Raw genomic sequence first — 54,203 nt, forward strand, 5'->3', positions numbered from 1 at the left:
CCTGCCGTTCTGACTGAGGGGACTGTCAGCCCCTGCGCCGCAGCGTCATCAGCCCGCCGAGACTCATCAAAAGCAGCGGGAGCCCCGCAGGTAGCGGCACGGAGGGCATCTGGAGTGTGATATTGTCGATGTCGAAATGCGCACAGGGCGCCCCCCAACATTCGCCCGGATCGCTCAGGTCAGCGGTGCGGCCGCCGATGATGAGGCTGTCGAGGTCCGTGAAGGTCGCTCCAAAGCTGTAAGTCCAGGTTACCGTGCCCATTGAAAACCTGTCATATGCGACACGAGCCCCGGCCCGCCATCCTTCCACAAAGACGTTGTCGTAGGTGCCGGACACGAAATCATAGGTGTCGGTCATCACATAATAGTCCGAAGAAAGCGGCAAAATGTCGAAGGATACCGCACTGAACCGCCCGGACATGGTAAAAACGATGCGATCGGTCAAATCGCTGCCGCTGTCGTCGACGTGCGCCGCCTGCAACGTGGAATAGGCTGCCAGTGTGCCGTGACCCCCAGGGGCTGATGCCTGAATCCCATTCTCGGAATAGGATTGATTTGACGGATCCACGAAATAATCCGGAAGAGCATCAAATCCCATCGTCTCGGCCTGAGCCATGGTGACGAAACAACCGGCCACCGTGGCCGTAAGAATAACCTTCATAAAACTCTCCTGAATGGAGCCATCAACGCACCGACTTTATCCGCTTGATGACCTTCAACAATGATTTTACCCTAGTGGGCGAACACGCTTGCTTCAATCCGCCCCAAACAGATCCCGCGTAAACACCTTCGCCCCAACATCCGCCAGCTCATCTGTCCCGCGGTTCGCCACGATCACATCCGCCTCGCGCTTGAACGCCTCCAGATCCCGCACCACGCGTGACCGGAAGAACTCGTCCTCCTCCAGCGCGGGTTCATAGACGATCACCTCGATCCCCTTGGCCTTGATGCGCTTCATGATCCCCTGGATCGACGACTGGCGGAAGTTGTCGGACCCCGCCTTCATCACCAGGCGGTAGACCCCCACCACCTTAGGCGCCCGCGCAACGATCTGGGCGGCGATGAAATCCTTCCGCGTCGTGTTCGCGTCCACGATCGCGCGGATCATGTTCTGGGGCACTTCGGAATAGTTCGCCAGCAGCTGCTTGGTGTCCTTGGGCAGGCAGTAGCCGCCATAGCCGAAGGACGGGTTGTTGTAGTGGGTGCCGATGCGGGGGTCCAAGCCGACGCCCTCGATGATCTGGCGCGTGTCCATCCCGGCGGCCATGGCGTAGCTGTCGAGCTCGTTGAAATAGGCCACGCGCATGGCGAGGTAGGTGTTGGCGAAAAGCTTGATAGCCTCGGCCTCGGCGGCGCCGGTGAAGAGCACCGCGGCGTCCTTTTTGATGGCCCCGCCGAGCAGCAGGTCAGCGAAGGTGCGGGCGCGGGGGCTGTCCTCGCCGACGATGATGCGGGACGGATGGAGGTTGTCGTAGAGCGCCTTGCCCTCGCGCAGGAATTCCGGAGAGAAGATCACCTGATCCGTGTCTAAATCAGCGGAAATGCGGTCGGTGAAGCCGACGGGGATGGTGGATTTGACGACGATGGTGGCGGTCTTGTTGGTCGCGATGACCTGGCGGATCACCGCCTCGACCGACGAGGTGTCGAAGTAGTTCGTCTCGGCGTCGTAGTTGGTGGGCGTGGCGACGATGACATAGTCAGCGCCGGTATAGGCGGTGGTGGCGTCGGTCGTGGCAGTCAGGCTCAGCGGCTTCGTTGCGAGGTAGTCTTCAAGCTCCGCATCCACGATTGGGCTTTTGCGGGCGTTGACCCCCGCGACCCGCGCGTCCGAGATATCGACCGCCACGACCTCGTTGTGCTGCGCCAGCAGCACGGCGTTCGACAGGCCCACATAGCCGATCCCGGCGACGGCGATTTTCATCTCTCAAATACTCCTTGCAAATACGGCCAGATGCACCCGAAGGGCTCCGGTTCTGCTTTGCGGCATCATGGGCAAGCGACGGCCCGGGGCAAGGGAAAAGCCCGGCAAACCGGCCCCATGACAGAAACGCTGTGGTGCAGCCCCCCTCACCCCGCCGCCCGCCGGGTCACGAAGCCCAGGAAGGCGCGGGCGGGGTCGGCCAGCCTGGGCCGGCCGGTGCGTAGCCAGTAGCCGCGCCATTCGGCCTCAAGCGCGTAGACATCCGCGCCGGGCAGGATCGTGCGGGCGGCGGCGAGGGTGCCCGCATCCAGTAGGGGCAGATCCGCAGCCTGGCCCAGGGTCTCGGGCTCGATCACCGCATCGCGGCGGGTGAAGCGGATCAGGTCGCCCTCTTCCTCGCTCATGGCGTAATCGGGCAGGGTGTCAGCGGCGATCATGTCGCGCAGCATCTTGCGAAAGACCCGACGTGGCGAAGCGGACCCGGATTTCTTCAGCAGGGTGTCGACCGAGATGCGCCAGCTCTCCTGTCGGCCGCAGTGCTTGCGCGCCAGTTCGTAGACCCGCCGTTCCAGCGGCTTGCGCAGGCGGAAATAGTCGCGCGACAGGGTCAGCACCGATTTCGACAGGATCGCCCGGTACAGCCACTCCGACAACGTCACCGCGACCGAGATCATGCGCCCCCCCCGGGCGCGGCGCAGGATCTCCCAGCTCTCGATCAGGCCAAAGCCGCGGGTGACCTCGACCGGGTCCTCCTTGGGGCCGGTGGTCAGATTGGTGGTGATCCGTGTACCCGCCAGCCGTTCGAAAGCGTCGCGCAGCCGACGGTAAGCGTCGCCGCTGGTCTCTCGGTTGGTCGCCACCAGCAGGTCATGCGCCTTCAGCCGAACCGTCCGGCTGACCGTGCGGCCCGCGTTCACCGCCGCCATCAGCTGACTGATGCAGAAGATCAGGATGTCCTTGTCGTGGATCGTCGCCAGGCCCTTCACGCTTGGCGTCACCTCGATCTCGACGTCATTGTGCGCATAACGCAGGATCCGCGTGTCTGGCCGGGTCGAGAGCGAGAAGACCGGATGCTCCATCGTGGCCAGGTCACCCTTGGGGATGGCATCGAAGATGTCGCAGATGAACAGATCGCCCTGAGGGTGCCGATCGGGCAGCAGCCCGGCTGCCCCGTGAGAGAGTGTCATCATGTGCCTGTCTCGCCGATCTGTCGGCGGTTTTATGTGCTCGTCCGGCCACGGCTCCTGATCTGTGTCGGGATGAACGTGGTTTCGGTGACACTCAGGGTAAAGTTATCCACAGCGCACGTCCAGCGATGCCCGCGGATCTTTCGGGGGACCGGAGTCGCTTTGTCGGGGTTTCAGAGTCACCTGATCGTGGTTCCGGAATCACTCGACATCTCGGGAAGCTGTTTTATTTTTGATTTCCAATGCGTTATGAAGAGGCTCCTGAACCCATAACACTGACTCTAACCAGAAATAACTAGGCTGGTCAGAACGGACCTGGCAAAATTACCCCCTCTGGTCCAAGGGGGATCTTGGGACATGGCAAAGAAAGCAAAGGAAAATCGGGTATTTGCCCGTAAATGACTTGATGTATCTTTAATTTTATATCATCCTTATTTTAACGATACATTCAGGATAGCCCTATGGATCTTGATGCCCTTGCGGCCCTTGCGGGCACCCTCGGTCCCGAATCGACCGGCTCTGCAGCGCGCCGGCCAGGATCGGCCGGGCCCGCGCCGGCCCGCCTCTTTTCCACCTGGGAAATCACCGACCGGATCCTGCCGATGGCGCCCAATCACCTGCGCCGCTCACTGCGGGCCAATCCCGACTGGCCGCAGGGCCGGAGCCAAGAAGATGGCCGACTGCGCTGGTTCACCCTGGACGAGGTGCATGCCCTGCGCCGCGCCTTTGCCGCCTCGGGCGGGGCGCGCCACCTGCCCGACCGCCCGCCCGGGGCGCCGCTGATCCTGACGCTGGTGCATCCCCGGCCCGGCACGGGCAAGACGACCACGGCCGCGCATCTGGCGCAGGGGGCGGCGATGGCCGGCTACCGGGTGCTGGTGCTGGACCTGGCACCCTCGGGTCGGCTGTCGCAGCTTCTGGGGGCGCCGGATCCGGCCCCTGCCCTGCCGCTTCTGGCGGCCCAGGCGGCGCGCCACCTGCGTGACGAAAACCGCCTGCGCCTGTCGCGCGGCGAGCCGGTGCTGACGCCCGACGCCGATCTTGACGGGGCCGAGGTGCGCGCGCCCTCGCCCACGGCCTGGGCCGGCGTCGACCTGCTGGGCGGCGGGCTGACCCTGGCGCCAGCGGACCAGAAGATCGCCGGCTGGCAGCACCTGATCCGCAGCTGGCGCCCGTGGGAGGCGCTGCGCGCAGGCCTTGATGCGGCGGGGCACCTTGCCCCCTCGGACGGGCCCGCCCTGCTCTCACCGGACGCAGGCTATGATCTGATCCTCATCGACACCCCGCCCGCGCTTGGGCCCCTGACACTGTCGGCGGTGATCGCGGCCGACATCCTGCTGATGCCCTTCGCCGCCACATCCGCCGAAATCGCAGCGACCAGCCGGGGCCTGACCCTGCTGCGCAGCGAAATCGCCGCGATCGAGACCCGCGAAGGCCTGGCGGCCCGGGCCCTGGGCGAGACCCCGCGCCGGTTCACCTGGTCGGCCCTGCGTACCCTGCTGACCCGCTTCGACCCCGCCACCCAGACCCGGGCGGCCACGGGGATCCAGACGCAGATGGGAGAAACCCTTCTGATGCCCCGGCAAGAGGCGGTGCCGCTTCTCGCGGATCCCGACGGACCCGGCACGATCTACGGGCTGGATTACCGGACGGTCGGGCGCGATCGCCATGCCGCCCTGCGCCGTGACCCGGATGCGATCCAAGCGGCGGTTCATGCGCTCATGGCCGAGGTCTGGCGGGAGAAGCTGGCAGAGGCCGCGCTGGACGGCCCTGCGGGCTGAGGGCCCCGAAAGGATGTCGGACACGAAAAAGCGCCCCGGATCGGGACGCTTCGACAGGCAGGATCGGGGAGGGGTCAGGCGGTGACGCGCTGCTCTTCGCAGTCGACATCGCTGCGCAGGCGCATCGTACCAAGCGCGAGGGTCGCCGTGACGCCGGTGATGGACAGAACGACCAGGGCCTGCATGAAGGTTGCGCCCATCATCCAGGCGGCGCCGGCACAGAGGTATCCCACGAAGGTGCCTACCAGCAGAAGACCGATCATTGTGCGTCCTTTCCATAACGTCCTGTGCCCACTCCACCCTTGGGGCAGGGCGTCCGCATGACTGGAAAGGGGCCATTTTGGGGCAAATGAGTTAGGATCCCCGGCATGCCAGGCGGACGGGGCTTGGCCACCACGGTCTCTCGGCCCAGAAAGAAGGCCCCCTCCCCTGATCTGCCAACTATTCTTCCACATGCTGCCTTTTTGCGTATACTGGCGAAAACAGCGCACATGAGGTTGCGGAATGAAGAGCAGCAAGCAGGCCCCGAAAGCCGGGGCCAAGGGTGGCACCAAGGTGGGACACGACCCCCTGCCCCCCTATTTCAACATCGATCCGGACGCGGCAGAATCGGCACTGGATGCCCCCGGCACCACCGCGAAGTTCGACGCCATCGCCCGCGCCTGCCAGGCCGGGCGTGACGACCTGGCCTCGCGGGGCCTCGACGAGGCCGGCACCCGTCAGCTGCGGCTCTTTTCGACGTGGGAGATCACGCGCTATCTGATCCCCGTAGCCCAGGCGCATTTCCGGCGCGTGCTCAAGGCCCATCCCGACCTGCCCCAGGGCACCAGCGAAACCGAGGGCGGCGCCAAATGGTTCACCTTCGAAGAGGTGCTGCGTCTGCGTGCGCATTTCGGTGCCGAAGGCTCTAAATCGAAGGAATACCTGCCCTATCGTCCCGACGGCCTGCCGGCCAAGATCGTGGCGGTGGCGAACTTCAAGGGCGGCGTGGGCAAGACCTCGACCTGTGCGCACCTGGCCATGTCGGCCGCGCTTGACGGCTACCGGGTGCTGATGATCGACCTCGACAGCCAGGGCTCGATGACCTCGATCTTCGGCGGCAAGGTGGCGGACGAATGGGACACGGTCTTTCCGCTGCTGGCGCGGCACTACGGCACCCATCTGCGGACCGAGAACCGCCGCCGCGAGACGCGCGGCGAAGCCCCCCTGCCCCTTGACGATACCCTGACCGAGGCCATGGGCGTCCGCACTAAGGACATCATCCGCCCGACGCACTGGCCCAACATCGACCTGATCGGCGCGCAGCTGAACCTCTACTGGTCGGAATTCCAAATCCCGGTCTGGCGGATGCAGGCGCGGGGATGGAAGCTCTGGGATGCGCTGGCCGAGGTGCTGGAAGAAGACGGCGTGCTGGACGACTACGACCTCGTCTTCCTCGATACCCCGCCCGCGCTTGGCTATCTGACGATCAACGGGCTGTCGGCAGCGGACATCCTGCTGGTGCCCTTCGGCGCCTCCTTCCTCGAATTCGATTCGACGGGGCGCTTCTTCGACATGCTGCATTCCACCTTTGCCTCGATCGAAGAGGGCGAAAACATCGCTGCCCGCGCCCTGGGCCAGCCCGAACTGTCGTTTGAATGGGATGCGGTGCGCGCCATGATCACCCGCTATGACGGTGCCCAGCAGGCCGAGATGGCCGGGCTGATCCAGGCCTACATGGGGCGCACCCTGTCGCCGCACCGGCAGGATTTCACCGCGCTGATCGGCCAGGCCGGCGAGTCGGTGAATGGCATCTACGAGGCCGACTACCGCGATTTCAACCGCGAGACCTATGCCCGGGGCCGCGCGACTTTCGACCAGACCTATGCCGGCTTCAAGGAGCTGCTGCTTGGTATTTGGCGGCGCGAGGAAAAGGCCGCGGCGCAGGAGGCGGCGGAATGACCGGGGGGCCCGTCCCCGACAGCAGGCCAGGCGCGCCCCTGCGGGCGCATGCCGCGCCCCTCGGGGCCAGGCGGCCGACGCGGCCTGGTGCCACACACCGGCCACGGGACGCGTCTACTGTTTCGCGCGCGAAACATCCCTGCCCCGCCTCTGGTTCGATGGCACCGCGCGGCGCCCTCACGTCCCGTTATCCCAAGGGGCGTAATCTTGGCCGCTCCACCCTGCCCCAGATCCCGACGAAAAAAGGAGCCGCGTGATGGCCAAACGTAAACGCCTTACCCCCGCCCGCGCCTTCACTTCGCCCGAAACAGAGCCTGTTACGCCCGGTCCCGACCCGCGCGCCACGCCGTCCCCTTCGGGTTTTGCCCGCACCACCCCGCCAATCGCCCATGTCGCCGGCGCGGCCTCATCCGAGGCCGCCCTCGCCCGCCTCTCGGACGAGTTGCGCGATGCCCGTGACAGCGGCCGCATGGTCCAGGCGCTGCCGCTGGAGGTGATCGACCGCGACTACCTCGTGCGGGACCGGATCACCGCCGATGAGGCCGAGATGCAGGTGCTGATCGACAGCCTGCGCGCGCGCGGTCAGCAGACCCCGATCGAGGTGGTGGCGTTGGACGACGGTCGCTACGGTTTGATCTCGGGCTGGCGTCGGCTCGAGGCGCTGAGTCGCCTGCACGCCGAAACCGGCGAGGACCGCTTTGCCACCGTCCAGGCCCTGCTGCGCCGGCCCGAGGCCGCCTCGGATGCCTATTGCGCCATGGTCGAGGAAAACGAGATCCGCGTCGGGCTGAGCTATTACGAACGCGCCCGCATCGTCGCCCGCGCAGCCGAGGAAGGCGTCTTCAACAGTCCCGAAAGTGCGCTTTCGAGCCTGTTTTCATCCGCCAGTCGACCCAAGCGGTCCAAGATCGGCAGCTTTGTCCGGCTCTATGCCGCGCTTGATGATCAGCTGCGGTTCGCCTCAGCCATCCCGGAACGGCTGGGCCTGGCGCTGATCAAGGCGATCGAACAGAACGACACGGTGCTCAAGGACATCCGCCTGCGGCTCGCCTACTACAAGCCCGCCGATGCAGCGGCAGAGGTGACCCTGCTGAACGACGCGCTGACCCGCGCCGCCCAGCCCCCCCGGCCAACCCGCGAGGGCGCGGCAGAACTCTCCCTGCCCCGCCGTCCCCTGCCCGCAGGCATCACGCTTGAGGCCCGCGAAGGCCGCGTGGTGATCAAGGGCAAGGGCGTGTCCGAGACGCTCGCCCGCGACCTCGCCGACTGGCTGGCCGCCCGGGCAGAATAACCGCCGCCTTTGCCGCGACACCAAGACAAGGCCGCTGCCCCGGACCAGGGGCAGCGGCCTTTGCAATGATCCTTCCGGACTCTGTGGCCCGCGGTCTTTCAAGAGGTGACACGCCCTATCCGTTCCCCCGGGGCGGATTGGACAGATCGTCCAATTTGGGTCGCAGATCCTGCATTGACCTGCGGTGTGATGCGGGTGGGAGGGCCTTGTCTATAGGGCGGTGCCGGTCGCCAAATGTCGATGTCTGTCGATATTCGCGCTCACAAGGCCCGGTTTAGCGCCCCGACTGCTTCAGCGCGGGCACGTTGGACAGATCGTCCAATTTGAGGCCCGGTTTGGAACGCGTCTGGGGCAGGGCATTTCGGCTAGTTGCCTTAAAACAAAGGGGACGGAGGGGTGGTATGATGAAACGTGATGAAAATCGTCCCCGATTGTCCCGGTTCGCGCGTCGTATCCTATGGCCGCTGGTGGGACGGAGTGCCCAAACGTTTCGCGCGCGAAACGGGGCGAAGGTATGCGCAGACCCGCGCATCCGTGATGAGCATGTTTCCCTAGGGTCATCTCTCTGTTAATTTAACTGCATACTGAGTGTCATTTGGAGAAAAGGTTCATGGGATATCTTTCCCTCGCGGCCAGTGCCGCTGTCTTCGCCCTGTCCACTACGATCGCCTCTGCCGCCCCGGTCGGACAGCCCTTTGCCGTTATCGAAGGGTCCGGGTTCATCTTAGACAACTTCCAATTCAGCATCCCCTCGGGGGTCAAGTCGGTCACTCTCAACGGCACGGTGACTTCGACCGTCGGCTGGGACGCGGCCGACGGGCTGGCCTTCAGCTTCGACACCAATCCGGTGTCGGGGACCGGGACCCTCACCCTGGGTACGCATGTCTTCAGCACCTCGGCCACGGGCGACTGGTTGATCGATGGCACCACGGGGGGCGGGTATCCCTTCGACCCCTTCACCGGAACGGGGCCAGGGGACCTTGTCTTCGATGTCCTGATCCTGCCGGATCTGACGAACTACACCGACAATGGCAGCACCGTGACCGTCGAATACGAAGAGCCGTTTGCCGCCTTCGGCCCGCGCACGGACACATATCCGGAATTCCCGTTGCAGCTTTCGGTCTACCTGAGCGCCCCGCTGCCTCTGAAGACCTATGAAGAGGTTTACAATGGCACTGTGGTAGACGCGTTCGACTACGTGGAAGGGGCGCTGAGCATCGACTACATGACCCTTGGATATCCCGGCGGCGCGCCATTGCCCGAGGTGCCACTGCCCGCGGGTTTTCCACTTTTGCTGGCCGGGTTGACCGGTCTCAGGCTGATCCGCCGCGGTACGTGATGCTGGATTCTAAAGGCTAAACGCCCCGTTTCGCGCGCGAAACGGGGCGAAGCAGACATCGACGGGGAGGGAGGGTCCTACTTCACCATCCCCGCCAGATACTTCCCATACTCCGTCTTCCCAAACAGCTTCGCCCGCTCCAGCAGCTTTTCGTCACTGATCCAGCCGTTTTCGTGCGCAATCTCGTCCGGATTGCCCACATGCAGCCCCTGCCGAAGCTGCAGCGTCCGCACGAAATTCGACGCATCCAGCAGTGACCCATGCGTCCCGGTGTCCAGCCAGGCATACCCCCGACCCATCCGTTCGACCGACAGCGTGCCCTCACCCAGGTACATCTCCAAGAGCGTCACGATCTCCAGCTCGCCCCGCGGCGAGGGCTGGACCGCTTTCGCGCGCTCCGGCGCCGTGCCGTCGAGGAAATAGAGACCCGTCACCGCGTAGTCCGAGGGCGGGACTTCGGGCTTTTCGATGATCTCCTTCACCGTGCCGTCCGTCTCGAAGGCGACCACGCCGTAGCGTTCGGGGTCGGCCACGTGATAGCCGAAGACCGTGCCGCCGACGTCCTTTTCAGAGGCCTTCGCCATCAGCCGCGGCAGGCCCACGCCGAAGAAGATGTTGTCGCCCAGGACCATCGCCGAAGGCGCACCATCGAGGAAATCCTCGGCCAGGATATAGGCCTGCGCGAGGCCGTCCGGGGAGGGCTGGATCTTGTAGCTCAGCGACAGGCCCCATTGGCTGCCGTCGCCCAGAAGCCGCTGGAATTGCGCCTGATCGTCCGGCGTCGTGATGATCAGGATCTCCTGGATGCCGGCCAGCATCAGCACCGACAGCGGGTAGTAGATCATCGGCTTGTCATAAAGCGGCAGCAACTGCTTCGAGACGCCCATGGTGATCGGATAAAGCCGCGTGCCGGAGCCGCCGGCCAGGATGATGCCTTTACGCTTCATGGAACTCTCCAAGGTCTTTCAGAACGGCCGTCAGACCCGCCCGCCAGTCGGGGCGGGGAAGGCCAAAAACAGTCTCTGTTTCAGTGCAATCGAGCCGGGAATTGAGCGGCCGCGCAGCCGGGGTCGGGTAGTCGGCGGTCGGGATGTCGGTCACCTTAACCGCGCGCCCGGCCTGCCGGAATGTTTCGCGCGCGAAATCGGCCCAGCTGCAATCGGGCGCGCCCGAGAAATGATAGGTGCCTGCGGTCTCGGGCCGGGTCTTCAGCGTCTCGGTGATGGTCAGACAGGCCCGCGCGATATCCGCTGCCGGTGTCGGGCCGCCGATCTGGTCGCCGACCACCGTCAACGCATCGCGGGTTTCCGACAGCCGCAGCATGGTCTTCACGAAGTTCGCGCCATGGGCCGAAAAGACCCAGGAGGTGCGCAGGATGGCAAAGCGACCACCCGCGACGCGCACGCCGTCCTCACCCTTCAACTTGGACCGGCCATAGGCGTTTTGCGGCGCAACAGGGTCTGTCGGCCGCCACGGCGTGGTGCCGTCGCCGGCAAAGACATAGTCGGTCGAGATATGGACGAAGGGAATGTCGAGCTCAGCACATTCCCGCGCCAGCAGGGCAGGGGTGTCGCCGTTGATCACGGTCGCCTCGGCCTCATGATCCTCGGCCTTGTCGACGGCGGTCCAGGCGGCGGCGTTGATCACGGCCGTGGGGGTGTGCGCGCGGATCTGTGTGGCGCAGGCCTCTGGATCGGCGTGATCCGCCTGATCCCGGCCCAGGTAGATCGCGTCCGGGGCGAGGCGCGCCAGTTCCGTCGCGACCTGGCCGGTCTTGCCGAAAACGAGGAGGGTCATCCGGTGCCGAGCCTCTTGCCGACCCCGTCCCGCGCCTGCAGCGCGCGCCACCAATCCTCATTGTCGAGGTACCACTGGACCGTCCGGTCCAGCCCTTCTTCAACCGTGACCGACGGCCGCCAGCCCAGTTCCTCGCGGATGCGGCTCGGGTCGATCGCATAGCGCGCGTCATGGCCGGGGCGGTCGGTGACGAAGGTGATCTGGTCGGCGTAGCTGCCGCTCGCCTTGGGGCGTTTCGCGTCCAAGACCTTGCAGAGCGTCTGCACCAGCTCGAGGTTGGTACGTTCGTTCTCGCCGCCGATGTTGTAGCTGCGCCCTAGCTCGCCCTTCGCGACCACCAGCAGCAGCGCATCGGCGTGATCCTCGACGAAAAGCCAGTCGCGGATGTTGTCGCCCTTGCCGTAGATCGGCAGCGGCTTGCCGGCCAGCGCGTTCAGGATCACCACCGGCACCAGCTTCTCGGGGAAGTGGTAGGGCCCGTAGTTGTTGGAACAATTGGTCAGCACGACCGGCAGGCCGTAGGTCTCAGCCCAGGCGCGCACCAGGTGGTCGGACGAGGCTTTTGACGCGGAATAGGGACTGCGCGGGTCGTAGGGGGTGTCCTCGGTGAACTGCACGGACGGGTCATTTGGCAGCGATCCAAAGACCTCGTCGGTCGAGATATGGTGGAAGCGGAAGCTCTCGGGCCGGCCCTTGGCGACCCAGTAGGCCCGCGCGGCCTCCAGCATGTTGTAGGTGCCCATCACGTTGGTCTCGATAAAGGCGCCGGGGCCGTCGATCGAGCGGTCCACATGGCTTTCCGCGGCGAGGTGCATGACCACGTCAGGCTGATGCGTCTCGAAGATGCGGGTGAGGGCGGGCAGATCGCGGATATCAGCCTGCTCGAAGGCGTAGTCGGGGCTGTCCGCCACCATCGCCACGTTGTCGAGGCAGGCCGCATAGGTCAGCGCATCGAGGTTCACCACCTGGTGCCCGCGCGCGATGGCGAGGCGAACGACGGCGGATCCGATGAAGCCGGCACCGCCGGTGACGAGGATCTTCATGAGGGCTCCATCGTGAAGGGGCTGTCGAAGTCGTCAAAGGTGGGGGCTTCGGCGTCTTTTTGCGACAAAAGCGGCTCTGTTTCGGCGGAAAATGGCCATTTGATGCCGCAACTATCCCATCTGACTGCACCGTCACACGCAGGCGTGTAGTGGTCCGTGCACTTGTAGTTGATTTCGGTATTGGGTTCGATGGTGGCAAAGCCGTGCAGGAACCCGGCCGGGATCCAAATCTGGCGGCCGTTTTCGAATGACAGTTCCTCTCCGATCCAAAGTCCGTATGTGGGCGAACCTTTGCGGATGTCCACTGCGACATCAAACAGACGCCCACGCCCACAGCGCACCAGCTTGCCCTGGGCATGCGGCGGCGCTTGAAAATGCAGGCCGCGTATGGTGCCGGGCTGAGCCGAAAGGGAATGGTTATCCTGCACGAACGCAGGGAGGTGCACGCCCACCTCCTCAAGGGTGCGACGGTTCCAGCTTTCTGAGAAGAACCCTCGATCATCCCCGAACCGCCGGGGCGTGAGGATCAGCACCCCGGGGAGAGCGGTAGTTTCTACTTTCAAATCACATGCTCCAATGGGGGCGGCTGGGCCACCTCTTTGTGACAAGGGGGTAGCAAAGCTGGACCCAGCTGTCACGCGCAGTCAGAGCAAGTGTTTTGAGGATGAGCTAAGCATGCCGTTTCCAGCATCACGACCGGCTTGCGACGACATTGCCGACAGGTCTGGATTGGGGAAACGGACCGAAGGAAATGGTCGTTAAAAGATACCTAAAAAACGTTTCCAATAAGTGAAGCAGCCGACCGTTCCGCCAACAAAACGTCCAAATGCGGCCCTGATACTGCCAGCGCAGAGAAGTTAATTCCTCCCTGCGGATCATAGCCGCTTTGACCAACAAGCCTCTCAAAACAGCCCTGCTGCGGGCGTCAGGAGCCACGACGTGACAACCAACGAAGCGATTTCGGTCTACACAAACAGCGAACTTTCCTCGGCCATCAACAAGCTGAGCCAAGCTGGTGGCGGGACCATTCTCGTTCATAACTCCGAAGAAGCCTATTCGGTTCAAAAATACATGGCGGGCAGTGCAGAGGGCGTCATCCGTATCGTTGCCGCAGACCCGGAAGATCCACCCCAGTTCGATCTGGTGAAACTTGTCAGCAGCCAGAATATTTCGTTCGAGGGCCTCAAGTTCGACAGCAGCGCCGATGTTGAGGGATACCAGACGGATCTGACGATTCTGAAAAGCGACGGCATCTCCTTCATCAACAACACGTTTGCGAGTTACTCCAACGGGCTGAACGACGGCTTGGGGACGAACCTTGTCGGGCACAGCCTTGCCCTTTTTCGGGACAGCGACGACCTGACTTTCTCGGGTAACACGGTCACCGGCTTTCACCAGGGCATCACGGTGATCAATGCCACGGGCAGCGAGATCGCAAGCAACGATTTCACCAAACTGACAGCGGATGCAGTTCGCCTTTCGGGGGTTCAGGACACGCTGATTGAGGGCAACAGCTTCTACGATTTCTACGGCTCGGTCGGCGCCGCTAACCACGATGACATGATCCAGGTCTGGTCGGCGCCCTACAATACCCAGAACACTGAGAACCTGACCATCCGGGACAACTACTTTAACAGCGGCGACGGCGCCGCGACCCAGACGATCTTTATCAAGAACGAGGTGTACAGCCAGACCGGTGTCGCCTACGAGAACATCGTGATCGAGGGCAATGTGATCTACAACGGTCACAGCCACGGCATTACGATCTATGACACGGTCGGGGTTCAGGTCTCGGACAACACGCTGCTGCAGAACAGCGATTCCCTGATGTACGCCACCGCGAACAGCACCGGGTCGAACAGCGCACCGACGATTAACCTCTACGGCGTCACCGATGGCGTGGTTACGGGCAACCTGACCACCCTCATCCGGGCCGACGGCCATGTCGTCACGGACAATATCCTGATCAACTATGACAATCCGGCGGCTGCAAACTATATCGGCAACCACCTAGTCAACTGGACCGGGCAGGGCGATGTCGATCTGCGCGACCTGCGCTTTACCCCGGACAGCGAATGGAACGGCCTCTATGGCGCCGAGGCGACCCAAGGCGGCCAGCAGAGCGGCGACCTGACCGCGGTTATCTCCCAGCAGGTCACGCCGGGCGATGTCTCGCTCATCAGCTATGATGCCGGTTATTCCTACGGGCCCGATGGCGCACTGGATCCGACTGGGACCACCTATAACTGGACCTTCTCCGACGGTGTCGTGATGCAAGGGCGCATAGTTACCCGTGACTACGCCGAAGCGGGCGAATACAGTGTCGAATTGACTGTCAGCGATGGCGGTACGAGCGCCTCGATCTTGCGCACAACCGAAGTCGCGGATACCAACCTGCTCAAGATCGACTTCGAGGGCGGGATCGCGGATGTGAGCTCACACGGCGCCAAGATCTGGGTCGAAGGCGCCGAGGGCACGGCAGAGGGTCAATCTGGGGTCGGATTCCATCTCGACGGGACCAATGAGGTTCATGTCGACCGCGGTGAATCCCATCTGAAGAACCTGATGAATTTCTCGCTTAGCCTCTCGCTCGCCCGGGATGTCGGCGGTGCGGCAGGCACCTTCTTACATATCCACAGCGGTCTGAACGTGAAGATAACGGATGATGGTGCTGTCTACGTTGGCATGAGCACATCCGATGGCAGCTTCTCGGCTGCGACGGAAGCTGGCTTGGTCAGCGATGCTGACTGGCACCGGATCTCTATTTCCTATGACGGCATGACGGGTGGCGGCCTTCAGGTCTATGTTGATGGAGTGTTGCAGGCTGAGACGACCGAGGCCTCGGGCGCGCTGAAATCTGGTGGTGGCTGGGATCTAGTCTTCGGTCATACTTGGGGCAATAGTCTGCAGGGCCGACTGGATGGGATCTCGCTGATCGCAGAGCCGATGGACAGCGATGAGGCCGAGCTGGATTACTTGGTTTCCATTGGCGAGGCGTCGGAGCCCGAGCCGACCCCCGAGCCCAGTCCTGAACTATCTCTTGAACCAGCCCCGGAGCCCGGTCCAACTCCAGAACCGGAACCGACGCCAGAACTGGATTTCTCCGAAGTTGATATGCCGGCATCTACTGGGGGCGGAGCAGAGGGCATTGTTCTCGACACGCCTGATACCTCAAAAAACACCCTATCGACCCTCTTGAAGCTGGACTTCGACACGGATTTCGCGGATCGGAGCCTGTACGAATCGGAGCTGCGCAGTTCCGGTAGAGAGGGCTTGAACGGCGCTGGTGGTTACCATCTGTCGCGTTGGAATGACCTGATCATCGACGGGTCCAACGGTCAGTTGCAGGGGTTGGGAGATTTCACCATCGCTCTCGACCTCAAACGCGATGTCGGCGGTGCTGTCGGTACCTTCCTGCACCAGCACGGCACATTGAACGCCAAGATCACGTCGGACGGCCGCCTCGACGTAAAGATCGCCACGACGAACGGCAGCTTCCAGGCTCAGAGCGAAAAGGGTCTACTGTCGGACAGCGACTGGCACCGCTTAGCGATTTCCTATGATAGCAAAGGCGGGCTGAAGCTCTTTGCCGACGGTGTACTGGTGGCCGAAAATACATCTGCCAATGGCTCTCTGAACTCTACCGGGAACTATGACTTGGTCCTCGGCCAGACTTGGTCATACAGCCTGCAAGGCACTGTTGATGATCTGCTTATCGTTGAAGGTGCCGCCACCGAGGCGGACGCGGCCCAAGACAATGCTGCAGCGCTGGCCGGGCAGGAGAGCCCGCTGCAGCATATTGCGGGAGGTTCTTTGCCGGAACCGCTCCAGCCTGTCAGCGAAGAGCCGCATATCGACCTAACGCCGAAAGAACTGACCCAAGCGACGCTGCTGAAGTTCGATTTCGATACGGAGGCTAGTGATCAGAGCCTATTTCAAACCGGAGCTTGGGTTGAGGGAGCGTCGGGTGTGGCAGAGGGCCGACATGGCGGCGGCTTTCACCTCGACGGTCAGAACGAGTTCCATATCGACAATGCGGCAAAGCAGATTCAGGATCTGGCCTCATTCACTTTCGGTATGTCGCTGCAGCGTGATCTGGGCGGTGAAGCTGGAACCTTCCTGCACATGCACGCCGAGCTCAACGCAGAGATCTTAGCCGACGGAACCGTCAGCTTCCGCATGACGACCTCTGAAGGCAGCTACGCGGTCACTAGCGACGCCCGGGAGATCAGCGATGCCGACTGGCACCGTCTGGTGGTCTCTTATGATGGAGAGACGGGCGGCGGACTGCACCTCTATGTCGACGGCGAACTGGTAGGTAGTAACACCGAGGCTTCGGGCACGCTGAACCGCGCTGGGGCGCAGGACTTGGTGCTGGGACACGCCTGGAGCGACAGCCTACAAGGTACGATAGACGATTTCATCGTCGTCGATCACGCGGTGAGCGCTTATGCCGTCGTCACCGATAACCTTGCCAGCACCTATGACGGCGGGTTCGACCTGATCCTGCCGGATGCGTCTCTGATGTGGCAGAGCGACGCGCTTTTCTGATCTGGCTCAGTTGGCGATAAAGTCTCGTAGCCGTCCGATGAGGGCGGCGCGGCCCGGGCCAGGAGTTTCATCGGCCGACGGCAGGTCCTGTCTGCGCAGCAACGGGGCCAGCTCCGCGTCCTCCCACGCAACGTGAATACCTGGTAGATCCGCGACATGACGCGCAGTGGCCAGTTGGTGATCGTTGCGGTGTTCACCTAGATCGTGGCGGCGCGGTAAGATGACCAGCGGTTTGTGCCAGCGCCGGGCCGACAGGATTGTTCCCATTCCGGCATGAGCGACGATTATCCGCGCTTCTTGGAATAGGGTTGAAAACTCGGCCGGGGCCAGGGTCTCGCGCTGATCCAGCGCGAGGTAGCGCGTGGGATCAGGCCCGGTCTGGGCGATCACCGGCTCGTCCAAATCGATGACCAGCGTGGCGAGCGCGTTCATCAGGCGGGGAAAGGGCAACTGAGTTCCGACCGTGGCGAAAATCACAGCACCGCCCCCGCGAAATCCGCACCGGTCTCAGCCGCGACATGTTCCCATTGTGACAGCCATAGATGCGCAAACCGGCGCGCCAGCTTGCCCGACATCGACATTTCCTCGGCATTGGCAATGCTGTCGATCCAGACGGTGCGGGCCCCGATGAGCCGCCCGATAGCCAGCGCTATGACCCCGGGCAGAGCCCCGGTCGAGATGACGATATCGGGTTTTTTCCACAGTATCAGGGTGGTAACTGTCGCCGCCGATCTCAGGATAGCAATCTTCTTATTGCGGTTGCAGTCGGGCACGGTGACATAGGGATGGGCATCGAATTCTGCGGCCAGCCCGGTCAGGGTGGTAGCAAATAGCACCTCATGCCCTTCAAAAGCGGGTCGGAGCAGCATGAGCTGTTGCCAGTGCCCTCCGCCCGAAGCGATGGCGAGGATCCGACGCGGTCGACCGGTGGCGCTTTTCATTGCGGTGCCTCTGCAACCGCAGTGCCAGGGTCCAGCATGCGGCCGAAATCCTTGGTCTGAACATTAATGCGGATGACCCGCGCCGGATTGCCCACGACCAAGCTGTTCGGCGGCACGTCCTTGGTCACCACAGCACCGGCACCGACGATGGAATGGTCACCGATCGTCACACCCGGCATTAGGATACAATGCGCGCCGATCATGCAATTGCGGCCAACCCGGGTGTCGCGATACTCCTCCCGCACTAGGTCATGGGTCAGGATCACCGCGCCGAAATTCACTGCCGTGCCCTCGCCAATGTGAATGCCGCGGGGATAGGTCCGGTCCAGCTTTGCCTTGGTTGAAATCAGTGTGTAGGGATGCAGGTCCATGCCCCAGACACGGGTGAAATACAGCCAGCGCAGCTGCAGCACGACATCCCGCAGGCGCGTCCGTAGCGTTGGCAACAGGCCATAGCGGCGCACCGCCCGCATAAAGGTGACTTCGTATCGTCCGAAAAAGCGTGTGGGCATAATGTCCTGGTCTGGTAAGTCCGGCGGCAAAGCGCTGGGCGAGTATGGTCAAATCTCCCGGATGCTCAATGGCAGAGGCCCAGATGCCGCAAATTGGAGGTGACAGAGATGCTCTCATGGGCGCTGAGCTTTGCCGGAAAGACCTTGGCCTATACGGCCTGCGCCTTTGCCGCGGCTTTGATCCTGTCCCGCCTCGCCGGGCGGCGGGTGCCACTGCGGGCCTTGCCGGCGCTCTTTCTGCTCCTGTTTTTTATCCTGCTGACGCAGCTGCCAATGCCTGATCCCGCCACCATGATCTGTCCGCGGCCTGAGGCCAAGGTCAACCTAATGCCATTCCGTTTCGTGCTGCATTTCCTTGACCTGCAGGCTCGGGGGGACAGCGCACTAACCGACCGGACCGTGATGACCGGGTTGGCCAATTTGTTGATCTGTGGCCTGATCGGCGCCGCCCTTATGCCGTTTATGGACCGGCCGGTCCAGGCGGCGGGGTTGGGTCTTGGCCTGTCGGGGCTGGTGGAACTGACCCAACTGACCGGGGTATTCGGTCTCTTTCCCTGTCCCTATCGCGAGTTCGACGTCGACGACCTGATCCTGAATGTCGCGGGGGTCTGGGGCGGATATGTCATCACCCGGGCGCTGCAGAGCCGCTTTTTCCAGCGCGGCGGCGGGGCGGGGCATTGATCCTCCGGGCCCGGTGGCTATCGTGGCGCCAACCGTCCCGCGCCTGATTTTTGAATGGAATTTTTATGCCTTTGCCAGACCTTGGTGTTGTCGTCGTGTCCTATAATGGCGCGGATGTGCTGCTGGACTGCCTGGAAAGCCTCTGGGCCTCGGACGGGGTGCGGCTGACCGTGGTGGTGGTCGACAACGGCTCGACCGACGGCACGCCGCAGCTCCTGCGCGACTGGGCGGCGGGGCGACAGGACTGGATGGCACCGGCGGATCTGCCCTTTGCCTGCACCGCCGCGTACAAGCCGATCCCGCTGAGCGAGGATCCCGCCGACTGGACGGCGGCGGCCGAGGCGGCGGGGCACCGGCTCCTGCTGCTCGATACTGGGCTGAATGCGGGTTTTGCCGGCGGGGTGAACCGCGGGCTGGAGGTGCTGGCGGCGCAGCCCGGGATCGACCGGTTCTGGGTACTCAATCCTGACAGCGCCGTGCCGCCCGGCACCGCCCGTGCCTTTGCCACAGCGCCCGAACCGGACGGTGGGTTTTCCCTGATGGGGGGGCGTGTGCTTTATATGCACGATCCGGACATGATCCAGATCGACGGTGGCTATGTGCATCCGGGCAGCGGCATCACCGGCAATGTCAACCTTGGCGCCAGCCATGTGGCGACGCCGTTGCCCGATGCGTCGGGGTTCGATTTCATCACCGGCGCCAGTATGGTCGCCTCTCGTCGCTTTTATGAGATCGTGGGGCCGATGCGCGAGGATTACTTCCTTTATTACGAGGAGGTGGACTGGGCGCTGCGCCGGGGGGACCTGCCGCTCGCCTTCTGTCCCGACGCGCTGCTTTATCACCGGGCCGGAGCCTCGATCGGATCACCCACGCTCGACCGGCCGGCGGCGCCCTTCTCTCTGTATTTCAAGCATCGGGCGCGGCGGATGTTCCTTCACCGCTTCTTTCCCGGCAGCCGCCTGATCGCTCATGCCTGGACCCTGGGCAAGGCCGGCCAATACATGCTTAGGGGCTACCGGGCCGAGGCGTTGGCGCTACTGCGCGGATCCTTCGGCCTGGCGCCGCCTGCGGCGGTACGGGCGCGGTTGTCGGACGAGGCCAAGCGCCGGATCGGCCTGGCCCAGTGAACCTCGTGGTTGATGCTAACGATCCGTAGCCCATTTAGGAAACAGTTGTCCTGACCGGGAGCGCCTGTTGCAGCCTTGGCGACTGGCGACTGGCGACTGGCGGATGCGGTTCGCACAACGATGAGGCCTATCGCTAGGCGGTGGGGCTGACAGCCCCGGCCAGGGGCAGCTTGGAAAATGCCAACTGCGCCCCTGATGCTGTCCAGCTCCGGTTGTCGGCGAATTGGCGCAGTCCCCTTGTTTCGCCTCGACTTTGCAGCCTCTCTTGGCGATGCTAAAGGGGTGAGACTGGCATGAGAGCCAAGCGAAACGAGGTGAGCGTGGTCGCAGCCGACCAAACACGGGGCAAGGGGTGGTACGGCCGCCTTGGCGGGGAAAGGCTGAGTCCGATCAAGGTGCAGAAATCGCGGCTGCCGTTGATGATCTTTCTGCTATGCCTCTTTATGCCTTTCCTGCGGGAAGTGGGCGGCCTGGCGCTGACACCCACGCGGCTGTTTCTTCTCGCGACGATGCTGCCCTTTCTGTATAAACTGGTGTCTGGACAGATCGGCCGATTCACTTGGGTCGATGGCTTCATGCTGCTGCATGGTCTCTGGGTCTTTGTGGCGCTGATCGCGGTGCACGGGACTGAGCGGATTCCTTTTGCCGGAATCACCGTGGTCGAACTAGTGGGTGGCTATTTCGCCGGCCGGGTACTAGTGCGCGATGCCGAGGATTACCGCTGGTTCCTGCGCTTTATCTTTGTTGTGCTACTTTGTTTGGCACCACTGGTTCTAATCGAAAGCCTTACCGGCAAGCTGATTATCCCTGATTTTTTCCGAGGAATTTTTGACACCCCGACGCGGGACCGTAGCGCCCGTGGCCGCATGGGGATGGAGCGGGTGCAGATGGTCTTCGATCACCCGATCCTCTGGGGGCTGTTCTGCGTGACCATGCTGGCGAATTTCGTCATGCTGTTGCATGGCCGGGGCGTATTGCGCTGGTTCGCGGCTATCTTTGTTCTCTGGCTGACCATGACGTCGCTGTCTTCCGGTCCGCTTCTTGCCTGTTTTCTGTCGCTCTTTCTGCTGGCTTGGAACTGGATTATGAAGGGGCGCTGGAAACTGTTGATCATCCTGTCGATCATCCTTTATGTCGGGGTCGATATGGCGTCCAACCGGACACCAGTGACCATTCTGATTAGCAACCTGACCTTCAATTCACTCAGCGCTTGGACCCGGATCGCGCAGTTCGATGCGGGAATGGAGTCGGTGCGCAACAACCCTCTGTTCGGGATCGGTTTCAACGAGATGCCACGCCCTTCTTGGGTCAACGCCTCGATCGATAATTTCTGGCTGGTCTCGGCCGTGCGCTACGGCGTTATTGCTGTCGTTTCGGTCATGTTGGCCTTCATTTCACATCTTTGGTTGGCCAGTCGGTTGACAATTTCCAACCTCGATACCAACCGGTTGCGGATCGGTCACCTGATTGCCTTTTCGACGCATTTCTTCGTCTTGGCGACGGTGCATGTCTGGAGCGCTGTTGGCGTCTTCATCATGTTCTACATGGGCGCCGGGGCGTGGCTCTATACCTCTCAACTCGATATTGACCCGGATATGCCTGATCCGGAAGAGGAGGGACCGCAGCAGGCCACCTCGCCTTATAGCCGCTTTGTCCAAACGCCGAACCCCGGACGGGGCCGCCCTGATCTGGGGGGCGCAGCCCGCGCCGACGCGTTGCAGACCGCACGCGGCCTTAGCTCCAGCTACAGTCGCGGGTGGAACGAGACACAGGAGCGCCTGGGGTTGGTGCGTCGTCGCGCTGCCAAGCAGGGACCCGGGCGTAAATGACGATCCCTCAAGTCAGTGTGGTGATCCCGTGCTATAATCGGGAGGGCAGTGTTCGCGAGGCGATAGAGAGCGTGCTGGCCCAGGATTTCAGCGATATCGAGGTGATCGCGGTCGACGACAATTCCTCAGATGACACCTTCACGACACTCGAGACCATCTCGGATCCACGCTTCCGAGCGGTGCGTAATCCCGGGCCCCGTGGCGCGGCTTCAAACCGCAATCATGGCGCCAGTCTGGCCTGCGCGCCTTGGATCGCCTTTCAGGACAGCGACGATGTTTGGCTGCCGGGCAAGCTCTCGAAACAGATGGTGCAGTTGAAAGGTAGTGATTTCGTCGCTGGATATTGTGGCATGCTGGTCAAGGAAAACGCCGACCCGGGAACGCCGATTATCGACCGGCATCCCGATCCTGCCATCGCTCCCCTGTCGGGGCATATCCTGCCGAGCCTGATCCGGAGCAGCTATCTCTCAACCCAGATTCTGGTCATCCGGCGTGATGTGTTCGAGGCTGTCCATGGCTTCGACACCAATCTCCCCGCGCTTGAAGACTGGGAGCTGATGCTGCGGATCGCCATGGAGGGGCCGGTGGCATTCTTGGACGAGGACTTGGTGATCCAGCGGATGTCGACCAATTCGATCACCCGCTCCGACCGGCGGCGGGTGGCCGCGCAGGAGATGATCTTGGAGCGGCACCGCGAGACGATCACGGGGTTTCCCGGTATGCTGGCCTTTCACCACCATCGGTTGGCGGGTGGGTACCGGATGCTGGGCGACATGACCCGTGCCGCGGCCCATGCCCGGGGGGCTTGGGCCGCGGCTCCGGGTCAGCCGAAATATTTGGTCAACATGATCCGTCTGTCAGCCTTGGCCCTGCTGTGGCCTGGCTTGGGCGATAAGGGAGAGGGGGGGCGTTCATGATCCGACAGATCATCGCTGTTTGCAGCCTTGTGGCGGGGCTGGTCCTACCGGTTCCGGGCGCTGGGGCGAGAGATTATTGGGTGGTACCGGCCGGGGTCGACGCCGCCGACTCGGGTGAGGGCATCGCCGCATCGCCTTTCAGGTCGGTCAAGGCGGCGTTGCGCAGCGGTCGGCTGCGCGGTGGTGACCGGTTGATCCTACGAGATGGCTTTCATGGCGAACTTGTCCTGAACGGCTACAAGCTTGGGAAAAGGCCCGATTTCGACCCGCCGCTGGTAATCCGGTCCGAGAATCCCCGGGCCGCGCGGTTCAGTCATATCGAGTTGGTGCATTTGTCGGGACTGACCTTAGAGAACCTAGCGGTTTGGCCGGACGGACCTTTCCCGCTGGAGGCCCCCCCTCCTCTCGTCTCGACCGCGGGCAATGCCTCGCGAGTCCGGCTCGAGGGGCTTGATCTCCGGGCTGGCGAGGATGCGCCCAGAACCTACATGTCTTGGACTAAGGAAGATTGGACACAGACACGGCGGATGCATGGAGCCTTCCTCAGGGGGGCGGACAATGCCATGATCGACAGTCGAGTCGTGGGTGTTGCCTTCGGTATACAGGCCATGGGTGACCGGGCAGAAATCATCGGCAACCAAGTCGAGGGGTTCAGCGGCGATGCGCTGCGTGGCATCGGCGACAATTCTCGTTTCATCGGCAACCATGTTGAGAACTGCGTCCAGGTCGACGGCAACCATGCCGACGGCTTTCAGTCCTGGGCATCCAAGGGCGATTACAACGGCCGCAAGGTGGTGACGGACCTACAAATCCTGCGAAACGTTATCTTGGAGTGGACTGGGCCGCCGTCGCATCCGCTGCGCTGTTCGCTGCAGGGCATCGGCCTGTTCGACGGTTACTATCGGCGGCCCGTCATCCGCGACAACCTAGTCGCGGTCAGCGCCTATCACGGTATCTCCCTCTATGGCGGGGTCGATGGTCAGATCCTGAGCAACACGGTGGTGCATATTTCGGGCCAACCCGCGTCCCAGCCCTGGATCATGCTGGGCGATAAGAAGAACGGCCTGACTAATGCTCGCAACCGGGTCGAGGGAAATATCGCTATGGCCTACAAATTCGTCCCCGGGCCACTGCGGGCGAATTCTGTGATCAAGTTTCCGGCCCGCGATTTCGTCGACCCCAGCCATTTCGACTATCAGCTCAGACCTGACAGCAGCCTGCGCCAAGTGCCCGGTTTCTCCCCGGGAGAATGGCGGCAACGCTGAGTGCGGCGCGGGGCACGTAATGCGCGGTAGTATGATCCCCAATAACAGGGTAGCAGTCTTGATCTGACGCCTCCGGCGCGGGTGAGCAGCGTTTCGCAGTTAGGTTTTGTCTGGGTGAGCACTGTCTCTCCGGTCCTGAGCATGGCGCTGGTGGTGCTCTTTTCCAGACCGCAGACCCTGCCAGGCCGGGTCTTGGCTCTGCGGCCGATGGTGCGAGCCATCGGCCACGCGCTAGACCTGCTGGACTGCCCCCAAATCGAACTCCCGCACCGGGCCTTGGTTTTAGTTTTTCCAGAGCCTGATTTTGGTCTCGAGCCCGAGAAGCCGGGCCGCCAGCCGGTGCAGCCTGGTGCCGGGATGGTCGCGGTAGCCCGTCGACCGGGCGGCGATCAGTGCCGTGCGGCCCAGATCGGTATAGCCCGCGACAAAGGCGGCGCGGGCAATGTGGTAGAGCTCGCGGCTCAGCAACGGCGCGCTGTCGGCGAACGAGGTGCCGGGGATCTTGGACAGCAGGCCCGAAACCGCCCGGTAGCGGCTGTCGAGCGCCTTGCGCGACTGGCTGCGGCTAATCGAGTCGGGATTGGCCCGGTCATAGACTGCCGCGCCCTCTTCGTTCTTCCAGATCACTGGCTGCGACAGCAGCGCGCGTAGCGTGACCTCGAGATCTTGGGCCCGGGCAAGGCTTTCATCCCAGCCGCCCACGGAATTGAGAAAGGCGACCCGCCACAGGATACCCGGCGGGCTGACGTAATCACCCTGCATCCAGCCCCGGAAGAAGGCCTCAGGCGCGACCTGTCCTTGGTAGAGATGGCGCATCACGCGCGGGCCGGTGCCCTCTTCGACATGCAGGTTCGACAGCACCATGTCGGCCTCATGGGCCAGCGCGACGCGCATAGCGCCGCCCAGCACGTCGCCCTCGAAATAATCGTCGGCATCAAGGAAGACGACGTAATCCATGCCACATTCTGTGGCCCAGGCAAGGCCTCGATTGCGGGCATGGCAGGCACCGCAGTTGGCCCCCGTCAGCAGGGTCAGCCGCGGATCCTTCATCGCCTCGACCACCGCGACCGATCCGTCGGAGGAGCCGTCATCAACCACGACCACCTCGAGGCCGGGCCAGTCCTGCGCCAGAGCCGAGCCGACCGTGCGGGTGATCCATGTCTCGGCATTGTAGCAGGGGATGACGATGCAGGCGCGGGCAGGGGGCTCGGACATGGTCAGCCTGCCTTTGGACGGCGACGGATGATCTCGTCGATTGTCTGCCAGGCCTCTTTGGCGCGGGCCTTTTCCTTCTGCGCGGCTGTGGCCAGTCGGGCCCGGGCCTCCGGATCCTGTGCTTCGGCGGCAAACCGCGCGAGGGCGTCGGGCCAGTCCTGAGGCGCGTCGATCCGAACCAGATGCGCATCCATACCATAATCCGCCAGAAGTTCCTCGTATTTGTGGCTCCAGCCGCAGGCGAGACTGGGAACACCGGCCGACAGGCCGCTGACGAGCCCGTGGAATCGCGAGGAGATCAGGGCGCCACCGGCGCCAATGATCGCCTTGGTCTCGACTGCATCAGCGGGATCGACGATTTCGGCCGGGGTATCTAGCCGGTTGTTCAACTCTTCGGCGAGTGTCATGTCACGATGGCCCTCATGGACCAGGATACAGGTCCGGGGGGTCACCCTGCGCAGGCAGGCCACCGCCTGGACCAGGAAATCCAAGTATCCATCGTGAGCCGCATCGCCATAGGCCTCGAGCATCTTGCTGTTCGGCACAATGAACCCCGCGCCGCGTAGATGAGCCCGGGCCTCGGGTAGGGTGGGCTGCAGCAGGTTGGTGAAATCCGGCGCATCCCGCGCGGTCGTGACGCCAACCTCGCGCAGATAACCCGCGCTCTGGCGGTCACGGGCAAAGACCAGATCCATCTTGCTCAGGACCTCGGAAAGGTGTGCCGCGAAGCCTGGTTCGGTGAAGGGCCCCCAGGCCTGTGGCAGGGCGATGACCACCTTGCCCTCAGCCTTCCAGAGGTCGATGAACCGGCCGATCTGGTGCTCCATCTTGGCGTTGCCCCAGAAATCCCCATAGGCAAAGCCCGAGGAGTCCAAGATGACGTCGATTTCGGAACTATGCAGCAGGCCCAGTTTCTCGCGCTGGCTGCGGCCGCACTTGGTCAGCTGACCCTTCAGCCGTTTCAGCACAGGCCCGGTGGACCAGTCCGCCGGGGTGACGGCCCAGACCCCCATGCGCAGCCGGTCTTCGAAGGGCATGGCGATGTCGACCGCGACCCGGGCGCCGGGAAAGCGTTGCAGGATCTGGTCGCGGATCGCTGCCAGCATCAGGCAGGCGCCCTTGTTGGCCGGGTCGATGCCGAGGACTTGGACAGTGAGCGGGGTCATGGGATCTCTCGGTAGAAGCGGATCAGGAGGAAGACGGCGGGACGGTTCCGGAAGCGGGGCCAGAACTCTGGTCGGCGACGGGTCCGGTATTGTAGCTGCGCAGCTCGGACAGGGGCCGTTTGGCGGAATAGGGCACGGGGCTGCTCTCGTCCGGCCAGCCGAAGCTGATCATGACCACCACCCGGTCGTCCGTCTCAAGGCCGAGCATTCGGAAGATGCGGCTTTCGGCCGGCTCCTCGTCGGCCCAGTTGATGGCACAGGATCCGACGCCCTGTGCTTCGAGCGCGTAGATGAATGCCATAGCGGCGAGCGAGGCATCGACAAAGATCGCATGCCGGTCGCGTTCCCGAGGATATGCCCTGAGATGGCCGACCAGCACCGCCACGGCCGGCACGCCCTTGGCGAAGGATCCGGTGCCGGCGGGGACGCTGACCACTTTGCGGGCGATCTCCGGATCGTCGAAGATGCGGAAGGTAAAGGGCTGGCGATTGCAGGCGCTTGGCGATTCCGCGGCCACGGCCATGGCCCGGTCGATCACCTCGCGTGGGACCGGATCGGGACGGTAGGAGCGGACCGAGCGGCGGCGCTGCGCTAGGTTGCGCAAATCGTCGATACCTACCGGGGGCTGGGAAAGGTCGCGGAGGAACGGGGCGAACTGCAGATCGCCAGGTCGACGCGGCGCAGGGCGTTCGGTGACGGCACCCTCGGGAAACAGCTTGGCCGCAGCCCGAGCAAACTGCTCGCCCAAGCGGCGCAGCTTGGGATGGTCGGGATCGGTGACCGCGAAAAACTGCGCTAGCACGTCATGCGCCCACTGCACTTCGCTCGACAGCGGAGCGGTCGGATGGGCGGCACGATAGCCGCAGGCGACGGCATCGAACTCGTTCACGGTCTCGCCGATGAAGTCCAGCGCAAAAACCGCGCGCCGGTTGGGCATGATTAGCCCTTTTTCGATCCGGTGCACGTTGCGGCGCAGCAGGTAGCTTTGCTCCCGCGGTTTCTGCAGTCCGCGGCGATAGGCGATCCGTCCAGCGGCGACCGCGGCATGTTCCCGGGCGAAGGCCCCCGAGGTCACGCGGTAATGCAGGCGGCGGCCCAAGGTATGCGACAGGATCAATCGGTCGGCCGTCTCCTTGCGCAGGGTCAGCATGCCGATCCGGCTGCGCACACGCAGCGTATGAAAGACTTTCCCAGCGATCGGGTGCAAAGAGGCGGGCAGGATTTTCCGGCCCAGACGGACGGCAAGCATTAGAGACCCTTTCTTGCCTGAAGGTAAATCCGGCTGGTGCGGCACCGGGAGAGATGGCGGATGGGCGCAGTCATATCACCTGCCGTCCTTGTGGCGGCGAAGCAGCCTTCAGCGCTTGGCCCAGCATCCAGCCGCATCGAAGAAACCGCAGTCGCAGTAGTGTGACGCCGCCGTGGAACCGTTCGCCTGCTCCCTCCAGCCGGTCCGAGAACAGTACGCGCGGCAGATGCGCGGTCCCCGACAGCGCGACGGCCAAAGCGCGGCCGACCCAAGTCAGGCGTGCGGCCAGCGTGCGGTCCCGTTCGCCCCAAGCTTCGTCGGTCAGGCGTCGCCACTTCCGGCGGAGCGCCGTCCAGTCCGAGCGGGAGGGGTGGGATGCGATCAGTTCGGCCGCATAGACCATGCTTGCTCCCTTGGTCACTGCGCGGCGGCTCCAGTCCTTGTCCTCGGGGACACCGTGGATGAACGGCCCCGTACGTTCGAAGACGGCCCGGGTGGTCAGCGTGTTGCCGGCGCCGGCAAAGCCCTGACACTCGATGTAATCGCGCATATTGAAGGCGAAGACAGCTTCAAAGGCCTCGGCGCCACTTCGCGGTGGTGGAGTTTCGTCGAAGACCGGCACGGCGCCACCGACGATATCAGCCCGGTCGCAGACCTCGGCCGCTCGGGCGAGCCAGCCGGGGCCAGGCAGGCAATCCGCGTCGATGAACCACAGCAGCGGTGCGGTGCTTTCTGCCACGCCCAGGTTGCGGGCATGGGCCGCGCCCTTGCGCGGTTCAACCAGAAGGCGGATCTGGGGCCAAGGGGCGAGAACGGCCGCCACGTCCTCGGTTGAACCGTTGTCGCAGACGAGGATCTCGACCCCGTCGAGGCTGCCGGGCTCGGCCTCGTTGATCATCGCAGAGATGCAGCGCTGGAGCCGCACCGTGTCGTTGTAGTGTGGGATGATGACCGCGGCGCGGGGTGTGTCAGTCATGCGCAGCACCTCCGGATCAGTAGTAACCGTAAGACGTTCCATACAGCTCGTCCGTGTAGTTGCACTTGTTCAGCACGACGCCCGCCACGTTGGTCAGCTCCGCGACCTGCCGTTCGATCACGTCGAGCTGGGAGATCGGGGTCTTTTCGGCCTCCATCACGATCAGCGCGGCATCGACCGAGCGCAGGAAGCCATGGGCATCATCGGCGGCCATCAGCGGCGGCATGTCGAACAGAATGAGATCGGTGGCGTAGGTTTCCTCGACCGCCGTCAGCAAATCGGCGGTTTCGTGGTTCTGAAGAAGTTCCGACGAATGGCGCGAGGCCGTGTCGTTGAGCGCGAAGGCCATGTTCATGCCATGTCGCATAACGTGGTGTTCAAACGGCACTTCACCGCGGATGACCTGGCCCATGTTGCTGGAGAGCCGCTGGCCAAGCAGGCGGGCCATCGAGGGCCGGCGCAGGTCGAAGTCGAAGGCCATGGCGCGGACGTCGGTCTGCCGCGCGAAGGAGAAGGCCAGGTTGGTGATCGTCGTCGACTTGCCCGCCGACATGGCGGACGAGACGATGGCAATGCGTTTCCAGCCGTGCTGGCGGCTCAGACGCAGAAGCTTTGTCCGCAGCAGGTCGTAGGCCGAGGATTCACCGCTGCTGTCCATGGCGACCAGGCGATTGTGCTGCAGGAGGCTGCGATCCAGCCGGATCTCGGCCAGATTGCTCCAGGCCTCTGAGACGCCGACCGGGAGGGACGGGGCGCTGGTTTCGCGGAGGACCTGAGGATCCTCCGTGATTTCCCCCGCGCGCTTCTTGCGGGCCTTGTCCAGGGCGGTTTGCAGTCTTTCCATGCTCGGCGGTCTCCTTGCTCCGGGTCTGCGGGGCTCAGCCCCGGATGCCGATCTTGTTCATCACGCGGTCGGCCAGCAGGTCGAGCGGCATGTAATAGGTGTGCAGCGCATAGATGGTGGCGGGCACCACGGCCATGACGATCAGGATCATGGCCACGAGGGACGCGCGCCGCATCACCTTTTGGCGGCGGGTGCGCAGGTAGGGGATCGTGGCGATCGGGGTGATCCCGAGCTTGTTGACGATATCCACCGGGCGGCGCGCGGTGCGGTTGAGGAATTCGAGCCCGACGATCAGGGCAAGACCTGCGAGGATCCCGATGGCCGTGCCGCCGCCGGCGATCATCAGGCGATTGGGCTTGGTCGGCTGGGAGGGTGTCGTGGGCTGTTCGACGACCGAAATGCGGCGGCCGCGCGACAGGGTCTCGATGCGTTCGCCGGTCGAGGCTTGGGCGAGGCTTGAAACGGCCTGATTGTACTGGCTTTGGATATTGCGGTAATCGCGTTCCAGTGACTCCAGCGCGATGGAGTTTGCCGGCGTGGCGTCGATGCTGGTGGTCAGGTCGTCCAGCCGGGTCTCGATGCGGGTCTTTTCTTCCTGCAACTGAGAGATCTGGGTGTCGATCTCGGACAGCTGGAACTCGAACATGGCGCGGGCCGGGTCGGTGCCATCAGTGCCATTGGCCCCCGATTCTGCTTCGAGCTGACTCTGTACCTGGGCAATCTGGGCGCGCAGGATGCGGATCTTGGGGTTGTTCTCGGAATACACGGTGAGAGCCTGGTTCAGCTCGGCCTCGAGCTGTGTCAGGCGTTGCTGCACTGGGCTGGCCGAAGGACCGGCGTCGACCCGGCCCGTGGTCTCGAAAATCTCCACCAATTTGGCGCGCTGTTCAGTCATGTTGGCGATGGCGCGATCGACCTGGATCTGGCGGTCCTGCAGGCTCAGTTGTTGGCCGCGGCGGTAATCCAGGCTATCGGGCAGAGCCTTGGAGTTGGCGTTCTTGAAGTTCAGGATGCGGGCGCTTTGTGCGCCAAGCTCATCATTGAGCCGGGTGACCTCTTGCTGGAAAAAGTCTTGTGTCTGGCCCGCACGGTTGACGCGGTATTCGGCGTCCTCGCGCAGGATCAGTGTCAGGTATTCGTTGAGGACAGCTGCGGCCTTGCGGGCATCGCCCGCCTCGAATGACATGTTCATGAAAGTGGCTCGGTTTTGTCCAGCCGAGGTGCTAATGTCGGTGCGTGCCCGCATGGCATCGACAATCTGGTCCGGGGTCATCTCTGCCAAGTCAGCAAGAGCCTGCGTCTTGCGCGCGATGTCCAGCATGTTCGCCCGGGTCAGCAACCGGGTCTGGAAAATCTGCAGCTGTTCCTGCGCAGACACCTGCACGGTCGAGGCCGCAAGATCCCCGGGAATCTGTTCGCTCTCCACCAGCAGCCGGACCGAGCTGACGTAGGCTGGGGGCAGGGTGCGGGCGACCGTGATCGCCACGCCGGAGATCACGCCGGCCACAAGTAGGAACCAGGGCAGGCGCCGCAGGAAGATCGACAGGTAATACCGCAGGGAAATCATCTAACTCAGGTCTCCTGTTTGGCGTATCGCGACGGCTCGCTGGCCGCGCCGAAGAAGACGCCATCGTTCAGAACGGCGTCCACGGCGGTGCGCGTCACCTCTGCCGCCTCGTCGCTCCAGGCATAGAGCATGGAGAGGTCGCAGAGCTGGTTCACCAGCCGGGGCACGCCGCCGGTTGTCTTGTGGATAAGGGTAATCGCCTCGGGCGTGAACTCCTGGCCCGTACCGCCGACGGTCACAAGTCGGTGCGCGATATAGGCCGCAACAGTCTCTTCGTTCATCGGCCCGAGGTGGAAGTTCGCCGCCACCCGCTGCGCCAGCTGGCGCATTTCGGGCTTGTGGACCATGTCGCGCAGCTCGGGCTGGCCGACGAGGACCAGCTGGATCAGCTCGTCCTTGTTGGAATTGACGTTGGTCAGCATGCGGATCTCTTCGAGTCCCTCGACCGAGAGGTTCTGCGCCTCGTCGATGATCAGCACGACGCGGCGGCCTTCGCCGTATTCCTCGACGAGAAAGTCGAGGAAGGCCTGGAAAAGCTGCACGTAGTCGGATCGCTCGGCGGGCAGGGGGATGTCGAAGGCATTGAGCACCCATTGCATCAGCTCGCCCCGCCCGCCCTGGGCGTTGGAGATGAGACCGATGGTCAGGGTGGCGTCCATCTTTTCCAGCAGCGCACGCAGCAGGGTGGTTTTGCCCGACCCGACCTCGCCGGTGATCAGCGTGATGGGCGCGCGCGACAGCAGGCCGAACTCCAGCACCGAGAAGGCCCGCTTGTGCTGCGGTGACCAATAGAGGAAACCGGGATCGGGCAGCAGGGTGAAGGGTCGTTCGGTGAGCCCGAAATGATCGGCGTACATCGCTTCGGTCGCCATGGTGCTCCTTGCCGGCGCGGGGGCCGGGTCCTGCGACTGGGGGACGGGGGCAGAATGGACCTCCGCCGCGTCGGATGGCGCAAGAATGTAATCTTCGGTCTTCTGGCCGTCTTGCTCTGGCGACAAGGTATAGGCAGACGGGCCGGGCGGAGAAACCCCGGATGCGGCGGCGGGCGTGACTTTTTCCGCGTCCGGGGTGAAAAGACGGCGCAATGCGGCAATGCAGCAACGGACCGCCGACGCGGGGCCCCAACTGCTGCGAATCGCGGCATTCCCTCGCGGAAGCGGCGATTGTTGACCGGATACGCGGAAAACCACCCGATAACCTCTATATTGTTGACTTATATAGCCAAATTTTGTGGCGCCCGAGGCGGAGTTTCGGACTTTTTTCCCGGAAACACACCCCGGGGCACTGCTCTAAGTAGTTGATAACAGTATCTTAACGAAGTGATGGCCAAGAAATGGCTTTTATGTGGCCCCCCCGGGGGTTTAATATGCGGGGGTGACAGCTAGATTTATGCTACGCTACAGCATGTTCGGGACAGAAGTTCCGGCTCCGAGGCTGTAAGCGGCCGCCTGAGCCAGGGGGCGACGGAAGGAAATTTGAGTCGAACTTAGGGGTGCTGACCCCAATTGTTAGTACTGAACATCGCGCCCGTCTGCTCGGGCATCCATTTGGAGAAAGTGACTTTCTCATGCTGCTTAGCAACTCGGAATTCGTTTCGAATTCCAACGTCCCAGTGTCCTCCGCGGTCGAGACAGGTGGCCCCCGCCGCCCCGCCCGGATCTATGCACGCCTTTTCAAGCGTCCGGTGGACCTGGCTCTCACGATTGCCCTAGTCCTCCTGACCGCCCCCGTCCTGATCCCGCTCTTGGCCATGTCGCTGCTGCTGGTTGCCCTGGACGGTCACTCCCCGATCTACCGCCAGGCCCGCATCGGCCGGAACGGGCGCGTCTACCAGATGCTCAAGATCCGCACGATGGTGACCAATGCCGAGGTGCGCCTGATCGAACACCTGGCCAGCGATCCCGAGGCCAAGGCCGAATGGGACTGCCACCAGAAGCTGCGCAACGATCCCCGGATCACCCCGGTCGGTCGGTTCCTGCGCAAGACCTCTCTCGACGAACTGCCGCAGCTGTGGAACGTGCTGCGCGGCGACATGAGCCTGATCGGCCCGCGTCCGATGATGGTCGACCAGGCCAAGCTCTACCCGGGCCGCGCCTATTACGACATGCGTCCGGGCATCACCGGCCTGTGGCAGGTGTCGGATCGCAACCATTCAAGCTTTGCGGACCGGGCCTGGTTCGACGACAGCTATCGCGACCGCCTGACCTTCGGGTTCGACCTGAAGATCCTGGCGCGCACCGTGGGTGTGGTGCTGCGCGGCACCGGCTGCTGATCGAAGCTCTGCGGCGTCCCGGCGCCGGGGTTTCCTGATCGGACACTTACTATTTACCAACATTCGGCTGCACCTCATGCCGGGGGACAAGACAAGTCCCCCGGCATTTGTTAAGGTCCGCAGGACCCAGATCAGCCCAGAACCGGATTTGAACAGTGAAGAAATTTGTTATTGCGATCAGCCTTGTACTGGCTCTTGCCGCTTGCGACACCGCCGAGGAACGTGCCGAAAATCACTACCAGACGGCCCTGTCGCTGCTTGAGGAAGGGGATGTGCCCCGGGCGCTGATCGAACTGCGCAACGTGTTCAATCTGAACGGCCAGCACCAGGAAGCGCGGCGCCTTTACGCCCAGACCGTGCTGGAGCAGGGCAAGGCCCAGGAAGCGTTTGGTCAGTTCCGTCTGCTGGTGGAACAATACCCCGACGACATCGAAGGCAATCGCGCCCTGGCCCGGCTGGCCATGGAGGCCGGTCAGATCGAACAGGCCAAGCCCTACATTGCCCGCGTGCTGGAAGCCGAGCCCGACAATACCGAGATGCAGTCGATGGACGCGCTGGTGGCCTATGCCACCTCGCGGGCCAGCAATGAACAGGAGGCCCGGACCGCCGCGCTGGCCAAGGCCCGCAAGCTGATCGAGGCCGACCCCGAGCTGATCTATGCCCGCCAGGTGGTGCTGACGCAGCTGATGCAGGACCGCGACTGGCCCGAGGTCCGCCGCGAGGTCGAGGCCGCGCTTGAAGTGCAGCCCGAGGCCCAACAGCTTTATCGTCTGCGGCTGGCCGCGCTGGAGCAGATGGGCGAAACCGAAGAGCTGGAGAAGACCCTGATCGAGATGACCCGGCGCTTCTCGGACGATCCCGCCACCGGGCAGATGCTGATCCGCTGGTACCTGAGCCGCGGTGAAATCGACAAGGCTGAGGACTGGCTGCGTGATCGGATCGACCCCCAGACCCCCAACCCGCAGGCCCGCCTGGTGCTGCTTGAATTCCTGACCCGGTTCCGCAGCGAACAGGCGGCGCTGGACGAGATCACCGAGCTGATGTCGCAGACCCCGATGCCCGCCGATATCGCTGCGAACGAAGGGACCTTCACCGCCCTGCGCGCCGGGTTGATGTTCAACATGGGCGAGCAGAAGGCCGCCATGCTGCGCCTGGAAGAGCTGGTCGAGACCGGCGAGCCGGGCGAGGAACTGGATCGCGTCAAGATTTCTCTGGCGCAGATGCGCGAGCAGACCGGCAACAATGTCGGTGCCCGTGCCCTGGTCGAAGAGGTTCTGGAACGCGACCGCACCAATGTCGGCGCGCTCAAGATGAAGGCCGCTTGGCTGATCGACGGCGACGAGACCAGCGAGGCGATCAACACCCTGCGCGAGGCGCTCGACCAGGAACCGAACGACACCGCGACCCTGACCCTGCTGGCGCGCGCCTACGAACGTGAAGGCAGCCGCGAGCTGATGACCGACATGCTGAGCCGTGCCGTCGATGCCTCGGGCCGTGCCCCCGGGCCGTCGATCCAGCTGGCCAAGTCCTTGATCCAGAACGGCCAGTTCCGCAGCGCCGAGGACGTGCTGATCGAAGCGCTGCGCGTTGACAGCGCCAACGTGCAGCTGCTGCACACCCTGGGCCAGGTCCATATCGGCATGGACGACTGGGGCCGGGTCGATCAGGACATCAAGCGCCTGCGCGCGCTCGACAGTCCCCAATCCAAGGGGGCGGCCGATGATCTCGAGGCCAAGCTGCTGCTGAACCAGCGCAAGACCGACGATCTGATCGGCTTTGTCGAAAGCCTGTCCGAAGGCGACCGCAACGGCGAGGCCAACGTGATCCGCGCCCTCGTCATGTCCGGCCAGGTCGATCAGGCCCTGGAAAGGGCGAAAAGTTACTACGAGGACGACCCCGAGGCCCCGGCGGCCCGTTTCCTCTACGCCTCTGCGCTGAGCTATTCCGGCCAGGACGACCAGGCGCTCGAGCTGTTCCAGGCCCTGGCCGAGGAAGAGCCCAAGGCCCTGTCTGTCTGGCGGTCGATCTACAGCATCCAGATGCGCAACAAGCAGATGGAGGCCGCCGCCGAGACCGTCGAGAAGGTCAATGCCGCGCTGCCCGACAACCTTGACGCCAAGTGGATGAAGGCCGGTCACTACGAGGCCCTGGGCCAGCCCGAGGAGGCCATCGCGGTCTACGAGGAAATGTACGCCCAGAACTCGAACCTGCCGGTGATCGCCAACAACCTCGCCAGCCTGCTGTCGACCGTACGCGACGACCCCGAAAGCCTTGAGCGGGCCTACACGGTCGCCCGCCGCCTGCGCCAGCTCGACGTGCCCGCCTTCAAGGACACCTACGGCTGGATCGCCCTGCGCCGCGGCGAGATCGAAGAGGCCGAGGCGCACCTGGTGCCGGCGGCCGAGGCCCTGTCGAACGACCCCTCGGTCCAGTACCACGTCGGCGCGCTTTATGCCGAACAGGAGAAGACCGCAGACGCCCGCGAGGCTTTCGAACGGGCCCTGCAGCTGCTGGAAGAAGGCGGCAAGACCTATCCCGGCCTGGTTGATGTGGTGACGGAAAAGCTGGCGGCCCTGCCCGAGGGTGAGGCCCAGACAGGTCAGTAAGGCCATGGCCCTGCGTCTTTCCTGCCGCGCTTGACATAAACCGTGAAACAGGACGTTTGCCGAACGTCCTGTTTCGCTTATGGTACGCGCGAGTAAGGCAGTATATGCCGGGCCGACAAGCAGAAGCGGCCCCCGTACAGGGGAAGGCCCAGACCCGGTAGAAAAGGACAGACCATGACCCGTTTCTCGCAATGTCGCGGACTGATCGGCTGGATCGCCGCAGTCTTCGCCCTGGCCCTGCTGGCGGTCCCCGCCTCTGCCCAGCAGCTCTACAAGATCCGCCCCGGCGATCAGCTGAACATCGAAGTGCTGGAAGACCCCAGCCTCAACCGGTCGGTGCTGATCCTGCCGGACGGCAATTTCACCTTTCCCTTCGCGGGCCAGGTCCGGGCCGGCGGGCGCAGCGTGCTGGCCGTGCAGAACAGCCTTGTCGAACGGCTGAGCAGCAACTTCGCCACGCCGCCGAGCGTTTTCGTCACCGCAGGCCCTCTCTTCAAGGCGCCCGAAGCGCCCATGGGCGCCGTGGAAATCGACAAGTTCGGCATCTATGCCATGGGCGAGATCAACAACCCCGGCAAGGTCGAGATCCTCAGCGATGAAGGCATCACCCTGCTTCAGGCGATCGCACAGGTCGGCGGTTTCACCCGGTTTGCCGCGACCAAGCGGATCGAACTGCGGCGTCCGACGCAGAAGGGCGAACAGGTTTACATCTACAACTACAAGACAGGCGGCGGGATTTCCGGTGCAACGACGCTGCGGGCCGGCGACGTGATCGTCGTTCCCGAACGGCGCCTGTTCGAGTAAGCTTCACGACACCGGTCTGCCCCGCGCAGCCGGACGGATCAGACACGCCCGGGGCAGGGGATCTGTGCCGGGCGAAATGCCGCAAAGACCCAGAGAGGTCCGGCAGATGGGGGATACGAGAGTGCGCATTTCCGGCACCGGCATCGGCAGGCAGACGGCCCTGGCCGTATTCTGCGGCACCACCCTTCTGGCCAGCGGCTCGGTCCTGCTGGCGCAGCAGTCCAATACCGCCAACGAAATCCGCTTCGGTATCTCGACATCCCTGCGGCATGAGACCAACGAACGCCTCGCAACCCCGGCCCCGGGCAGCACGACGCGCCTGTCGACGGACCTGAGCTTCGGCCTGACCCGGCAGACCACGACCAGCTTGCTGGATTTCAGCACCAGCGGCGCCGTCTTTTTCGAAGACACCCCTGCGGGCACCACGACGGATGCCGAACTGTCGGGCCTGCGCCTTTATTTCGAAAAGGAAGCGGCCCGGTCGAAGCTGACCTTGCAGGCCCGGGTGAGCGAGAGTGACCTGAGCAACCTGTCGACCCTGGTCGACCCGATCACCGGCGATCTTCTGACGGTCGAGGATCCGGGCCGCCGCCGCAGCTTTTCACTTGGCGCGGCGCTGGAGGCGGGGCGGGACGGGCCGCTGGAGACCCGGCTGGCCCTGACCCGCAGCGGCGCGCGCTATTACAACACCCTTTCGCCCAGCTATGCCGACAGCGACACCCTGACCGTCGAGGCCAGCGCCCGGATGCGTCTGAGCCCGGTCCTGTCGCTGACCCCGTCGCTGTCCTACACCGACTACGAGGCACAGGATGCCGTCAGCACCCGCCGCGAAACCCGCACCGCGCGGCTCGGGATGTCCTACGAGCTGGACCAGGTCACCAGCCTGAATGCCTCACTGGGCTATTCCAGCATCGATCAGAGCGGCGCCGCCACCCTGCGCAACCGCGACGGCGCGACCTTTGCCCTTGGCGTGACCCGGCAGGTCACCACGGGGCAGGTGGGGCTGAGCTATGATCGCACCCTCGACAACAACGGCACCCGTGACCGGCTCACCCTCTCGGGCAGCATGGAGCTGCCGCGCGGCAAGCTCTCGGGCTCCATCGGCTATGCCAAGTCGGCGCAGTCGGATGGCGGGCTGGTTGCCTCAATCGATTATTCCCATGCCCTGCCGGACGGGCAGATCACCCTCGCCGCCAGCCGGGCCGTCAGCGCCTCGGACGCCGGGTTCGACCAGATCACGACACAGCTCAGCGCCGCCTGGAGCCACCAGATCAACGGCAGCTCCTCGTTCGGGGTCAATGCCAGCTACAGCGCGGTGGACACCTCCGCACCGGGCGGAACCGACACCAGCCGCACCACCCTGGGCGTAAGCTATGACTACCAGCTGACGCAGGACTGGACGCTGAGCAGCGGCCTGCAGCACCGGGTCGCCGAGCGTCAGGGCCAGCCCGATGCCAGCTCGAACGCGATCTTCGTGACGATCGGCCGCGATTTCTCCTACCGTTACTGACCCATGAAGGACCCCGCGGATCAGGAACCAGTGTGGTCCGCCCGCCCGGCTCCGGAGCAGCCCGACCTGCAGGATGTGAAGCCGACGCTGCCCATCATCTGGGTGCTTCTGGTGATGTGCGTCCTGCCCGAACTGGTCTTTCTCGGCGCGGATGTCGGGTACTGGGGGGACCGTACCTGGCGCGCCCTGGGCCTGCAATACGGCGCCTTCTGGCCCGGCCTTCTGGACAACTGGCGCCCGAACTACACCGGCCAGCCGATCCTGATGTTCCTGACCTACGGCTTCCTGCACGCGGGCACCTGGCACATGGGGCTGAACATGGTGACGCTGGTCTCGCTCGGGCGGTCTCTCAGCACGCAGGTCGGCCAGCGCCAGTTCCTGGTGCTCTACATCGGCTCCATGATCGGAGGCGCCCTGGCCTTCACCCTGTTCGGGCCCGTGTCATCCCCGATGGTCGGCGCCTCGGGCGCACTCTTCGGACTGGCCGGTGCTTTGATCCTGGACCTTTGGTGGGACACTCACGATTGGCGCCTGCTGGTCCTGCCCACGGGCGGCCTGATCCTTCTGAACGTGATCATGTACTACGCGATGGACGGCCTGCTGGCCTGGCAGACCCACTTGGGCGGGTTTCTGGCTGGGGTCTGGGTGATGGGGATGTTTCTGATTCATGAGGGCGACTGACATCGCGAATTGCGCCCGACTGGCGCGCGCTGGTTTCCCGAAATAGTGATGGCAGATCACGGGCTTTTTCCGCATCCCTCCCACAATGACCCCGCGCTTCGCAGGCAATCTCCATTGCGTTTCTCAAGGGTCAGCTTGTCATCACCTCCGATCTTTGTATCTCAGTGTCTCCGCTGCTGTTGACCGGTGTGATCCTGACGGCGGAATTCGTCCTGTTTCGACTGGTCCGAGCGACTCCCCGTCTTTTGGGCAGGATCCGGCGTAATTTAAGCTATTCTCTGCCCCTTCTGATCGGTTTCAATCTGGTTGAAGTAGAGCATGGCGGACGATGAAGATGTTGTCGAGACAGCACCCCTTGCGTCCATTGAGATCCGGCTACCGATGCGCTTCAGCCGGTCGGTCCATGCGAAGGACGTGAACTGCGAGCCCTGATCGGTGTTCATGATCTCGGGCGGGCCGAAGCGGTGGATCGCTTCATTCAGCACCTCGACGCAGAAGTCCGCCTCCAGCGTGTTCGAGATGCGCCAGGTCAGCACCTTGCGGGTGAACCAGTCCATGATCGCCACCAGGTAGAGAAAGCCTCGTCGCATCGGCAGGTAGGTGATGTCGGCGCACCAAACCTGGTTGGGCCGATCGACCCGCAGGCCACCCAGCAGGTAGGAGTAGGTCTTGTGCCCCTTGGCCGGCTTGCTCGTGCTGGGCTTCTGGTAGATAGGCATCCAGCGCATCAGCCGCCGGATGCGCTTCACGTTCACGGCGTGGCCCTCGTTCCGCAAGTGCCAGGTTATCTGTTGGACGCCATAGAATGGGGTTTCCAGTAACTGCCGGTCGATCATCTGCATCAATGCCAGGTTCATCTCGGTCTCGCCCTGCGGCGGGTACTAATACGACGAGCGCGAGATCGACAGAAGGCGGCATTGCGCCCCGACCGACAACGAGGGGTGGGCACGTTCAATCATCTCGCGCCTCGCTTTCCGGTCCAAGGCTTGAGCTTTCTTGACAAAAAATCGTTGGCGACGGCCAGCTTTCCAATCTTGGCGTGCAGCGACCGCACCGACTCCTCGTCGACCTGGGCCTTCTTCTTCCCGCCGCTCCCTCGAGCAGAGCTTTCTTCCAATGATGGATCATCGTCGGATGCACGCCGTATTCCCCGGCCAACTCCAACACGGTGCGTTCGCCCTTCACTGCTTCCAGCGCTACACGAGCCTTGCAGCCCGCGTCATGGTTCCTGCGTTTCGACATGTTCTGATCTCCTCGTTCTTGGAGATCCGCAGACGTCAGGTCGTAGCTTCCGTCACTGCCCGATTTTCGGGGAGGCGCTCTGTTGCCCTCACCACCAGGTGGCGGCTTTCGCCTCTTGGCTGTCCCAGGCAGATCCTGCCGCTTCGCAACGACACTTCTCGCGCCGAGGTCAGGGATAATCTAGCAATCAACTAAGGAGACCTTATGCGAAGGTCAACTCAATCACCATTGATGATTTTGAAGATATGGGAAATTTACACATTTAGATGAATCTTTGAGCTTTTTGTCACCTGCCTTTCCGGCCCTTAAATTTGTTGGCACGCCTTCAAGGCTGACTGAGAAATTATTTTGGGAGAAATCGAAAATGCAACTAAAAAACACAATATGCAAAATATAGCGCCGATTTGGAAGTGAGGCTTCCGGTTAAGAGTAGGCGAAAAGTCCTAAACAGAGTATAAGCGACAAGCGTTCTAAGGCTGTTGCGGTGACATATAGGCGCTGGGGCAGATACTATAGATTGAGATAGCTTCGAATTTGACGGCCATAGAGTTTAGACATGATGAGTAACACCCCTTTTGGTGATCGCTGCTGCCTGATCGGCCATACAGGATTTGTCGGCGGAACCCTTAATCGGCAGGCTGGGTTTTCAGCCCAATACAATAGTCGCACCATTTCCGATGTCGCCGGACAAAGCTTTGACACGGTGGTCTGTGCTGCCGCGCCAGGATCGATGTTCGAGGCGAATAAGTTTCCCGACCGGGACCGGGGTCAGATCCATTGCCTTATCGAGCGGCTCGCGAGCCTCAAGGCGCGGCGCTTCATCCTCATCTCCTCCATTGCGGTTCTGGCGAATTTCGCCAATGGTGATGATGAGACCACCACCGCCTTCCAGGAAGATCTGGCTTATGGCCGCCATCGCCGGGAATTGGAGGCCTTTACCGAAACCCATTTCAGGCAGGGGCTAATCGTCCGGCTGCCCGCCCTGTTCGGCCAGGGCCTGCGCAAAAATTTCATCTTCGACCTGTTGAACCCGGTCCCTTCGATGCTGACTGCTGACAGGATTGAGGCGCTGTCCTTGGCGCTGGCTCCGGCGCTGGCGGGCTGGCTCAGGGTGCTTTACAGCCATGACCTAGTGACCGGTATGTACAAGATCAATCGCGCGTCCCTGGTCGGCGATCCGCGCCGCGCCGCGCTGGAAACAGCAGTGTCCGACCTGGGCTTTTCGGCTACCCAATTTCACAATCCCGAGACTACCTACCAGTATTACGACTTGACCCGCCTTTGGTCCGATATCGGTATGGCGGTGGCGGCCGGGCTCAGCCATATCCACCTTGTTTCCGAACCGCTCGGGGCTGCCCGGATCTACCAGCGACTGACAGGCCGCCCGATGCCTGAAACCGGAGCGCGCCTTCATCACGAGGATATGCGGACCCGGCATGCCGGTCTCTGGGGGCGACAAGGACATTACCTGAGTGATGCTGGGCATGTGCTGGACCGGCTGGCGGACTTCTACAACGCGGAGCGGCAGGCTGTATGAAACTTTCAATGTCAAATATTGCTTGGACCCCGGAGGAGAGGGGCGCCGCCTATTCCGCGCTGGCCGGGGCCGGGCTGACCGGGCTTGAGATCGCGCCGGCTCTTTTCTTTCATGCTGCCGAAGACCCATTCAATCCTGACCCTGCCGTGGCACGGACAGCAATGACAGAGATTGCCGAGGCCGGGCTGAGCTTGGTGTCGATGCAGTCTCTTCTTTTCGGCGTTTCCGGCGCAGGGCTGTTCGAAGGGGCCGAGGCTCGCGCCGCCTTCGAAGCGGGGATGATCCGGGCTATTGGCTTGGCCGGACGGTTCGGTATTCCTAATCTCGTATTTGGCTCTCCCCGACAGCGCCGGGTGCCCGAGGACATGGCCATGGAGCAGGCGTTCGACGAGGCGGCAGAGGTCTTCCAACGGCTGGGCGATGCAGCGCAGCGCGCTGACACGGTGATCGCGGTGGAAGCCAACCCAGAGGCTTATGACACGAATTTCCTCACCACACTCACGGCGGTGACAGGGTTCGTGAAACGGGCCGATCACCCGGCCATTGTCACGATTCTTGATCTTGGCGCGATACATATGAACGGCACATGTGACTGCCTTCCCGCGATTTTGCCCAGTCTGATGCCGCATCTCAACCATGTACATGTAAGCGAGCCCAACCTCGCCCCAGCCCCCGCCGAGACACAGGCGCTTGTTCCGGTGCTGCGGGCCCTACAGGCTCAGGGCTATGACAGGGCGATCTCGATCGAGATGAAGCGTCCCGACACCGGTCTCCGGGGTGTCGAAGCGGCCCTCTGCCGACTAGTGACGGCTTGTAAAGCTGCGGGGGCGGATCATGTCTGACAGTCGTCTTGCCACGGCCGATACGTTAGCCACCACACCGGGGAACCTGCGCCAGGACATTGTTGTTTCGGTCTGTTTTTCAGATCTGCCCGCCACTCCGGAAGCCTTTGAGGCGCTCTGTGCCCTCAGCACGCAGCTGGATGCCTTGTACCGCTTCCGCGAAATCATCTTAGTCGTCGACGAACAAGTACGGGATCGTTACCTACCGCTACTCGAGCGGGTATCGGATCTGCGGCTGTTCACCGCGCAGCCGGGCAGTGGCTATTACGACCGCCGCGTTATCGCTGCCGAAGAGGCGATCGGCGATATCGTCCTGATCGGCTGTGCCGACGAGATGGGATATGTAGATATGCCGACGCTGCTGAGGCAAGCGGAACAAACGAATTCGATCGTCGTGACAACACGCATTATGCGCCGCCGCCTCCAGACTGGTCTGGCGACTCCGATCATCCTTTTAGGGCGCTTGGCTAGGTTCAAGGTCAATCCCAACGATATTCAGAGCATTGCCATGCCCCGTACACTCCTCAATCAGCTCGTCTCGCACAGCGTGCCCGAGCTGGCACTACGCTTCCCGCCCCGAGATCCGCGCTTCCCGATGAGCTTTCGCACGGTGGACAAAATCCTGCCCTCGCGCAACGGCTTGGGAACATTTCCCCGCCGTATCCAGCTACTGCAGAAACTGCTGATCTATCTGGCGCCGACGCTACTGATGATTGTCTCCATCTCGTCGAGTCTTCTTGCCGTGATCGGTATCTGCTATGCTGCCTATGTCGCTGGAGCCTGGCTCGTTGTCGACACGCTTGCGCCGGGCTGGTTGACCACATCGGTGATGCTGAGCCTGAGTGCTGCCTTCATGGGGCTTTCGATGCTTGGGCTGAGCCTCGGCCTGCAGCAGCTTCTCAACCAACGCCACGAAGGCTACGTGGAGCGGGTGGGCGACGAGATCAACCGGGTCGACTTGTTTCGGAAAGTCGCCTCTGATCTTAATGTCGAACTGGAAAGCGAGGCGCTGCCCGCGCCGCGTCAGGCTCCCTGATGGCCGTAGCTCGAACCCAGTTCGATTACATCATTATCGGCGGTGGTTTCTACGGCTGTTGTTTGGCGCTATACCTGCGGTCCCTGTCCAAACGGGTTCTGCTGGTAGAGGCCTCAAGCAGACTGATGACTCGGGCGTCGCGGGTCAACCAAGCGCGGGTCCATACCGGCTTTCACTACCCCCGGTCTGCGGTGACCGCAGTCAAGTCGATGCTGCTACACCGACGGTTCCTGCGCGACTTTCCCGAGGCGGTGGTTGATGACTTCCAGATGCTCTACGCTATTGCCCGGCGCCGCTCCAAGGTTACGGCTAAGAAGTTCTACCGTATGTTTCGGGACATGGGCGCACCGATCGAACCAGCCAGCCCCAACCAGATGGCCCTGTTCGACAACCATATGATCGAGGCGGCCTTTGCCTGTTTCGAGGTAGCTTTCGACTATTCCGTGCTAGAACGACTGATGTCGGAACGGCTCTCCGCCTCCGGGATTGATCTACGCCTGTCGACACGGGTGGTTTCGGTCTCGGACCGACCGGACGATGTCGTTGTCCAGCTGTCCAACGGCACGGAAATCACCGGGCGCTACGCCTTCAATATCACCTATTCGCAGATCAACACGATCCTGGGGTCGGCCGGGCTGCCCGAAGCGCAGCTCAAGCATGAACTGGCGGAGCTGGCGCTGATCACGCCCCCACTGGAACTGGAGAGGACCGGTGTGACCGTCATGGATGGGCCCTTCTTCTCCTGCATGCCCTACCCATCTGAAAACCTATATTCGTTGACCCACGTACGCTATACGCCGCATGAAAGCTGGGCCGACACCGCCGACAGAACCCGCGATCCCCATGCTTATTTAGATAGGCGCAGTCTGGAAACGCGCTATCCCTACATGCTGCGTGATGCGCAGCGCTACATGCCCTGCCTCGCAGACAGCCGCTACAGCCATTCGATCTTCGACGTGAAAACGGTGCTGATCAAAAACGAACAGGATGACGGGCGGCCGATCCTCTATCAGCAGAAACCGGCCGACTGTCGGGTCATTTCGATCCTCGGGGGCAAGATCGACAATATCTACGACTTGTTCGAGCTTGTTCGCCACACCAGTGCGGAATTTGCCGACGCCAGTGACTCGCTGGTCCTAGGCCAGGGTGAGGAAATGGCATGAGAGCGGGGTTCCGCGTACCAGCGCCGTTCCGCGCCATATTCATGGTAGCTTTGGTATACCTACTGTCGCTAATCCTACGCATCGGTACGTTCACCGAAACTGTGGGCGCCTTAGGCGTCGAAGCCACCTATCACGTACTCTGGACCGTCGAGGCATTGCAGCATGGACCAATCTCGAGCCATGTTTTCCTGCCTACGGTGACGCTAGATCCTGCACGTGGAGTTCCTTTCGCATGGGGGGCCACGGTGGCAACGCCGGGTGGTAGCTATGTCTACACCTCGTTTCCGCCGCTTGGTTTTTTAGTGCCTTGGGTAGTGTCCCGACTGATCCCTGAAGGACTAGATTTCCTACGACTATCCTTGTTGAACAGTATGTTCGGCTTCGTGGCCGCACTTGCTATGGGAGGGCTAGCGAAAAATGCGGCATGGCTCGCAGCGTCGCGCCTATCCCCGACAGAAGGCTGGCGCATCTTTGCCATTGTGGCCTCTGTCTATCTGCTTCTGCGCGAAACTCTGTTTGACCATGGTGCCGTGTATTGGCCACACTCGCTGTCACAAATCACACTGATTTCTGGCACTTGGCTAACGCTACACATGTTTAGTGGCCGGGCGGGTGACCGCACCCGGGCGCTACTGGCTCTGACCTGCTTCTGCTATCCATCCCTAGAATGGACCGGCTTCGTTTTTTCTGGCGGTGTGGCGATCGCTGCCCTGCTGGCCTGGAAAGGGCAACTGGAGGGGGTCCGGCTTGGAGATGCCCTGTTACCTCTACTTTCATCGGGCCTAGCAGGGCTCGTCATCATCGTTCACTTCTCAATGGCAATTGGAGGCGACGCATTTCTGACTGCCTTACTGGAACGCGCTGAGGCACGAGGAGCGAGCAGCCGCGCGGCTCTACGGATATGGCCCGCCTACATTGTTTCTTTCGGACTTCTTGCACCATTGGCTGTTTGGGCCGGGTTGGCCTTGCGCGGGCGCCTGAAGCAAACGCAGAGCCGCGGGGTCTGGTTAACACTTTTGGTTGCGACCTTCCCGATGATTGAAAATGCAATCATGCTGCAACACGCGTTCCAATTCCCTTTCGACCGGCTCAAACTGGCAGTCCCAATGCTGCTGGTCACGACTTTGATCTGCGTGACTGCATCGTGGCGACACCGACGGCTGGTAGTCACCTTAGGGTTACTGTCGGTAGTCGGTAGCAACCTGTTTCTCTACCTGCGTGATAACCGAATGCATCGAGCCTGGCCCGCCACCATCGTACGCAATGAAATCTTCGCTACGGATTTCTCGAACAATTTTGACAGCCCCTGCCTTCTTCTAGGTGCTTCAGCGAGTGTACGAGGCTATATTAACCTTTTATTCCAAAGTGATATCGTCGAAAAGACCGATCCCGAATCCCTGCGTAAGATAATCGCTTCTGATCCCGATTACTGTGGCTTTGCTTTCCTAACACTGGAACGGGTTTACGGACATCTTGGAGACCTTCCGGCTATCCGGCGTATCGATACATACGACCGCGACGGCAAAATAACAGGATGGGTTGATGTCCCGAGGTGAGAGGTGCCGCAGCTTATGGTATTTGAGGCAAGATCAATGGAATTGATCCGTTTTTTCATAGTCTCTTTAGTCGGTGTCTTAATTGATATCGGGATTGCTTGGTTCCTGTCGGTTACACTGGCTCTGCCGCTCTGGTTCTGTGCTGCTATCGGTTTCACCCTAGCAGCAGTCAGCAATTATGCGTTACATGAGAGTTGGACCTTTCGTCAGCAGAATGCCAAGCTGTCCGGGCGACGCGGTGTGCAGTATTTCGGAGCCGCGCTAACCACCCTGCTGATGCGCCTCGCAGTGGTCGCCGCGCTTGAGCGGACTCTTGGCCCTGACTGGTCACTGGCAATCCTAATTGTCGGCGCCGGGGTATCGTTCTTTGTCAATTTCGCTCTCAGCAAGTTCTTGGTCTTTGCAGGAACAGCTTCAGGAAAGTCTGAATCATGACCCAGACCCGCGATTCCGATTACGACGACAGCACATGGCAGCTGCCCAGCTTTGATGAGGCCTTCTATGACGAGAGGCAGCATAGATACGCCTTGGTTATTCCGGTGATCAACGAGGGAGAGCGCATCCGTTGCCAGTTGCAGCGGATCCAGGCGGCGGCGCTGCCGGTGGATGTGGTGGTAGCGGATGGCGGTTCGACCGACGGATCGCTGGAGGCCGGGTTCATCCGCGATGTTGGGGTACGCGCCAAGCTTACCAAGACCGGTCCCGGCAAGCTTAGCGCGCAGCTGCGCATGGCCTATGCTTGGTGCCTGCGCCAGGGCTACGACGGCATCGTCACCATCGATGGCAACGGCAAGGACGGGGTCGAGGCGGTGGCGCAGATGGTGGCTTGGCTTGAGGAGGGCTATGACTACGTGCAGGGATCACGCTACATGGCCGGCGGGGTGGCAGAACACACGCCGCTGGAACGGACCCTGGCCAACCGTGGCATCCATGCCCCGCTGCTGAGCCTAGCGGGGCGGCACTGGTTCACCGATACCACCAATGGCTTTCGCGGCTATTCCCGGCGCTATCTGCTTGACGCGCGGGTACAGCCGTTCCGGGATATCTTTCAGCGCTACGAGCTGCTGTTCTACCTGACGGTCCGGGCCGGCCAAATCGGCCTGAAGGTCTGCCAGGTCCCGGTTCAGCGCCGTTATCCTCCCAATGCCGCCGTGCCGACAAAAATCGACGGTATGCGGGGCAAGCTGTCGATGCTGAGGCAGACCTTTGCGGCCGCCTTCGGCCATTTCAACCCATGACCTGGCATGAGCGGAAGTCATTGAAAGGGGCGCACGCGACATGGCAGAACGATTTGGCCGCGGGCCGCTTTAAAGGGATCCTCCCGATGGTCCCTTGGCTGTTTCTCGGGCTGGTACTGGTCTTTGGGGCCGTGCAACTGCAGTTCTGGAATGGCCGCAGCCTATGGATCGACGAGGTCTCACAGCTTCTCAATGCGCCGCTGGATAACTTGGCTCAAGCCTTTGGTCCGCTGCCTAGGGCACAGCAGGCGGCGCCGCCGCTGTTTAACTTGCTGCTGCATGCCGTGTCGGGCCTGTCCATCGAAGTGATGCGCAGCGCCATGGTAGCAGTGACGCTGAGCGTGGTGCTGATCGCCATGCTCGCTGCGTATGGCCCGAGGCCTCTGCAGATAACGGCGGGGTTATTTGTCCTGCTTAGCCACCCCAGATTTCTTGAACAGGCGACCATGCTTAAGTTTTACGGGCTGGAAATCGCGGGCTTTGCCATTTTCACCGCTTGGATCTACGCCCGCCGCCGGACGTCCCCACTGGGTCCTGGCGACGCGCTTATCCTGCTGGCGGGCATGCTGTTCGGCATCTCAACCATTGTCGGCGCCTGCATCGTGGTCGCCCTATTCTTGGCGCTGCGTCTCGGGCAGGGCGATCTGTGCCTGCGCGAGGTTCTGATCGCCGGGCTGCTGGGTTTGTTCGCGGTCGGATATTATCTGCAGATCCGGTATGCCACGGCGCTTCAGCTCTCTTCCTTTCCAGATGCCTATGGCGCCCGCTCACTGGCGGCCGTGCTGAATTTCGCTGACGCTTTGTGGCAGCTTCTCACCCTGAAGGCGGCGGCGGTTCTTCTGGTCGTGGTCGCCATTCTACTGACCGGCGTCATGTTGCTACGGGATACCGCCCAGTCGCAACTGGCAGGGGTGATGCTTTTTGCAACTCTTATAACCGTTGTCTTCATCGGCCTTGCGGCGATCGGGAAATACCCGGCCTCGACCATACGCCACTTGGTCTGGATATTGGGAGTCTACAGTATCCTTACCGGGGTCGCCCTGTGCACACTGCTGCAGCTCTGGGTCGACGAACGGCGAATCCCAGCCATAGCCGGGACCGTGCTGCTGGGCGGTGTGCTGGCTGCGAACGGTATGCGCGAAGTCAGCAAATGGCCGCCGCAAATCGCCGAGGGCGCGACCAGCCACCTAGTGACAGCCTTGGCCAAGATACCGCCCTCCACGGTCATCACCTATTATGGCGCGCTGCGGATGATTCCACTGGAGCTGGCACGGGGCACCCAGATTGGGCAGCATAGCTATGCCCCTGCCGTTTCCCTGCTGAGCGGCCCCCTCGACCCAGCCTATTTCAACCCTGACTGGATGGAGATGGAGGCGACGCGCGTCTCGGACAAGATGCAGGCGATCCTCGCCAATGATCCACACGGCTGGATCAAAATGAGCGTCCTGCTGCGGCTCAGGCAAGATTTCCGCCCCCTGGCCCGGTTCGTTCTGGATGCCGCGCCTGCGGATAATATCCCTTTTCATATCGTCGCGCTGCATGTGCTCTGGGACGAGGTGGGGACGGATAGGCGGGCCGCAGACCTTCAGGCTGAGCTCGACGCGCGGTTGTGCAGCTATGCGGCTGTGGCCAATTTCCGGACCGTCCGCAGTCCCGGCTTTCTGCTTGAGGTCCGCTGCCCCTAGGATTCTGACTCATAATGTCTCACCCAGAGGCAAGAGCAGGGGATAAGGACTGCGGCAAGGTAGTTTTGGGCGATTTTCCGGAAGTGTTTGAGCTTGTTGAAGATCCGCTCGACGAGGTTGCGCTGAAGATAAAGTGCGGGACCGACCGAGCGCTGAATCTTTCGGTCGCGTTGCGTCGGGATGTAGCGCCGCCCGCCGCGCGCCACGAGTAGCTCGAGGATCGCGCGGGCGTCGTATCCCCGATCCGCAACGACATCTCCGGGGGCGGCAAGCAGGTCAGCGACCGCCGCCTCGTCCGAAGCCTGCCCGGGGGACAGCGTGATCGCAATCGGCAGGTCCCGGTGGTCCACCATCGCGTTGATCTTGGTGCTCAGTCCACCACAAGAACGGCCAAGGGTTTGATCCGCCAACATTTTTGAGCCGCCGCCTGCTGGTGCGCCCGGATGATCAAGGAGGCGATGAACTGCATGCTATCGGGGGATTTTTCTGCCAGCTTTTCGAAGACCCGGTTCGCGGCGCCCAGAAGATGCCATTCAGAACCCGTCGATCATCCACTCGCGCCACACCCCGTGGCTTGCCCGGCAAGGCAGCGGAAGCAATGCACTAACTGCCAATAATAATACATAATAATGATTCTAGGTGCTATGGGTGGCGCGGAGGGTACTCGCTAAAATCAAACGCGACTTTTGTATGGTGACAGGATGTTAAGAGTTTAAAAGACATCCTGAATGAAACGCAAATTTAGCCACCTCACATTTACCGACAGACGCCAGATCGAACGCTGGCGGCTGGTGAAGTTGAGCGCGACGGACATCGCCCAAAGACTGGGTCTGCGTGGCGCGGCCTGCCCGAGCGCTATGGCCCTTACACGACCGTCTATAACCGGTTCAACAGATGGGCGAAGGCGGGTGTCTGGCTCGAGGTCTTCGAAACCCAAGCGAAAAAGTCGCCCAACAGCATGCAGTTCATCGCCTCCTTGATCATCCGGGCGCACCAGCAGGCAGCAGCCCCAAAAGGGGGGGGCGGATCATACCCTTGGCCGTTCTTGTGGCGGACTGAGCACCAAGGTCAACGCGATGCTCGATCATCAGGCCTGCCGTTGAAGATCACGCTGTCGCCGGGGGATGTCTTCACCGACCGAGGCCCCGATGCCCGGGCCATCCTCCATCTCATCGCCGCGCATGCGGAAGGGAACACATTCCGACCCAGCAGTCCGTCGATCCAGCGATCTACCGAAAGTGCAACTGCGTCGAGCGGTTCTTCAACACGCCCAAACACTTCCGCAAAATCGCCACCCTTTAAGATAAATCCGCGACAAACTATCTAGCTGCGGTGCTCATCGCGTGCTTGAGACTGTGGGTCAGGTATTATGAGTCCGCATCTAGCGCGTACGGGCCTGCCGTCCCGGGCCAATTCGCAGGGCCTTGAGCACATCTTTCCGAATGCCAGGATTCAAGGCGATCCGTACCGCGTAGATCAACATCATGATCGCGATTGCCAGTGCCGCTTCGATAATGACCATATCCAGCTCGAGTGTGGCACGGAGCGCCAGCATGGCCAGAAGTGCGGCGACCGCGACCAGCGAATCCACAAGCAGCGTTTGCCGGATAGCCCCCCAAGTCAGTGGCGTCAGCCAGACGGCGACCACCGCCAGTATCGGCCCTTGGACGAAAGTCGCGGCGATCATGTGGTAGGTCACCATTCCCAGAAGCCCCTGTTGCAGGCCAAGCACCATGGCGATGACCAAAAAGGTGTTTATTAGCAGCCGCGCTAGGAAGAACTGCTTGCTGTGCCCGGTTGCGACCAAGCACCAAGCCAGGCTGGACAGCGACAGGGACGTCGCCACATTGCCACCCATCACCGCCATAATCGGCGCCGTAGCAGCCCAGTCCGGTCCAAGCAGGAAGCCTGAGATGACATCGGCGCAGCTGCACAGGATCAGTCCCAGCGGCACGATCACCAAATTGCCGCGCGAGACCTGGCGGTGGTAGATGGCGCGGAAGCCCGCCGGATCGTCTTGCACCCGGCTGAGCGTCGGCAGGAAAACCCCTGACATCGGGCTCACCACCCGCCGCTGTGGCATCCGCGAAATGGTCTGTGAGCGAAAGAAAAGCCCCGCCTCTAGCTGCGAAAACACCCGCCCGACCAGCACGGTCTGCAAGTTGTGCATCACCTCCATAACCACCCGTTCGGCAGCGAGGAAACCGCCAAAATTAAGCGCGCTACGGGCTGTGGAAAGATCTCGCCTCCAGGCCCTGTCAGGCCACGAAGGTAACCATTTCGATCGAATCGCTAGGGTAGCAAAATTCAGCACCTCGGCCCCCAGAAGCTGGATTAGCAGCGCCCAAGCCCCCGCCCCCATCCAGGCGGCGACCGCCGCTAAGACTGCGCTGGCCAGAGCGGCGCCGAAGCCCGACACCTCGATCATCCGGATCTGCATGCGGCGTCTGAGGATCGACACGTAATGCGCCGCCAGAACCGAAAAGAGCACATAAAGCGATAGCACCCGAAAGATCGGCACCAAGTCTGGCGTGTCGAAGAACCGGGCGACCGGCGTGGCGATAAGCGCGAACATCAGCGTCACACAGCAACCGATCAGCATGCCAATCCAGAATAGCGTGCTGACCTCGCGATGCGTGATGTGGCGGCGCTGAACCACAGCCTGGGCAAGGCCGAACTCCGACAGACCGGCTGCGACCATGACAAAAGGGATGGCCAGGGCGGCCAGCCCCTGTTCCGCAGGCAGGACCAGCCGTGCCAGGACGGCGGTAGAACCGAGCGCGATTAGGATCTTCATTATTGAGAATCCGAGCACCATCATGGTCGAATGACCCGCCGTGCCGGACAAACCATCCCTGAGGGCCGAAACATCAAAGAACAGATCGCGCGCGTCGGGCTCTCCATCGGAATCCTGCCGGTCCCGGTGGTCTGTACTGCTCATGTTTTTTGGCCTCGTTCGGTCCGGTTCAGCAGAGTTGATCCTCTATGCTTGCACCGGAAAGTTCAATCTCGATCCACCGGTCACGCCCTGCTAGGCCATTCTAGAGTAAACAACAGTGTGTTTCCGCCGCACCTGTCCGGAACGTGATCATTGCCCGGCCCCGAGGCATTGGCGGATCGCCCGGCTGGGGCTATGGTCCGCACAACGTTAAGTGATTTTCTCTCGGAGCCTTCATTCATGCCCGCCGACTCCGGTTCGTCCCTCTCTGCCCGCCCGGGCTGGTCCCTTGCTGCGCTGACGCCCGGCTTCTGGTGGTTCGTGGCCCTGAACCTCGCCGCGATCCCGATCTTCTGGATCGGCTTCGTCTCGCTCGCGCAGGCCTGGTCGACAGCCGAATATTCTCACGGGCCGCTGATCCCCGTGATCTCGATGTACCTCTTCCTGAGGGAATTGCGCCAGTATCCCCCCCTGCCCGCGACCGTGACGGACCGCGGCATCGGGATCTGGGTCACCGTCCTGGCGCTGGTCATCGCCAGCGTCGGCAACCTGGCGCGGATCCCGGATATCGTCACCTACGCCTATATCGTCTGGGTCGCGGGGATGGTGCTGACGCTCTTTGGCTGGCAGCGCGGACGCCTGCACATGCTGCCGGTGTTCCACCTGATCTTCATGCTGCCCCTGCCGCAGTTCGTCTACTGGCAGCTGACGACCTACCTGCAGGGCGTAAGCTCCGAGCTTGGGGTCTGGTTCGTGCGGATGGCGGGCGTCTCCGTCTATCTCGAGGGCAATATCATCGACCTCGGTGTCTACAAGCTGCAGGTGGCCGAGGCCTGTTCCGGGCTGCGCTACCTCTTCCCGATCCTGTCGTTCTCCTATCTCTTCGCGATCCTCTATCGCGGGCCGGTCTGGCACAAGGCGGTGCTGCTCTTGGCGGCGGCGCCGCTGACGGTTCTGATGAACTCTTTCCGGATCGGCATGATCGGCGTGCTGGTGAACAGCTATGGCATCGAACAGGCCGAAGGCTTCCTGCATTTCTTCGAAGGCTGGATCATCTTCCTGTCCTGCATCGCGATCCTCTTCGCCATGGCCTGGGCCCTGCAGAAGCTGACCGACGAGCCGCGGCCGCTGTCCGAGGCGATCGACCTGGACACCAGCGGGCTTGGCCCGATCATCGGCTGGGTCCGCCAGATCCAGCCCTCGCGCGCGCTGGCGGTGATCACCCTGGTGACGGCCATGGTCAGCGCCGTCTGGCTGATCGGCCCAAGCGGCAACCCCGAGCCGGTCGAGCGCGAAAGCTTCACCCTCTTCCCCTCGCGGCTCGGCGACTGGTCCTCGACCACCCGCAAGCTGGAGCCCGACATCGAAGAGGTGCTGGCGGCCGACGATTATCTCAACGCGACCTTCGTCTCCCACGCCGAGCTTGCGCCGGTGAACATGTTCATCGCCTTCTACAACAAGCAGACCGAGGGCCAGGGCATCCACTCCCCCGAAGTCTGCCTGCCCGCCGGCGGCTGGGAGATCTTCTCACTTGAGCAGAAGCGCGTCGATTTTCCTGAAACCGCCTATGGCAGCTTCGAGGTCAACCGCGCGGTGATCCAGAACGGCACCACGCAGCAGCTGGTCTATTACTGGTTCGAACAGCGCGGCAAGCGGATGACGAACGACTTCAAGGCCAAGCTGTCAGTGCTGAAGGACGGCTTTACCCGCGGCCGGACGGATGGGGCTTTGGTTCGGTTCGTGACGCCGATTGCCCCGGGTGAGAGCGAGGCGTTGGCGGAAGCGCGGCTGCAGAAGCTGATGGAGCGGGGGTTGTCTCGTTTGCCGCAGTACCTGCCGTTCTGACTGAGGGGACTGTCAGCCCCTGCGCCGCAGCGTCATCAGCCCGCCGAGACTCATCAAAAGCAGCGGGAGCCCCGCAGGTAGCGGCACGGAGGGCATCTGGAGTGTGAT

Annotated in this window: 46 protein-coding genes and 2 pseudogenes; 26 read left to right on the forward strand and 22 right to left on the reverse strand. The window is 62.4% G+C overall.

The features are described from left to right. Positions 1 to 25: 25 nt before the first annotated feature. From E4S58_RS17515 to E4S58_RS17525, 3 genes are all read right to left on the reverse strand, one after another. Positions 26 to 661, reverse strand: coding sequence for a hypothetical protein (locus E4S58_RS17515; RefSeq protein ID WP_136637770.1), 636 nt, complete (start codon positions 659 to 661; stop codon positions 26 to 28). 93 nt (positions 662 to 754) lie between these two features. Then, complete coding sequence (locus E4S58_RS17520) at positions 755 to 1,921, reverse strand: nucleotide sugar dehydrogenase (RefSeq protein ID WP_136637771.1); 1,167 nt, start codon at positions 1,919 to 1,921, stop codon at positions 755 to 757. Between the two features lie 146 nt (positions 1,922 to 2,067). After that, positions 2,068 to 3,111: a replication initiator protein A gene (locus E4S58_RS17525; RefSeq protein WP_420821289.1), complete on the reverse strand. Its 1,044-nt coding sequence runs from the start codon at positions 3,109 to 3,111 to the stop codon at positions 2,068 to 2,070. A 458-nt stretch (positions 3,112 to 3,569) separates the two neighbouring features. Between E4S58_RS17525 and E4S58_RS17530 the strand changes: the two genes are divergently transcribed. Then, a complete protein-coding gene (locus tag E4S58_RS17530; RefSeq protein ID WP_136637772.1) occupies positions 3,570 to 4,889 on the forward strand; it encodes an AAA family ATPase in 1,320 nt (439 codons plus the stop codon). 74 nt (positions 4,890 to 4,963) lie between these two features. Here E4S58_RS17530 and E4S58_RS17535 read toward each other — a convergent pair whose 3' ends face one another. Then, the gene (locus E4S58_RS17535; RefSeq protein WP_136637773.1) at positions 4,964 to 5,152 is read right to left on the reverse strand and encodes a hypothetical protein; all 189 of its coding nucleotides are present in this window, start codon (positions 5,150 to 5,152) and stop codon (positions 4,964 to 4,966) included. A gap of 241 nt (positions 5,153 to 5,393) precedes the next feature. On the opposite strand from E4S58_RS17535, the gene E4S58_RS17540 reads away from it, so the two are divergent. The 3 genes from E4S58_RS17540 to E4S58_RS17550 all read left to right on the forward strand — a co-directional run bounded on the left by E4S58_RS17540 (position 5,394) and on the right by E4S58_RS17550 (position 9,460). After that, positions 5,394 to 6,830, forward strand: coding sequence for an AAA family ATPase (locus E4S58_RS17540; RefSeq protein WP_136637774.1), 1,437 nt, complete (start codon positions 5,394 to 5,396; stop codon positions 6,828 to 6,830). 256 nt (positions 6,831 to 7,086) lie between these two features. Next, complete coding sequence (locus E4S58_RS17545; protein WP_136637775.1) at positions 7,087 to 8,121, forward strand: ParB/RepB/Spo0J family partition protein; 1,035 nt, start codon at positions 7,087 to 7,089, stop codon at positions 8,119 to 8,121. 610 nt (positions 8,122 to 8,731) lie between these two features. After that, complete coding sequence (locus E4S58_RS17550; RefSeq protein ID WP_136637776.1) at positions 8,732 to 9,460, forward strand: VPLPA-CTERM sorting domain-containing protein; 729 nt, start codon at positions 8,732 to 8,734, stop codon at positions 9,458 to 9,460. A 77-nt stretch (positions 9,461 to 9,537) separates the two neighbouring features. On the opposite strand, the gene rfbA is transcribed toward E4S58_RS17550, so the two are convergent. From rfbA to rfbC, 4 genes are read right to left on the reverse strand one after another with little or no spacing between them, the layout of a single operon-like run. Further along, positions 9,538 to 10,407, reverse strand: a complete 870-nt coding sequence (gene rfbA / locus E4S58_RS17555) for a glucose-1-phosphate thymidylyltransferase RfbA (RefSeq protein ID WP_136637777.1) — start codon at positions 10,405 to 10,407, stop codon at positions 9,538 to 9,540. Beyond that, positions 10,397 to 11,257 carry a dTDP-4-dehydrorhamnose reductase gene (rfbD, locus tag E4S58_RS17560; RefSeq protein WP_136637778.1) on the reverse strand — a complete coding sequence of 287 codons (861 nt, stop codon included), beginning with the start codon at positions 11,255 to 11,257 and terminating at the stop codon, positions 10,397 to 10,399. The genes rfbA and rfbD overlap by 11 nt, the downstream gene beginning before the upstream one ends. Continuing rightward, the gene (gene rfbB, locus E4S58_RS17565) at positions 11,254 to 12,300 is read right to left on the reverse strand and encodes a dTDP-glucose 4,6-dehydratase (RefSeq protein WP_136637779.1); all 1,047 of its coding nucleotides are present in this window, start codon (positions 12,298 to 12,300) and stop codon (positions 11,254 to 11,256) included. Before rfbB ends, rfbD begins: the two co-directional genes overlap by 4 nt. Further along, a complete protein-coding gene (gene rfbC, locus E4S58_RS17570; protein ID WP_136637780.1) occupies positions 12,297 to 12,863 on the reverse strand; it encodes a dTDP-4-dehydrorhamnose 3,5-epimerase in 567 nt (188 codons plus the stop codon). The genes rfbB and rfbC overlap by 4 nt, the downstream gene beginning before the upstream one ends. Before the next feature lie 376 nt (positions 12,864 to 13,239). On the opposite strand from rfbC, the gene E4S58_RS17575 reads away from it, so the two are divergent. After that, on the forward strand, positions 13,240 to 16,851 hold the full coding sequence (locus E4S58_RS17575) for a LamG-like jellyroll fold domain-containing protein (RefSeq protein WP_136637781.1): 3,612 nt from the start codon (positions 13,240 to 13,242) through the stop codon (positions 16,849 to 16,851). 6 nt (positions 16,852 to 16,857) lie between these two features. On the opposite strand, the gene E4S58_RS17580 is transcribed toward E4S58_RS17575, so the two are convergent. Genes E4S58_RS17580 through E4S58_RS18100 form a run of 3 tightly spaced genes read right to left on the reverse strand, consistent with a single transcriptional unit; the run spans position 16,858 to position 18,304 of the window. Next, entirely contained in the window at positions 16,858 to 17,328 is a 471-nt protein-coding gene (locus E4S58_RS17580; RefSeq protein ID WP_169052726.1) for a glycosyltransferase, read from the reverse strand. Next, positions 17,325 to 17,792: a glycosyltransferase family protein gene (locus tag E4S58_RS17585; protein ID WP_136637783.1), complete on the reverse strand. Its 468-nt coding sequence runs from the start codon at positions 17,790 to 17,792 to the stop codon at positions 17,325 to 17,327. The genes E4S58_RS17580 and E4S58_RS17585 overlap by 4 nt, the downstream gene beginning before the upstream one ends. Continuing rightward, positions 17,789 to 18,304, reverse strand: coding sequence for an acyltransferase (locus tag E4S58_RS18100; RefSeq protein ID WP_169052727.1), 516 nt, complete (start codon positions 18,302 to 18,304; stop codon positions 17,789 to 17,791). Before E4S58_RS18100 ends, E4S58_RS17585 begins: the two co-directional genes overlap by 4 nt. A 144-nt stretch (positions 18,305 to 18,448) precedes the next feature. Here E4S58_RS18100 and E4S58_RS17595 point away from each other — a divergent pair, with 144 nt between their 5' ends. From E4S58_RS17595 to E4S58_RS17615, 5 genes are all read left to right on the forward strand, one after another. After that, the gene (locus E4S58_RS17595) at positions 18,449 to 18,985 is read left to right on the forward strand and encodes a VanZ family protein (RefSeq protein WP_169052728.1); all 537 of its coding nucleotides are present in this window, start codon (positions 18,449 to 18,451) and stop codon (positions 18,983 to 18,985) included. 65 nt (positions 18,986 to 19,050) lie between these two features. Continuing rightward, positions 19,051 to 20,112, forward strand: a complete 1,062-nt coding sequence (locus E4S58_RS17600; RefSeq protein WP_136637785.1) for a glycosyltransferase family 2 protein — start codon at positions 19,051 to 19,053, stop codon at positions 20,110 to 20,112. A gap of 293 nt (positions 20,113 to 20,405) precedes the next feature. Then, positions 20,406 to 21,941 (forward strand): O-antigen ligase family protein, encoded by a 1,536-nt coding sequence (locus E4S58_RS17605; protein ID WP_136637786.1) that lies wholly within the window; start codon positions 20,406 to 20,408, stop codon positions 21,939 to 21,941. Further along, positions 21,938 to 22,858 carry a glycosyltransferase family 2 protein gene (locus E4S58_RS17610; protein WP_136637787.1) on the forward strand — a complete coding sequence of 307 codons (921 nt, stop codon included), beginning with the start codon at positions 21,938 to 21,940 and terminating at the stop codon, positions 22,856 to 22,858. Before E4S58_RS17605 ends, E4S58_RS17610 begins: the two co-directional genes overlap by 4 nt. After that, a complete protein-coding gene (locus E4S58_RS17615; RefSeq protein WP_136637788.1) occupies positions 22,855 to 24,123 on the forward strand; it encodes a right-handed parallel beta-helix repeat-containing protein in 1,269 nt (422 codons plus the stop codon). Before E4S58_RS17610 ends, E4S58_RS17615 begins: the two co-directional genes overlap by 4 nt. A gap of 282 nt (positions 24,124 to 24,405) precedes the next feature. On the opposite strand, the gene E4S58_RS17620 is transcribed toward E4S58_RS17615, so the two are convergent. The 7 genes from E4S58_RS17620 to E4S58_RS17650 all read right to left on the reverse strand — a co-directional run bounded on the left by E4S58_RS17620 (position 24,406) and on the right by E4S58_RS17650 (position 32,012). Beyond that, on the reverse strand, positions 24,406 to 25,338 hold the full coding sequence (locus E4S58_RS17620) for a glycosyltransferase family 2 protein (protein ID WP_136637789.1): 933 nt from the start codon (positions 25,336 to 25,338) through the stop codon (positions 24,406 to 24,408). A gap of 2 nt (positions 25,339 to 25,340) precedes the next feature. Continuing rightward, on the reverse strand, positions 25,341 to 26,504 hold the full coding sequence (locus E4S58_RS17625; RefSeq protein WP_136637790.1) for a polysaccharide pyruvyl transferase family protein: 1,164 nt from the start codon (positions 26,502 to 26,504) through the stop codon (positions 25,341 to 25,343). 22 nt (positions 26,505 to 26,526) lie between these two features. Beyond that, the gene (locus E4S58_RS17630) at positions 26,527 to 27,753 is read right to left on the reverse strand and encodes a nitroreductase family protein (protein ID WP_136637791.1); all 1,227 of its coding nucleotides are present in this window, start codon (positions 27,751 to 27,753) and stop codon (positions 26,527 to 26,529) included. A gap of 70 nt (positions 27,754 to 27,823) precedes the next feature. Beyond that, entirely contained in the window at positions 27,824 to 28,729 is a 906-nt protein-coding gene (locus E4S58_RS17635; protein WP_136637792.1) for a glycosyltransferase family 2 protein, read from the reverse strand. Between the two features lie 16 nt (positions 28,730 to 28,745). After that, positions 28,746 to 29,573, reverse strand: coding sequence for a CpsD/CapB family tyrosine-protein kinase (locus tag E4S58_RS17640; RefSeq protein WP_136637793.1), 828 nt, complete (start codon positions 29,571 to 29,573; stop codon positions 28,746 to 28,748). 34 nt (positions 29,574 to 29,607) lie between these two features. Then, positions 29,608 to 31,140: a GumC family protein gene (locus E4S58_RS17645; protein WP_136637794.1), complete on the reverse strand. Its 1,533-nt coding sequence runs from the start codon at positions 31,138 to 31,140 to the stop codon at positions 29,608 to 29,610. Positions 31,141 to 31,145: 5 nt separating this feature from the next. After that, the gene (locus tag E4S58_RS17650) at positions 31,146 to 32,012 is read right to left on the reverse strand and encodes an ExeA family protein (RefSeq protein ID WP_136637795.1); all 867 of its coding nucleotides are present in this window, start codon (positions 32,010 to 32,012) and stop codon (positions 31,146 to 31,148) included. A 695-nt stretch (positions 32,013 to 32,707) separates the two neighbouring features. Here E4S58_RS17650 and E4S58_RS17655 point away from each other — a divergent pair. The 5 genes from E4S58_RS17655 to E4S58_RS17675 all read left to right on the forward strand — a co-directional run bounded on the left by E4S58_RS17655 (position 32,708) and on the right by E4S58_RS17675 (position 39,013). Next, positions 32,708 to 33,412, forward strand: coding sequence for a sugar transferase (locus E4S58_RS17655; protein ID WP_136637796.1), 705 nt, complete (start codon positions 32,708 to 32,710; stop codon positions 33,410 to 33,412). Between the two features lie 155 nt (positions 33,413 to 33,567). Then, positions 33,568 to 36,018: a tetratricopeptide repeat protein gene (locus tag E4S58_RS17660; protein WP_136637797.1), complete on the forward strand. Its 2,451-nt coding sequence runs from the start codon at positions 33,568 to 33,570 to the stop codon at positions 36,016 to 36,018. Between the two features lie 174 nt (positions 36,019 to 36,192). Beyond that, entirely contained in the window at positions 36,193 to 36,822 is a 630-nt protein-coding gene (locus E4S58_RS17665) for a polysaccharide biosynthesis/export family protein (RefSeq protein WP_136637798.1), read from the forward strand. 106 nt (positions 36,823 to 36,928) lie between these two features. Then, entirely contained in the window at positions 36,929 to 38,332 is a 1,404-nt protein-coding gene (locus E4S58_RS17670) for a hypothetical protein (protein ID WP_136637799.1), read from the forward strand. A 30-nt stretch (positions 38,333 to 38,362) separates the two neighbouring features. Then, the gene (locus E4S58_RS17675) at positions 38,363 to 39,013 is read left to right on the forward strand and encodes a rhomboid family intramembrane serine protease (RefSeq protein ID WP_169052729.1); all 651 of its coding nucleotides are present in this window, start codon (positions 38,363 to 38,365) and stop codon (positions 39,011 to 39,013) included. 266 nt (positions 39,014 to 39,279) lie between these two features. Here E4S58_RS17675 and E4S58_RS17680 read toward each other — a convergent pair whose 3' ends face one another. Further along, the gene (locus E4S58_RS17680) at positions 39,280 to 39,870 is read right to left on the reverse strand and encodes a DDE-type integrase/transposase/recombinase (RefSeq protein WP_136637801.1); all 591 of its coding nucleotides are present in this window, start codon (positions 39,868 to 39,870) and stop codon (positions 39,280 to 39,282) included. A gap of 941 nt (positions 39,871 to 40,811) precedes the next feature. On the opposite strand from E4S58_RS17680, the gene E4S58_RS17690 reads away from it, so the two are divergent. The 8 genes from E4S58_RS17690 to E4S58_RS17725 are packed head-to-tail and all read left to right on the forward strand — an operon-like array spanning position 40,812 to position 49,312. Next, positions 40,812 to 41,792: a Rossmann-fold NAD(P)-binding domain-containing protein gene (locus E4S58_RS17690; protein ID WP_136637803.1), complete on the forward strand. Its 981-nt coding sequence runs from the start codon at positions 40,812 to 40,814 to the stop codon at positions 41,790 to 41,792. After that, the gene (locus tag E4S58_RS17695) at positions 41,789 to 42,634 is read left to right on the forward strand and encodes a sugar phosphate isomerase/epimerase family protein (RefSeq protein WP_136637804.1); all 846 of its coding nucleotides are present in this window, start codon (positions 41,789 to 41,791) and stop codon (positions 42,632 to 42,634) included. The genes E4S58_RS17690 and E4S58_RS17695 overlap by 4 nt, the downstream gene beginning before the upstream one ends. Next, positions 42,627 to 43,670 (forward strand): glycosyltransferase, encoded by a 1,044-nt coding sequence (locus E4S58_RS17700; protein WP_136637805.1) that lies wholly within the window; start codon positions 42,627 to 42,629, stop codon positions 43,668 to 43,670. The genes E4S58_RS17695 and E4S58_RS17700 overlap by 8 nt, the downstream gene beginning before the upstream one ends. Continuing rightward, positions 43,670 to 44,833 carry an FAD-dependent oxidoreductase gene (locus tag E4S58_RS17705; RefSeq protein WP_136637806.1) on the forward strand — a complete coding sequence of 388 codons (1,164 nt, stop codon included), beginning with the start codon at positions 43,670 to 43,672 and terminating at the stop codon, positions 44,831 to 44,833. The genes E4S58_RS17700 and E4S58_RS17705 overlap by 1 nt, the downstream gene beginning before the upstream one ends. Continuing rightward, positions 44,830 to 46,389 carry a hypothetical protein gene (locus tag E4S58_RS17710; protein ID WP_136637807.1) on the forward strand — a complete coding sequence of 520 codons (1,560 nt, stop codon included), beginning with the start codon at positions 44,830 to 44,832 and terminating at the stop codon, positions 46,387 to 46,389. Before E4S58_RS17705 ends, E4S58_RS17710 begins: the two co-directional genes overlap by 4 nt. Before the next feature lie 36 nt (positions 46,390 to 46,425). After that, a complete protein-coding gene (locus E4S58_RS17715) occupies positions 46,426 to 46,824 on the forward strand; it encodes a GtrA family protein (protein ID WP_136637808.1) in 399 nt (132 codons plus the stop codon). Continuing rightward, positions 46,821 to 47,627, forward strand: coding sequence for a glycosyltransferase family 2 protein (locus E4S58_RS17720; protein WP_136637809.1), 807 nt, complete (start codon positions 46,821 to 46,823; stop codon positions 47,625 to 47,627). The genes E4S58_RS17715 and E4S58_RS17720 overlap by 4 nt, the downstream gene beginning before the upstream one ends. Next, a complete protein-coding gene (locus E4S58_RS17725) occupies positions 47,624 to 49,312 on the forward strand; it encodes a hypothetical protein (protein ID WP_240789605.1) in 1,689 nt (562 codons plus the stop codon). The genes E4S58_RS17720 and E4S58_RS17725 overlap by 4 nt, the downstream gene beginning before the upstream one ends. Here the strand turns inward: E4S58_RS17725 and E4S58_RS17730 are convergent. Then, a pseudogene (locus E4S58_RS17730) lies at positions 49,309 to 49,912 on the reverse strand (IS5 family transposase). The gene E4S58_RS17725 and the pseudogene E4S58_RS17730 overlap by 4 nt on opposite strands. A 128-nt stretch (positions 49,913 to 50,040) precedes the next feature. Here E4S58_RS17730 and E4S58_RS18170 point away from each other — a divergent pair. Then, a pseudogene (locus tag E4S58_RS18170) lies at positions 50,041 to 50,130 on the forward strand (hypothetical protein); the annotation flags it as partial. Beyond that, the gene (locus tag E4S58_RS18175; RefSeq protein WP_420821290.1) at positions 50,094 to 50,639 is read left to right on the forward strand and encodes a transposase; all 546 of its coding nucleotides are present in this window, start codon (positions 50,094 to 50,096) and stop codon (positions 50,637 to 50,639) included. The pseudogene E4S58_RS18170 and the gene E4S58_RS18175, both read left to right, overlap by 37 nt. Positions 50,640 to 50,693: 54 nt before the next feature. Here the strand turns inward: E4S58_RS18175 and E4S58_RS17740 are convergent, their stop codons facing one another. Beyond that, the gene (locus tag E4S58_RS17740) at positions 50,694 to 52,253 is read right to left on the reverse strand and encodes an oligosaccharide flippase family protein (protein WP_136637811.1); all 1,560 of its coding nucleotides are present in this window, start codon (positions 52,251 to 52,253) and stop codon (positions 50,694 to 50,696) included. Positions 52,254 to 52,490: 237 nt separating this feature from the next. On the opposite strand from E4S58_RS17740, the gene xrtD reads away from it, so the two are divergent. Beyond that, positions 52,491 to 54,095 carry a VPLPA-CTERM-specific exosortase XrtD gene (gene xrtD / locus E4S58_RS17745; protein WP_136637812.1) on the forward strand — a complete coding sequence of 535 codons (1,605 nt, stop codon included), beginning with the start codon at positions 52,491 to 52,493 and terminating at the stop codon, positions 54,093 to 54,095. A gap of 12 nt (positions 54,096 to 54,107) precedes the next feature. Here xrtD and E4S58_RS18180 read toward each other — a convergent pair whose 3' ends face one another. Then, entirely contained in the window at positions 54,108 to 54,191 is an 84-nt protein-coding gene (locus tag E4S58_RS18180; protein WP_205965423.1) for a VPLPA-CTERM sorting domain-containing protein, read from the reverse strand. Positions 54,192 to 54,203 lie beyond the last annotated feature (12 nt).

This window comes from Pseudooceanicola onchidii (assembly GCF_004959925.1).
Classification (GTDB): domain Bacteria; phylum Pseudomonadota; class Alphaproteobacteria; order Rhodobacterales; family Rhodobacteraceae; genus Pseudooceanicola; species Pseudooceanicola onchidii.

Coding starts and splice junctions, on each gene's coding strand:
- E4S58_RS17515 (WP_136637770.1), bottom strand. CDS start 661: ATGAAGGTTATTCTTACGGCCACGGTGGCCGGTTGTTTCGTCACCATG.
- E4S58_RS17520 (WP_136637771.1), bottom strand. CDS start 1,921: ATGAAAATCGCCGTCGCCGGGATCGGCTATGTGGGCCTGTCGAACGCC.
- E4S58_RS17525 (WP_420821289.1), bottom strand. CDS start 3,111: ATGATGACACTCTCTCACGGGGCAGCCGGGCTGCTGCCCGATCGGCAC.
- E4S58_RS17530 (WP_136637772.1), top strand. CDS start 3,570: ATGGATCTTGATGCCCTTGCGGCCCTTGCGGGCACCCTCGGTCCCGAA.
- E4S58_RS17535 (WP_136637773.1), bottom strand. CDS start 5,152: ATGATCGGTCTTCTGCTGGTAGGCACCTTCGTGGGATACCTCTGTGCC.
- E4S58_RS17540 (WP_136637774.1), top strand. CDS start 5,394: ATGAAGAGCAGCAAGCAGGCCCCGAAAGCCGGGGCCAAGGGTGGCACC.
- E4S58_RS17545 (WP_136637775.1), top strand. CDS start 7,087: ATGGCCAAACGTAAACGCCTTACCCCCGCCCGCGCCTTCACTTCGCCC.
- E4S58_RS17550 (WP_136637776.1), top strand. CDS start 8,732: ATGGGATATCTTTCCCTCGCGGCCAGTGCCGCTGTCTTCGCCCTGTCC.
- rfbA (WP_136637777.1), bottom strand. CDS start 10,407: ATGAAGCGTAAAGGCATCATCCTGGCCGGCGGCTCCGGCACGCGGCTT.
- rfbD (WP_136637778.1), bottom strand. CDS start 11,257: ATGACCCTCCTCGTTTTCGGCAAGACCGGCCAGGTCGCGACGGAACTG.
- rfbB (WP_136637779.1), bottom strand. CDS start 12,300: ATGAAGATCCTCGTCACCGGCGGTGCCGGCTTCATCGGATCCGCCGTC.
- E4S58_RS17585 (WP_136637783.1), bottom strand. CDS start 17,792: ATGAAAAGCGCCACCGGTCGACCGCGTCGGATCCTCGCCATCGCTTCG.
- E4S58_RS18100 (WP_169052727.1), bottom strand. CDS start 18,304: ATGCCCACACGCTTTTTCGGACGATACGAAGTCACCTTTATGCGGGCG.
- E4S58_RS17600 (WP_136637785.1), top strand. CDS start 19,051: ATGCCTTTGCCAGACCTTGGTGTTGTCGTCGTGTCCTATAATGGCGCG.
- E4S58_RS17605 (WP_136637786.1), top strand. CDS start 20,406: ATGAGAGCCAAGCGAAACGAGGTGAGCGTGGTCGCAGCCGACCAAACA.
- E4S58_RS17610 (WP_136637787.1), top strand. CDS start 21,938: ATGACGATCCCTCAAGTCAGTGTGGTGATCCCGTGCTATAATCGGGAG.
- E4S58_RS17615 (WP_136637788.1), top strand. CDS start 22,855: ATGATCCGACAGATCATCGCTGTTTGCAGCCTTGTGGCGGGGCTGGTC.
- E4S58_RS17620 (WP_136637789.1), bottom strand. CDS start 25,338: ATGTCCGAGCCCCCTGCCCGCGCCTGCATCGTCATCCCCTGCTACAAT.
- E4S58_RS17625 (WP_136637790.1), bottom strand. CDS start 26,504: ATGACCCCGCTCACTGTCCAAGTCCTCGGCATCGACCCGGCCAACAAG.
- E4S58_RS17630 (WP_136637791.1), bottom strand. CDS start 27,753: ATGCTTGCCGTCCGTCTGGGCCGGAAAATCCTGCCCGCCTCTTTGCAC.
- E4S58_RS17635 (WP_136637792.1), bottom strand. CDS start 28,729: ATGACTGACACACCCCGCGCCGCGGTCATCATCCCACACTACAACGAC.
- E4S58_RS17640 (WP_136637793.1), bottom strand. CDS start 29,573: ATGGAAAGACTGCAAACCGCCCTGGACAAGGCCCGCAAGAAGCGCGCG.
- E4S58_RS17645 (WP_136637794.1), bottom strand. CDS start 31,140: ATGATTTCCCTGCGGTATTACCTGTCGATCTTCCTGCGGCGCCTGCCC.
- E4S58_RS17650 (WP_136637795.1), bottom strand. CDS start 32,012: ATGGCGACCGAAGCGATGTACGCCGATCATTTCGGGCTCACCGAACGA.
- E4S58_RS17655 (WP_136637796.1), top strand. CDS start 32,708: ATGCTGCTTAGCAACTCGGAATTCGTTTCGAATTCCAACGTCCCAGTG.
- E4S58_RS17665 (WP_136637798.1), top strand. CDS start 36,193: ATGACCCGTTTCTCGCAATGTCGCGGACTGATCGGCTGGATCGCCGCA.
- E4S58_RS17670 (WP_136637799.1), top strand. CDS start 36,929: ATGGGGGATACGAGAGTGCGCATTTCCGGCACCGGCATCGGCAGGCAG.
- E4S58_RS17680 (WP_136637801.1), bottom strand. CDS start 39,870: ATGAACCTGGCATTGATGCAGATGATCGACCGGCAGTTACTGGAAACC.
- E4S58_RS17690 (WP_136637803.1), top strand. CDS start 40,812: ATGATGAGTAACACCCCTTTTGGTGATCGCTGCTGCCTGATCGGCCAT.
- E4S58_RS17695 (WP_136637804.1), top strand. CDS start 41,789: ATGAAACTTTCAATGTCAAATATTGCTTGGACCCCGGAGGAGAGGGGC.
- E4S58_RS17700 (WP_136637805.1), top strand. CDS start 42,627: ATGTCTGACAGTCGTCTTGCCACGGCCGATACGTTAGCCACCACACCG.
- E4S58_RS17705 (WP_136637806.1), top strand. CDS start 43,670: ATGGCCGTAGCTCGAACCCAGTTCGATTACATCATTATCGGCGGTGGT.
- E4S58_RS17710 (WP_136637807.1), top strand. CDS start 44,830: ATGAGAGCGGGGTTCCGCGTACCAGCGCCGTTCCGCGCCATATTCATG.
- E4S58_RS17715 (WP_136637808.1), top strand. CDS start 46,426: ATGGAATTGATCCGTTTTTTCATAGTCTCTTTAGTCGGTGTCTTAATT.
- E4S58_RS17720 (WP_136637809.1), top strand. CDS start 46,821: ATGACCCAGACCCGCGATTCCGATTACGACGACAGCACATGGCAGCTG.
- E4S58_RS17725 (WP_240789605.1), top strand. CDS start 47,624: ATGACCTGGCATGAGCGGAAGTCATTGAAAGGGGCGCACGCGACATGG.
- E4S58_RS17740 (WP_136637811.1), bottom strand. CDS start 52,253: ATGAGCAGTACAGACCACCGGGACCGGCAGGATTCCGATGGAGAGCCC.
- xrtD (WP_136637812.1), top strand. CDS start 52,491: ATGCCCGCCGACTCCGGTTCGTCCCTCTCTGCCCGCCCGGGCTGGTCC.
- E4S58_RS18180 (WP_205965423.1), bottom strand. CDS start 54,191: ATGCCCTCCGTGCCGCTACCTGCGGGGCTCCCGCTGCTTTTGATGAGT.